Annotated in this window: 54 protein-coding genes, 1 rRNA gene and 1 pseudogene (1 of these 56 running past the window's edge); 24 read left to right on the top strand and 32 right to left on the bottom strand. The window is 71.6% G+C overall.

The annotated features are described in order from the left end of the window. Nucleotides 1-179: 179 nt before the first annotated feature. Nucleotides 180-296 (top strand): 5S ribosomal RNA (rrf, locus tag ACFYOU_RS05395). Nucleotides 297-392: 96 nt separating this feature from the next. On the opposite strand, the gene ACFYOU_RS05390 is transcribed toward rrf, so the two are convergent. The 8 genes from ACFYOU_RS05390 to ACFYOU_RS05355 form a co-directional block, all read right to left on the bottom strand. Continuing rightward, complete coding sequence (locus tag ACFYOU_RS05390) at nucleotides 393-1061, bottom strand: response regulator (RefSeq protein ID WP_391303744.1); 669 nt, start codon at nucleotides 1059-1061, stop codon at nucleotides 393-395. Then, nucleotides 1058-2404 (bottom strand): histidine kinase, encoded by a 1347-nt coding sequence (locus ACFYOU_RS05385; RefSeq protein WP_391303743.1) that lies wholly within the window; start codon nucleotides 2402-2404, stop codon nucleotides 1058-1060. The genes ACFYOU_RS05390 and ACFYOU_RS05385 overlap by 4 nt, the downstream gene beginning before the upstream one ends. 331 nt (nucleotides 2405-2735) lie before the next feature. Beyond that, nucleotides 2736-4472, bottom strand: a complete 1737-nt coding sequence (locus ACFYOU_RS05380; protein WP_391303742.1) for a type VI secretion protein — start codon at nucleotides 4470-4472, stop codon at nucleotides 2736-2738. Nucleotides 4473-4617: 145 nt separating this feature from the next. Further along, nucleotides 4618-6027, bottom strand: coding sequence for an ATP-binding protein (locus tag ACFYOU_RS05375; RefSeq protein WP_389767842.1), 1410 nt, complete (start codon nucleotides 6025-6027; stop codon nucleotides 4618-4620). Between the two features lie 249 nt (nucleotides 6028-6276). Further along, nucleotides 6277-7830, bottom strand: a complete 1554-nt coding sequence (locus ACFYOU_RS05370; RefSeq protein WP_391303788.1) for an SCO6880 family protein — start codon at nucleotides 7828-7830, stop codon at nucleotides 6277-6279. Nucleotides 7831-7841: 11 nt separating this feature from the next. Beyond that, entirely contained in the window at nucleotides 7842-9122 is a 1281-nt protein-coding gene (locus tag ACFYOU_RS05365; RefSeq protein ID WP_391303787.1) for a hypothetical protein, read from the bottom strand. A gap of 166 nt (nucleotides 9123-9288) precedes the next feature. Further along, nucleotides 9289-10158 carry a hypothetical protein gene (locus ACFYOU_RS05360; RefSeq protein WP_391303741.1) on the bottom strand — a complete coding sequence of 290 codons (870 nt, stop codon included), beginning with the start codon at nucleotides 10156-10158 and terminating at the stop codon, nucleotides 9289-9291. 335 nt (nucleotides 10159-10493) lie between these two features. After that, nucleotides 10494-10802, bottom strand: coding sequence for a hypothetical protein (locus tag ACFYOU_RS05355; RefSeq protein WP_385490204.1), 309 nt, complete (start codon nucleotides 10800-10802; stop codon nucleotides 10494-10496). A gap of 432 nt (nucleotides 10803-11234) precedes the next feature. Here ACFYOU_RS05355 and ACFYOU_RS05350 point away from each other — a divergent pair, with 432 nt between their 5' ends. Next, entirely contained in the window at nucleotides 11235-12260 is a 1026-nt protein-coding gene (locus ACFYOU_RS05350; protein WP_391303740.1) for an NlpC/P60 family protein, read from the top strand. Nucleotides 12261-12656: 396 nt separating this feature from the next. Next, complete coding sequence (locus tag ACFYOU_RS05345) at nucleotides 12657-13358, top strand: phosphatase PAP2 family protein (protein ID WP_389767837.1); 702 nt, start codon at nucleotides 12657-12659, stop codon at nucleotides 13356-13358. 33 nt (nucleotides 13359-13391) lie between these two features. On the opposite strand, the gene ACFYOU_RS05340 is transcribed toward ACFYOU_RS05345, so the two are convergent. Next, on the bottom strand, nucleotides 13392-14981 hold the full coding sequence (locus ACFYOU_RS05340; protein WP_391303739.1) for an FAD-binding protein: 1590 nt from the start codon (nucleotides 14979-14981) through the stop codon (nucleotides 13392-13394). Nucleotides 14982-15129: 148 nt separating this feature from the next. Next, complete coding sequence (locus ACFYOU_RS05335) at nucleotides 15130-15309, bottom strand: hypothetical protein (RefSeq protein ID WP_391303738.1); 180 nt, start codon at nucleotides 15307-15309, stop codon at nucleotides 15130-15132. Nucleotides 15310-15444: 135 nt separating this feature from the next. On the opposite strand from ACFYOU_RS05335, the gene ACFYOU_RS05330 reads away from it, so the two are divergent. Together ACFYOU_RS05330 and ACFYOU_RS05325 are read left to right on the top strand one after the other, a co-directional pair. Continuing rightward, nucleotides 15445-16287 carry a hypothetical protein gene (locus ACFYOU_RS05330; protein WP_391303737.1) on the top strand — a complete coding sequence of 281 codons (843 nt, stop codon included), beginning with the start codon at nucleotides 15445-15447 and terminating at the stop codon, nucleotides 16285-16287. 166 nt (nucleotides 16288-16453) lie between these two features. Next, entirely contained in the window at nucleotides 16454-16657 is a 204-nt protein-coding gene (locus tag ACFYOU_RS05325) for a hypothetical protein (protein ID WP_391303736.1), read from the top strand. 78 nt (nucleotides 16658-16735) lie between these two features. On the opposite strand, the gene ACFYOU_RS05320 is transcribed toward ACFYOU_RS05325, so the two are convergent. Continuing rightward, the gene (locus ACFYOU_RS05320) at nucleotides 16736-17125 is read right to left on the bottom strand and encodes a metal-sensitive transcriptional regulator (protein ID WP_385490130.1); all 390 of its coding nucleotides are present in this window, start codon (nucleotides 17123-17125) and stop codon (nucleotides 16736-16738) included. A gap of 218 nt (nucleotides 17126-17343) precedes the next feature. Here ACFYOU_RS05320 and ACFYOU_RS05315 point away from each other — a divergent pair, with 218 nt between their 5' ends. Both ACFYOU_RS05315 and ACFYOU_RS05310 read left to right on the top strand, forming a co-directional pair. Then, nucleotides 17344-17964, top strand: coding sequence for a DUF47 domain-containing protein (locus ACFYOU_RS05315; protein WP_385490127.1), 621 nt, complete (start codon nucleotides 17344-17346; stop codon nucleotides 17962-17964). 5 nt (nucleotides 17965-17969) lie between these two features. Then, entirely contained in the window at nucleotides 17970-18968 is a 999-nt protein-coding gene (locus tag ACFYOU_RS05310) for an anion permease (RefSeq protein WP_385490124.1), read from the top strand. 63 nt (nucleotides 18969-19031) lie between these two features. Here the strand turns inward: ACFYOU_RS05310 and ACFYOU_RS05305 are convergent, their stop codons facing one another. Continuing rightward, nucleotides 19032-20024 (bottom strand): asparaginase, encoded by a 993-nt coding sequence (locus tag ACFYOU_RS05305; RefSeq protein WP_391303735.1) that lies wholly within the window; start codon nucleotides 20022-20024, stop codon nucleotides 19032-19034. Nucleotides 20025-20085: 61 nt separating this feature from the next. Then, nucleotides 20086-20718, bottom strand: coding sequence for an ABC transporter substrate-binding protein (locus tag ACFYOU_RS05300; RefSeq protein ID WP_391303734.1), 633 nt, complete (start codon nucleotides 20716-20718; stop codon nucleotides 20086-20088). 183 nt (nucleotides 20719-20901) lie between these two features. Between ACFYOU_RS05300 and dtd the strand changes: the two genes are divergently transcribed. Continuing rightward, the gene (dtd, locus tag ACFYOU_RS05295) at nucleotides 20902-21327 is read left to right on the top strand and encodes a D-aminoacyl-tRNA deacylase (RefSeq protein ID WP_391303733.1); all 426 of its coding nucleotides are present in this window, start codon (nucleotides 20902-20904) and stop codon (nucleotides 21325-21327) included. A gap of 50 nt (nucleotides 21328-21377) precedes the next feature. On the opposite strand, the gene ACFYOU_RS05290 is transcribed toward dtd, so the two are convergent. The 6 genes from ACFYOU_RS05290 to ACFYOU_RS05265 form a co-directional block, all read right to left on the bottom strand. Next, nucleotides 21378-22349, bottom strand: coding sequence for a YgfZ/GcvT domain-containing protein (locus ACFYOU_RS05290; RefSeq protein ID WP_391303732.1), 972 nt, complete (start codon nucleotides 22347-22349; stop codon nucleotides 21378-21380). 34 nt (nucleotides 22350-22383) lie between these two features. Further along, nucleotides 22384-22863 (bottom strand): transcriptional repressor, encoded by a 480-nt coding sequence (locus tag ACFYOU_RS05285; protein ID WP_391303731.1) that lies wholly within the window; start codon nucleotides 22861-22863, stop codon nucleotides 22384-22386. A gap of 143 nt (nucleotides 22864-23006) precedes the next feature. Continuing rightward, on the bottom strand, nucleotides 23007-23579 hold the full coding sequence (locus ACFYOU_RS05280) for an FABP family protein (protein ID WP_385490107.1): 573 nt from the start codon (nucleotides 23577-23579) through the stop codon (nucleotides 23007-23009). Nucleotides 23580-23791: 212 nt separating this feature from the next. Then, the gene (locus tag ACFYOU_RS05275) at nucleotides 23792-24616 is read right to left on the bottom strand and encodes a hypothetical protein (protein WP_391303730.1); all 825 of its coding nucleotides are present in this window, start codon (nucleotides 24614-24616) and stop codon (nucleotides 23792-23794) included. Continuing rightward, complete coding sequence (locus ACFYOU_RS05270; RefSeq protein ID WP_391303729.1) at nucleotides 24613-25356, bottom strand: hypothetical protein; 744 nt, start codon at nucleotides 25354-25356, stop codon at nucleotides 24613-24615. Before ACFYOU_RS05270 ends, ACFYOU_RS05275 begins: the two co-directional genes overlap by 4 nt. Next, the gene (locus ACFYOU_RS05265) at nucleotides 25353-26069 is read right to left on the bottom strand and encodes a hypothetical protein (RefSeq protein ID WP_391303728.1); all 717 of its coding nucleotides are present in this window, start codon (nucleotides 26067-26069) and stop codon (nucleotides 25353-25355) included. Before ACFYOU_RS05265 ends, ACFYOU_RS05270 begins: the two co-directional genes overlap by 4 nt. An 85-nt stretch (nucleotides 26070-26154) precedes the next feature. Between ACFYOU_RS05265 and ACFYOU_RS05260 the strand changes: the two genes are divergently transcribed. After that, the gene (locus tag ACFYOU_RS05260; RefSeq protein WP_391303727.1) at nucleotides 26155-26517 is read left to right on the top strand and encodes a DsrE family protein; all 363 of its coding nucleotides are present in this window, start codon (nucleotides 26155-26157) and stop codon (nucleotides 26515-26517) included. A gap of 381 nt (nucleotides 26518-26898) precedes the next feature. Here ACFYOU_RS05260 and ACFYOU_RS05255 read toward each other — a convergent pair whose 3' ends face one another. From ACFYOU_RS05255 to ACFYOU_RS05225, 7 genes are all read right to left on the bottom strand, one after another. Beyond that, complete coding sequence (locus ACFYOU_RS05255; protein WP_389767809.1) at nucleotides 26899-27150, bottom strand: DUF3099 domain-containing protein; 252 nt, start codon at nucleotides 27148-27150, stop codon at nucleotides 26899-26901. Nucleotides 27151-27285: 135 nt separating this feature from the next. Further along, nucleotides 27286-27573 carry a DUF1416 domain-containing protein gene (locus tag ACFYOU_RS05250; RefSeq protein WP_385490085.1) on the bottom strand — a complete coding sequence of 96 codons (288 nt, stop codon included), beginning with the start codon at nucleotides 27571-27573 and terminating at the stop codon, nucleotides 27286-27288. Between the two features lie 43 nt (nucleotides 27574-27616). Then, entirely contained in the window at nucleotides 27617-28456 is an 840-nt protein-coding gene (locus tag ACFYOU_RS05245) for a sulfurtransferase (protein ID WP_389767807.1), read from the bottom strand. A 195-nt stretch (nucleotides 28457-28651) separates the two neighbouring features. Beyond that, complete coding sequence (locus ACFYOU_RS05240; RefSeq protein ID WP_385490079.1) at nucleotides 28652-28759, bottom strand: putative leader peptide; 108 nt, start codon at nucleotides 28757-28759, stop codon at nucleotides 28652-28654. Between the two features lie 232 nt (nucleotides 28760-28991). Then, a complete protein-coding gene (locus tag ACFYOU_RS05235; RefSeq protein ID WP_391303726.1) occupies nucleotides 28992-29738 on the bottom strand; it encodes an LmeA family phospholipid-binding protein in 747 nt (248 codons plus the stop codon). A gap of 161 nt (nucleotides 29739-29899) precedes the next feature. After that, nucleotides 29900-31255: a hypothetical protein gene (locus tag ACFYOU_RS05230; RefSeq protein ID WP_391303725.1), complete on the bottom strand. Its 1356-nt coding sequence runs from the start codon at nucleotides 31253-31255 to the stop codon at nucleotides 29900-29902. 9 nt (nucleotides 31256-31264) lie between these two features. After that, nucleotides 31265-31519, bottom strand: a complete 255-nt coding sequence (locus ACFYOU_RS05225; RefSeq protein ID WP_391303724.1) for a MoaD/ThiS family protein — start codon at nucleotides 31517-31519, stop codon at nucleotides 31265-31267. Between the two features lie 406 nt (nucleotides 31520-31925). Here ACFYOU_RS05225 and ACFYOU_RS05220 point away from each other — a divergent pair, with 406 nt between their 5' ends. Together ACFYOU_RS05220 and ACFYOU_RS05215 are read left to right on the top strand one after the other, a co-directional pair. Next, on the top strand, nucleotides 31926-32759 hold the full coding sequence (locus ACFYOU_RS05220; RefSeq protein ID WP_389767798.1) for a response regulator transcription factor: 834 nt from the start codon (nucleotides 31926-31928) through the stop codon (nucleotides 32757-32759). A gap of 191 nt (nucleotides 32760-32950) precedes the next feature. After that, a complete protein-coding gene (locus tag ACFYOU_RS05215) occupies nucleotides 32951-33973 on the top strand; it encodes a LacI family DNA-binding transcriptional regulator (protein WP_385490065.1) in 1023 nt (340 codons plus the stop codon). Nucleotides 33974-34010: 37 nt separating this feature from the next. On the opposite strand, the gene mshD is transcribed toward ACFYOU_RS05215, so the two are convergent. Continuing rightward, entirely contained in the window at nucleotides 34011-34937 is a 927-nt protein-coding gene (gene mshD / locus ACFYOU_RS05210) for a mycothiol synthase (protein ID WP_391303723.1), read from the bottom strand. 181 nt (nucleotides 34938-35118) lie between these two features. Here mshD and ACFYOU_RS05205 point away from each other — a divergent pair, with 181 nt between their 5' ends. Then, the gene (locus ACFYOU_RS05205; protein WP_389767857.1) at nucleotides 35119-36936 is read left to right on the top strand and encodes a bifunctional metallophosphatase/5'-nucleotidase; all 1818 of its coding nucleotides are present in this window, start codon (nucleotides 35119-35121) and stop codon (nucleotides 36934-36936) included. Between the two features lie 104 nt (nucleotides 36937-37040). Here ACFYOU_RS05205 and ACFYOU_RS05200 read toward each other — a convergent pair whose 3' ends face one another. The 3 genes from ACFYOU_RS05200 to ACFYOU_RS05190 all read right to left on the bottom strand — a co-directional run bounded on the left by ACFYOU_RS05200 (nucleotide 37041) and on the right by ACFYOU_RS05190 (nucleotide 40695). After that, nucleotides 37041-38495, bottom strand: a complete 1455-nt coding sequence (locus ACFYOU_RS05200; protein WP_391303786.1) for an ATP-binding protein — start codon at nucleotides 38493-38495, stop codon at nucleotides 37041-37043. A gap of 77 nt (nucleotides 38496-38572) precedes the next feature. Next, on the bottom strand, nucleotides 38573-39310 hold the full coding sequence (locus tag ACFYOU_RS05195) for a response regulator transcription factor (protein ID WP_389767790.1): 738 nt from the start codon (nucleotides 39308-39310) through the stop codon (nucleotides 38573-38575). A 143-nt stretch (nucleotides 39311-39453) separates the two neighbouring features. After that, nucleotides 39454-40695 (bottom strand): trypsin-like peptidase domain-containing protein, encoded by a 1242-nt coding sequence (locus ACFYOU_RS05190; protein WP_391303722.1) that lies wholly within the window; start codon nucleotides 40693-40695, stop codon nucleotides 39454-39456. 235 nt (nucleotides 40696-40930) lie between these two features. Here ACFYOU_RS05190 and ACFYOU_RS05185 point away from each other — a divergent pair, with 235 nt between their 5' ends. The 8 genes from ACFYOU_RS05185 (at nucleotide 40931) to ACFYOU_RS05150 (ending at nucleotide 48910) form a co-directional block, all read left to right on the top strand. Beyond that, nucleotides 40931-41383, top strand: coding sequence for a GntR family transcriptional regulator (locus ACFYOU_RS05185; RefSeq protein ID WP_391303785.1), 453 nt, complete (start codon nucleotides 40931-40933; stop codon nucleotides 41381-41383). Continuing rightward, nucleotides 41380-42312: an ATP-binding cassette domain-containing protein gene (locus ACFYOU_RS05180; protein WP_391303721.1), complete on the top strand. Its 933-nt coding sequence runs from the start codon at nucleotides 41380-41382 to the stop codon at nucleotides 42310-42312. Before ACFYOU_RS05185 ends, ACFYOU_RS05180 begins: the two co-directional genes overlap by 4 nt. Continuing rightward, nucleotides 42309-43394 (top strand): hypothetical protein, encoded by a 1086-nt coding sequence (locus ACFYOU_RS05175; protein ID WP_391303720.1) that lies wholly within the window; start codon nucleotides 42309-42311, stop codon nucleotides 43392-43394. Before ACFYOU_RS05180 ends, ACFYOU_RS05175 begins: the two co-directional genes overlap by 4 nt. A gap of 372 nt (nucleotides 43395-43766) precedes the next feature. After that, the gene (locus ACFYOU_RS05170) at nucleotides 43767-45998 is read left to right on the top strand and encodes an RNA degradosome polyphosphate kinase (protein ID WP_387003967.1); all 2232 of its coding nucleotides are present in this window, start codon (nucleotides 43767-43769) and stop codon (nucleotides 45996-45998) included. After that, nucleotides 45958-47112, top strand: a complete 1155-nt coding sequence (locus ACFYOU_RS05165) for a CHAD domain-containing protein (RefSeq protein ID WP_391303719.1) — start codon at nucleotides 45958-45960, stop codon at nucleotides 47110-47112. Before ACFYOU_RS05170 ends, ACFYOU_RS05165 begins: the two co-directional genes overlap by 41 nt. Then, nucleotides 47109-47546, top strand: a complete 438-nt coding sequence (locus tag ACFYOU_RS05160; RefSeq protein ID WP_391303718.1) for an NUDIX domain-containing protein — start codon at nucleotides 47109-47111, stop codon at nucleotides 47544-47546. Before ACFYOU_RS05165 ends, ACFYOU_RS05160 begins: the two co-directional genes overlap by 4 nt. Before the next feature lie 240 nt (nucleotides 47547-47786). Further along, entirely contained in the window at nucleotides 47787-48605 is an 819-nt protein-coding gene (locus tag ACFYOU_RS05155) for a Scr1 family TA system antitoxin-like transcriptional regulator (RefSeq protein WP_391303717.1), read from the top strand. After that, complete coding sequence (locus ACFYOU_RS05150) at nucleotides 48602-48910, top strand: DUF397 domain-containing protein (RefSeq protein ID WP_391303716.1); 309 nt, start codon at nucleotides 48602-48604, stop codon at nucleotides 48908-48910. Before ACFYOU_RS05155 ends, ACFYOU_RS05150 begins: the two co-directional genes overlap by 4 nt. Here ACFYOU_RS05150 and ACFYOU_RS05145 read toward each other — a convergent pair. Then, complete coding sequence (locus ACFYOU_RS05145; protein WP_391303715.1) at nucleotides 48834-49325, bottom strand: hypothetical protein; 492 nt, start codon at nucleotides 49323-49325, stop codon at nucleotides 48834-48836. The genes ACFYOU_RS05150 and ACFYOU_RS05145 overlap by 77 nt on opposite strands. 170 nt (nucleotides 49326-49495) lie before the next feature. Further along, nucleotides 49496-50698, bottom strand: a complete 1203-nt coding sequence (locus tag ACFYOU_RS05140) for an XRE family transcriptional regulator (protein WP_391303714.1) — start codon at nucleotides 50696-50698, stop codon at nucleotides 49496-49498. A gap of 267 nt (nucleotides 50699-50965) precedes the next feature. On the opposite strand from ACFYOU_RS05140, the pseudogene ACFYOU_RS05135 reads away from it, so the two are divergent. The 4 genes and pseudogenes from ACFYOU_RS05135 to ACFYOU_RS05120 all read left to right on the top strand — a co-directional run. Continuing rightward, a pseudogene (locus tag ACFYOU_RS05135) lies at nucleotides 50966-51290 on the top strand (hypothetical protein). Between the two features lie 150 nt (nucleotides 51291-51440). Next, on the top strand, nucleotides 51441-52463 hold the full coding sequence (locus ACFYOU_RS05130; protein WP_391303713.1) for a transcriptional regulator: 1023 nt from the start codon (nucleotides 51441-51443) through the stop codon (nucleotides 52461-52463). 31 nt (nucleotides 52464-52494) lie between these two features. Next, nucleotides 52495-53460, top strand: a complete 966-nt coding sequence (locus ACFYOU_RS05125) for a hypothetical protein (RefSeq protein ID WP_391303712.1) — start codon at nucleotides 52495-52497, stop codon at nucleotides 53458-53460. A 193-nt stretch (nucleotides 53461-53653) separates the two neighbouring features. Further along, nucleotides 53654-53833 carry the 5' portion of a hypothetical protein gene (locus ACFYOU_RS05120; protein ID WP_391303711.1) on the top strand. 177 nt of this gene lie beyond the right edge of the window, so only the first 180 of its 357 coding nucleotides appear in the window; it begins with the start codon at nucleotides 53654-53656; its stop codon lies off the right edge, out of view.

Raw genomic sequence — 53833 nt, 5'->3', positions numbered from 1 at the left:
GTTGATAGGCCAGATATGGAAGCCGGGTGACCGGTGGAGTTGACTGGTACTAATAGGCCGAGGGCTTGTCCTCAGTTGCTCGCGTCCACTGTGTTGGTTCTGAAACCACGAACATCCAACACATCCTTTGATCCCCGGTTTGGGTGGTTGGGGTGTGTGCGGTGTGTGTTTCGTAGTGTTTCGGTGGTTATAGCGTGAGGGAAACGCCCGGTTACATTCCGAACCCGGAAGCTAAGCCTCACAGCGCCGATGGTACTGCAGGGGGGACCCTGTGGGAGAGTAGGACGCCGCCGAACAAATTTTGAATGAGAAGGAGTGGTTCCCCGGCCTTAGGGTCGGGGAACCACTCCTTTTTTGTTGCCCTCTTTGAGGCGACGAGAGTGTGGATGCGATCAGGAGGGCTGCACCAGCTTGGTGTCGTAGGCCAGGATCACGGCCTGGATGCGGTCCCTGGCCCCGGTCTTCGCGAGTACGCGGCCCACGTGGGACTTCACCGTGGACTCGGCCAGATGCAGCCGCGCGGCTATCTCCGGGTTCGTCCAGCCCCTGCCGATGACGGTCAGGACTTCCAACTCCCGTTCGGTGAGCGAAGCGATGCGCTCGTCGACCTTGTCCTCTCCCTGCTCGACGTCGGAGGGGAGGTGCTGCACGTATGCGTCGAGGAGCCGCCGGGTCAGGCTCGGTGCGACCACCGCGTCCCCTGTTGCCACGGCGCGTATGCCGGAGAGCAACTCCTCGGGGAGGGCGTCCTTGACGAGGAATCCACTGGCACCCGCCCGCAACCCCGCGTACGCGTACTCGTCCAGGTCGAACGTCGTGAGGATCAGGACCCGGGTGGGTGCGCCGGCGGCGACGATGCGGCGAGTGGCGCCGATTCCGTCGAGGCCGGGCATGCGGATGTCCATCAGAACGACATCGGGGCGCAGCAGCGCGGTGAGACGGACGGCCTCACTTCCGTCCGCGGCCTCGCCCACGACCGTGATGTCGTCCTGACTCTCCAGCAGCATGCGGAAACCGAGTCGCTGCAAGTGCTGGTCGTCGGCGATCAGAACGGAGGTCACGTCGCGGCTTCCTTGGGTAGGGACAGCAGGGCGTGGACCCGCCAGCCGATGGAGTGGCCCTGCTCGTCGGTGACGGGACCGGCGTCGAGTGTCCCCTGGTACAAGGCGGTCCGCTCACGCATGCCCGCCAGCCCTCGACCGGAGGACGGTGTACCGGGCGGGACGAACGGACCGGGCGGACCGGGCGGACCGGCGGACGGTTCGGTACCGGGTAACGGGCCGCCGCCGGGCGTGCCGCCGGTGTCGGTGACGGTGATGCTGACGAGTCCGCTCTCGTACCGGACCCGCACCTCGGCCGCGGCTCCCGGGCCCGCGTGCTTCATGGTGTTGGTGAGGGCCTCTTGGACCAGCCGGTACACGGTGAGTTGGAGGCCGGGTGGGACGGAGCGGGAGGTGTCCTGGACGGTGGTGCGGATGGGCAGCCCAGCGCTGCGTACGCGTTCCACGAGCGCGTCGAGGTCCGCCAGGGCCGGCTGCGGGGACAGCTCGGGGCCGGCCGCGGCAGGCGGGTCCTCACGCAGTACGTCGAGCAGCCGCCGAAGCTCTGACAGTGCCTGCCGACTGGTGCTCGCGATCGCTTGGAGCGCTTCTCCGGCGCGCTCCGGCGACTTCTTCGACGCATAGGCTCCGCCGTCGGCGAGTCCGGTGATCACGGACAGGTTGTGGCCGATGATGTCGTGCATCTCTCGTGCGATGCGTGTGCGTTCCGCGGCGGCGGCCAGACGTGCTTGCTGGTCCCGCTCGATCTCCAGTCTGCGGGCCCGTTCCACCAGGGCATCGGTGTGTTCGCGGCGACGGCGTACGACCGTTCCCAGGAGAGCGGCCATGACGCCCGCCCACAGTGGTTGGGCGACGGACTGGGACCAGCTCACTTGGGAGAAGCGGAGCGCTTCGGTGACCAGCGGTGCCGACAGCAGGGCGAAGGACCACCACAACATGCGGAAGGGCAGCCGGAGCGTGATGTGGAAGAGGACGAGGAGTTGGAGGAAGGCCGCCTGGAAGAAGGCCCCCGAGAGGGAGTTGGCGAAGGACACCACGGTCGTGCACATCAGAACGGCGAAGGGGTGGGTCCGGCGCCAGAACAGCGGCACCGTGAACCCGAAGGTGAGGAACAGCATCAGCCAGCCGGGCTGCTGGGGTTCCAGGGCCACCGTGCGCCATCCGCCGCCGAGGTAGTCCGTGAGGGCGGCGCATACCCAAGCGCCCGTCACCAACCCGTCCCAGAGGTACGGGCGGTGCAGGTCGACGGAGCGACCGGCCTGCTGCACCCTGTGGATGACCTGGGTGTGCACCGGGGGCGGCCGAGTGGTGTCGACGGTGTCGTACGTTCTTGTCGTGCGCACCTGACCATCGTCGTACGGGGCGGGCCCGCCGCACATCGCACCACGGTCGTGGAACACCTCCCCCGGACCTCGTACCCGGGTACTACGGACACCGATACCGGAGGGGTCAGCGCACCGGCCGGTTCCGGGGCTCAGGGAGTACCGCAGTACGAGCTGAAGTCGCTACGCCAGTGTGATGTCCCCTGACCCTCCACCATGGTCCTCTTCTCCTGCCCGGGTACGAGCCCGAGCGTTCCGAGTGAACCGCTCACCACGGTCCACGGGAGCGAACCGGTCCAGGAGAGAGGTGCACCGATGACGACGGCGAAGTGGCCGGTGCCGGAGCAGCGGATCAGGCGGGAAGTTCGTCCTCGGGCCAACGGGCCCGGGCCTGCTCACGGGAACGCAGGAGCGCCAATGTCGGCAGCCCCCGCTCTTTCCCCGCCGCGAGCAGGGAGGGCAGTTGGGGGAGGGGCGCGACCGCCGCCACATCGTCGAGGACGAGGGCGAGTGGTGGGTCGAGCCGACCGGAGGATGACCGTTCGGCCATGCGCCGGCCGTGCTCGACCACGCTTGAGGCCAGAGCCGTGAGGAGGGGCATGGCTCCGGGGCGGAGCTTGGGATCTTCGATCGCCTCGCCCACCAGATAGATCGTGCCCCCTTCGGACACGAAGGAATCCAGTGCGAGCCCATCAGTTCTGTTGGGTGTGCACGCCTCACGGACGTTCACGGTGAAGAGGGAGGAGAGAGTACGCGCCGTCAGCTCCTGTGCCATGTCCCGTCGTTCGGGGTGTGCGGTGAGTGCCGCTTCCAGTTCGCCCGCACTGCCGGACGCAGCCTTGGGGTTGGTGCGCAGGGCGCGAACCGCCTCCTGGACCTGATGTCCCTGTGCCCACCGGTGGACGTGACGGAACTGCCGTCCGTCGACCGCGGCGGCGTGGAGGAAGCAGCGCATCAGGGTCTCGGCGGTATCGGCCACCGCCGCGTCCAGCTTCGCGGTGGGCCTCGTCGGAGCGAGTAGTGCCCTGGCCCGCTGCGCTGCCGTTTCCCGGTCCTCGCAGCCGCTGCTCGGTGACCAGTGCAGGCGGGCCGGGGTGTCACAGAGATGAAGGGGGTCGTAGAGGAGGACGGGGCCCAGTTTGGCGCGGGCGTCCTTGGTGTCTTCCCACAGGGCGGGAGCGGAGGTGATGACGAGCGCGGGACCCTCCGCGTCTCGCACTGCCTGAGCGGCTACGGGATGGCGGTCCTGCGGGGGCCCAAGGAACAGGGGACCGCGTGCGGACGGTACGGAGGCGTGGACGGGGGCACCGGAGCCGGGCCCGGAGCCGTTCGGCCCGGTGGGTGGCACGGCGCCGCTCGTGGACGGTGTGCTGTGTGCCCGGTCCGACGCATCGGCTTCGGCGGCGACCAGTGCTTGGGCTTGCGCCTGCTGAGGTTCCGGCAGCTCGCTGAGCGGGGTACCGGCAGCACGAGGGGGGTGGGGGAGGGGGGTGGGGGGAGCCCCCCGGAGAGGCTTCTCCAAACCGTGCCGCTCCCCCGCTCCCCCCGCATACCGCTCCCCGTTCCGACCCCCGGGAACGCCGCCCCCTCCGTGCTGCCGAAGTTCGCCGTACTCGTCCTCGTGGGCGCTGTAGCGGTTGTGGGAGCCGTGGGAGCCGTGGTGGCGGGCGACCTTGCGGGCGTGGGCACGTTCGGCGCGGGTGAGGCCGGTGCGCAGGCGCGCGACCAGTCCCATCACGAGGAACCCGGCGACGACGAGCAGGGCGGTCTGGACCGCGAACAGGGTCCAGAACAGCTCGTGTCCGGAGAGCTGCTCGGCGGGGGTCGCGGGCCAGGCCCCGGTCACGTCCTGGGGGTTGGTGATCAAGTGGCGCAGCGCGGCGGGAGTGTTGTCGAAGGTGATCGCGGTGGGCCAGGAGCCGTGTGCCAGTCGGCCGGCGAGTCCGGTGGAGGACCAGATGAGCAGCGTTGCGCAGAGGAGGGCGGCGAGGCCGCCCACGAGGAGGGAGTCGGGCACTCCGCGTCCGCCCGGCCCGCGGTCACCGTCGTCGTACGGGGCTCCGTACCTCCTGTGGTCATGCCGGGACATCAGGACACCGTCCGGTTCCGCATCGCTCCTGCCCCTACGATCGCTCCTGCCAGTCCTGCCAGTCCTGCCAGTCCTGCCAGTCCTGCCAGTCCTGCCAGTCCTGCCAGTCCTGGCAGCGCTGCCGGGGTTCGGGCCGGGGTGCGGGTCATGCGACGGTCGATTCGGACGGGTCGCCCCACTGTTGTTCCACGAAGGCCGCGGCGCGGTGTTCCGCTTCGAGTTCCGCGGCGTGCAGGGCCTCGTCGTGGGTCGCGGAGGATTCGGTCATGGCGCGGTCGGTGAAGACGAGGGGGCGTTCGGCCTCGGTGACCAGGTGTTTGACGACCTGGACGTTGCCGTTGACGTCCCAGACGGCGATGCCCGGGGTGAGGGTCGGGATGATCTCGACGGCCCAGCGGGGCAGGCCCAGCACCCGGCCGGTGGCCCGGGCCTCGTCGGCCTTCTGGGCGTAGATGGTCCGGGTGGAGGCCATCTTCAGGATGGCCGCGGCTTCCTTCGCGGCGGCGCCGTCGACGACGTCGGACAGGTGGTGGACGACGGCGATGAACGAGAGGCCGAGGCGGCGGCCGAACTTCAGCAGCCGCTGGAAGAGCTGGGCGACGAAGGGGCTGTTGATGATGTGCCAGGCCTCTTCGACCAGGAAGATGCGTTTCTTGCGGTCGGGGCGGATCCAGGTGTGTTCCAGCCAGACGCCCACGATGGCCATGAGGATGGGCATGGCGATCGAGTTGCGGTCGATGTGGGAGAGGTCGAAGACGATCAGCGGGGCGTCCAGGTCGATGCCGACGGTGGTCGGGCCGTCGAACATGCCGCGCAGGTCACCGTCGACCAGGCGGTCGAGGACGAGGGCGACGTCGAGGCCCCAGGCACGGACGTCGTCGATGGCGACGTTCATGGCCTGCGCGGATTCCGGTTCGGGGTGGCGGAGCTGTTCCACGATGTCGGTGAGGACCGGCTGCCGGTCCAGGATCGTTTCGTTGACGTAGGCGTGGGCGACCTTGAGGGCGAAGCCGGACCGCTCGTCGAGCCCGTGTCCCATGGCGACCTCGATGATGGTGCGCAGCAGGGCGAGCTGTCCGGTGGTGGTGATCGACGGGTCGAGCGGGTTGAGGCGGATGCCCATGTCCAGGGCGGCCGTCGGGTCGAGCCGGATGGGCGTGATGCCCAGCTCCTGTGCGACGAGGTTCCACTCGCCGACGCCGTCCTCCCCCTGGGCGTCGAGGACGACGACCTGTCGGTCCCGGAACCGGAGCTGCCGCAGGACGTAGGTCTTCTCCAGGGCGGACTTGCCGTTGCCGGACTCGCCGAGCACCAGCCAGTGGGGCGCCGGGAGCTGCTGCCCGTACAGCTGGAAGGGGTCGTAGATGTAGCCCTTGCCGGAGTACACCTCGCGGCCGATGATCACGCCGGAGTCGCCGAGGCCGGGTGCGGCGGTCGGCAGGTAGACGGCCTGCGCCTGGCCCGTGGAGGTGCGCACGGGCAGTCGGGTCGTCTCCACCTTCCCGAAGAGGAAGGCGGTGAACGCGTCCGTAAGGATGGACAGCGGGTCCCGCATCAGTTCATCAGCTCCCGTCCACACACATCGCCCTGTCCCCGCTCATCGCTCGTCATCGGTGGGTCCGGTTCACGTTCGCTGGCCTGGTTGGCGTGTTCACTGACCTGGTTCGTGTTCGCTGGGTCTGGTTCGTTTCCTGGACCCGGTCCATGTGCACGGCCTGGTCGTTCTCGTGGTGCGGGCCCTCCGTGGGGTGCAGGGCCGTGGGGTGGGGTCGGGTCCGTGGTGGTTCCGGCCGGGGTGGTTCGGCTATTTGCGGATGCCGGTGGCGAACGGCAGGGTGTTGACGAAGGCGCGGTGGTGTTCGCGGTCGCACCACTCCAGCTTGAGGTACGACTTGCCGGCGGAGGCGCGGATGGTGCGCTTGTCGCGGGCGAGGGCCTCGGGGGAGCGGGCGGACACGGTGATGTAGCCGACGAGGTTGACGCCGGCGGCGCCGGAGGCGAGGTCCTCGCCGCGTTGGTCGAGTCGGGAGTGGGCGGCGATGTCCCGGGGGTCGACGGTGCGGTTCATCTTGGCGGCGCGGCTGGCGTCGGCCTCGTCGTTGGTCTTCTCGGTGAGCATGCGTTCGATGGCGATCTCGGTGGGTTCGAGGTCCATGGTGACGGCGACGGTGCGGATGACGTCGGGGGTGTGCACGAGGAGCGGCGCGAGGAAGTTCACGCCGACGGGGGTCATCGGCCATTCCTTCACCCAGGCGGTGGCGTGGCACCAGGGGGCGCGGGTGCTGGACTCGCGGGTCTTGGCCTGGAGGAAGGTGGGTTCGACGGCGTCGAGTTCGGCGGGCCAGGCGTTGCGTTTGGTCATGGCCTGGATGTGGTCGATGGGGTGGTCCGGGTCGTACATGGAGTGCACGAGGGAGGCGAGGCGGCTCTGTCCGAGGGGTTGGCGCAGCCGGATGTCGGCTTCCTGGAGGCGGGAGCAGATGTCGGTGAGTTCGCGGGCCATGACGACGGCGAGTCCGGCGTCGCGGTCGAGTTTGCGGCGGCCGGTCTGGGCGCGGGCGGCGCGGGCCATGGCGTTGGCTTCGGCGGCGAGTTCCCGGCTGTGGTGCATGCAGGCGACGAGGTAGGCGCGGTGTTGTTCGCTGCTGGTGGACACCATGGACTGGAGTTGTTCGTAGGAGTCCTGGAGCCAGCCGGGGGCGTGGGTGTCGCCGCGTTGGGCGACGTCCTTGGCGTGGGCGTCGGGGTCGGCGGGCAGGGTGCGGGCGAGCATCTGGATGCGGGTGACGAAGCCGTCGCCGTTGGCCACGTGTTTGAGGAGGGTGCCGAAGCGGTCGACGAGGGCTTCTTGGTCCTCGGAGTCGCGCAGGCCGACGCCGGGGCCTTCGATTTCGATGGCCGCGGTGATGGTCTTGCGGTCGGCGTGGAGGAGGACGGCGATCTCGTCGGGTCCGAAGGGTGCGGAGAGCCAGGCGATGCGGCCGATGCCGGGCGGCGGCCCGATTTCGACTTCGTGGCCGTCGACGCTGATGCCGGCTTCGGGGGCGGCGGAGCGGTAGGTGGTGCCCCGCTTGAGTTGCCGTTTGAAGCTGCGGTCGATCTCGAACCACTTGTAGAAGGTGCGCCGTTTGTAGGGGACGTAGACGGTGGCGAGCGCGAGCAGGGGGAAGCCGAGGAGCAGCACGATCCGTAGCGACAGCACGGGGACGAGGAGTCCGCTCATCATGCCGATGAAGGCTCCGGCGATGATGAGGGCGATCTCGCCGGTCTCGCGGTTGCGGCCGACGACGGCGTTGGGCCGGGCGCGGCCGATGAGATAGGTCCGGCGGGCTGCGGCCGGGTGGGACGCGTGGGACAGCGATTCGGTCGTCAACGTCCTTCACCTCCCGTGCGGTTGGTGCTGGCGTGCGGGCTGTTCATAGGGCTGGAGCGGGGTGCGGGTGCGGAGGCGGGGGTGGTGCCGCCGCCTTGCCCGCTCTGTCCGCCCTGGCCGCGGCTGCTGTGGGCGGCGACGCCTCCGCTGACCGGGTTGCTGGGGCGGGGGGGTGCTCCGCCGCCGCCGTGGTCGGCGCGGGTGCTGTGGGTCTTGATGCCCTGGGAGACGAGGGCGGCGGGGGAGCTGATGACGGCGGCGGCGCGGCTTTCGGCGCCGTGTTGGATGCGGTTGTTGCGGGAGTTCGCGATCTCGTCGCCGAAGCCGGGGACGAAGCGGTAGATCATGGCGCTGGCGAAGATGGCGAGCAGGATGATCGCGAGTCCGGAGACGACGGCGGAGAACGCGTCGGGTCCGTCGTCGGAGCTGGAGAGGGCGCCGGCGAGGCCGAGGACGATCACGATGACGGGTTTCACCAGGATGACGGCGATCATGATGCCGGCCCAGCGGCGTACGTGGCCCCACAGGTTCTTGTCGACGAGCCCGGCGTAGACGACGGTGCCGAGGAGCGCGCCGACGTAGAGGAGGGCGGCGCGGATGACGAGTTCGAGCCAGAGGACGCCGGCGGCGAGGACCGAGACGAGGGAGACCACGATCAGCATGATCGGTCCGCCGCCGATGTCGTCGCCCTTGGTGAGGGCTTCGGAGAACGAGCCGAAGAACACGTCGGTCTGGCCGCCGGTGGCCTTGGCGAGGACGTCGGTGACCCCGTCGGTGGCGGAGACGACGGTGTAGAGGATCAGTGGGGTGAAGGCGGAGGCGATGACGGTCAGCCACAGGAACCCGACCGCTTCGGACAGCGCGGTGCCCATCGGTACTCCGCGGACGGCTCGTTTGGCGACGGCGAGCAGCCACAGCAGCAGGGTGAGGATGGTGGAGGCGGCGAAAACGACGGCGTACTGCTTGAGGAAGGTGGGGTTGGTGTAGTCGACCTCGGCGGTTTCCTTGACGGCCTCGGACAGCTTGTTCACGGTCCAGGCGGCGGCGTCGGCACAGCCCTTGGCGAGGGCGTTGAGGGGGTCGAGGGCGTCGCCGAGGGTGTCCGCGGGATTGTCGGAGGAACCGCTCCCGCCGCCCTCGTCCCGGTTGCCGTCCTCGCAGTAGTCCCTGGCGGGGCCCTGGATGAGGTCGCAGTTGTCGTCACTCTCCGACGGCGACGGCGACGGCGACGGAGTCGGGGCGGCGGTGGCGGGGGTGGCCGGCAGGAGAACGGGCAGGAGGGCGGCGGCCGGCGCGGCGAGGAACGCGGTGGCGGTCCGGGACGCGCGACGGTGGGTCCGTCCGGTGCGGGGCGCGGTGAACGCGCGGGCTTCCGGTTCCCGGGTGAGCGGGGCGCCGGGGCGTCCCGTTCCGGGTGGGGTGCCTGTCCGCACAGGTGAACGGCTACCGGGCATAGGTGAACCCTCCGTACCCCTCGACTGCCTTGGCGATGTCCTCCGCGCTGGACGCCCGGTTGTCGCCGGGGACCGGTGCGGGTCCTTGCTTCTGGGAGTGCGTGGCGACCTTCCAGTCGCCGTCGGTCCACTCCAGGTTCAGGGTGAGGGTGAACCAGGTGTGGGTGACGGGGTTGGTGGAGCCTTCCCCGGCGAGGCCGAGGAGTCCGCTGCACCAGACCTCGACGGTGGCCCGGTCGCCCTCGGTGCTGGTGGCTTTGGTGCCGATGGGGGTGGTTCGGGACACGAAGGTGTATCCGGTGGGGGTGGTTCCGTCGTCGTTGAGGCCGACGGCCCGGTGGAAGTCGGGGGAGTACGCCTTGTCCAGCGTGGAGGCGAAGCCGGACACCTTGGAGGGGACGATGATGGTGCGCAGGACCGCGGACCGTTTGGTCCGGTCGAACATGTCCGCCGACCCGAGTGCGACCGCGTAGTTCGCGGCGGCCGACTGCGCCCCCTGCGCATCGCGGGCGAACCCGGTGGCGATGCCGGACTGCTGGGAGTCGACGGGCCGGGTGCCGCTCGCCGCGGTGGAGTCGGCCTGGGGCCGCTCGGTGTCGGGGCGGGCCGACGACGGTTCGTCACCGCCCCGGTTGGCGAAGGCGATCGCCGCGATCAGGAGGACGACGATCCCGACGACGGTGACGAGGCCGCGGGACGAGGAGCGGACGGGTCTGCGGGGCCCGCCCTGGCGGTCGTCGGCGTAGTCGGGCAGTCGGGTCCGGGTCTGGCCGCTGCCGCCGGGCCCGGACCGTGCGTACGGATCGGCGTGGCCGTCGCCGCGGCCGGGGTCGCCGTAGGCCCCCTCGTCCGGACTCATCGCGGGTGGGTCCCCTCCGTGTCGTGCCGGTCGCCGTCACCGGTAGCGGTGCGGGTACGGGTGTCCGTACCGCGTGACGCGTCCCCGTACCAACCGGTTCCGTGGCCGGTGCGTTCGCGCGGTCCGGTGCCCCCGTGCCCGGGTGTGTCGCCGGGGTGGGCACGGGGTCGTGCGGGTGTTCGCGGGGACGCGGTGTGGTGACGTGGCATCAGGGGACGCAATCTCAGCGGCGGACGGGTGGGCGGGGGCGGCCGGGGCGTGCCCCCGCGTGCGTCCCACCGGTGGGTGCGGGTCGCAGGGCGCGGCGTCGGGGGTGCGGTGGCGGGGTCACACGGTCAGACGGCCATTCCGTACACGATGGTGAAGACCGTGCCGAGTGATCCGATGATGAAGACACCGGTGAGGCCCGCGACGATGAGTCCCTTGCCCTGCTCCGCGCTGAAGGTGTCGCGCAGTGCCGTGGCGCCGATGCGCTGCTTGGCCGCGCCCCAGATCGCGATGCCCAGACACAGCAGGATGGCTGCTGCCATCACCACCTGGATCATCACCCGTGCCTCGTTGCCCAGGCTCCCGAAGGGACCCCAGTCCGGGGCGATCCCGCCGATGATGGTGGTGATGTCGCCCTTGTCGGCTGCCCTAAACATGTAACTCACCGCCCCTGTATGGGTAGTTCCCGAACCCCCTGCGAGGGTGCAGAGGTCACGCTCATTCTCGCTGACGAATCCGCCTCAGCATGTCGACTTGGCGTCTTTGGTCGGCGGGTTTCGTACAAATTATTGTTCACCGGCTCTCGCGGGGGCGTGAAACGGCATACAAGGGACTGCTTGATCACTCTGTGTATCATGCGGTGTCACGCCGGGCAATGATGGCCTTGCGCAACCTCACATCTGTTGGGTCGTTAGACCCTTTTCCCCTCCGTGGCGTGCCCTGCACCTGTTGCGGGTGTGCGCCGGGCGGCCCTCATGGTGCGTGCAAGGGCGCATCGGAGCGGTCCGCACCCCCTCGTTGCGCTCCTGTCGGGCCGTGGTGCCGGGCCTACACTGGCCGACGGCGGACTCGCCGGCGCTGAGGAGGGGTTGACGGTGCGTAGGGCGCGTGGGGCCTGGATCGTCGCCGGTGCCCTCGTCAGCGGTGGGATCGGGTTCGTGATGCTGCTGGTCGTCGCCACGTTCCTGGCCGCGGGGAACCTCGCGGGCGGTGGTGGTGGGCAGGGCGTCGGGCTCGCGAAGGGCGCGGTTCCGGCCGCGTACCAGCCGCTGGTGGAGAAGTGGGGCAACCTGTGCGCCGCGATCAACCCCGCGTTGCTCGCCGCCCAGCTGTACCAGGAGTCGGGTTTCAACCCGAGGGCGCAGAGCCCCGCGGCGGCGCAGGGCATCGCCCAGTTCATCCCCGGCACCTGGGCGACGCACGGCGTCGACGGGGACGGGGACGGGGACCGGGACGTCTGGGACCCGAAGGACGCGATCCCGTCGGCGGCCTCGTACGACTGCGCGCTCGCCAAGTACGTGAAGGACGTGCCGGGCGACCCGACGAAGAACATGCTCGCCGCGTACAACGCGGGCCCGTACGCCGTGATCAAGTACGGCGGGGTCCCCCCGTACCGCGAGACCCAGAACTACGTGAAGATCATCACCAGTCTCCAGGAGAGCTTCGCGCGGCCGGTCGGCCGGGTGGAGCCCTCGCGGCAGGCGGCGGGGGCGATCCACTACGCGCAGGGGAAGCTCGGTACGGACTACCTGTGGGGCGGTACGGGCACGGCCGCGCAGGGCGGGCGCTTCGACTGCTCGGGGCTGACGCAGGCCGCGTACCGGAGTGTGGACATCGAACTGCCCCGGGTCGCCAACGACCAGTACAACGCCGGGCCGCACCCCTCGCGGGACGAGCTGCTCCCCGGTGACCTGGTCTTCTTTTCGGACGACCTCACCAACTCGCGGGCCATCCGGCACGTGGGGATCTACGTGGGAGGCGGGTACATGATCGACGCGCCGAGGACGGGTGCCGTGATCCGGTTCACCCCGATCGATACGCCGGACTACTTCGGGGCGACCCGGGTGACCCAGGACGGCGCGGAAGCGTTGCCGACGCGCACCCCGTCGACCTGAGGAGACCCGTCGTGACCAGGGGCGGGGCGGCGTGTCGGGCGGTCGCGGAGGCGTGTGATGATGAAGATCCGCACGCATCGAGTGGCCGGAATCCTCCCTCCGCCGCCCGTCCCTGAGCTGCGATGACGAATCTCTCTTGGGTAACGTCTCAGTGATCTTTCGGTTGAGAGCGGAACGCGTCCCCGGGGGTTGTGCGTTCCTCGTGTACGTGGACCCCGGGGCCGTCTCGGACACCGGAGCGGGAGACCGCCCCGGCCGGGACCGAGGGACGGGCAGCCGCCGGACGGACCGGCGGTGACCGTCCGACGTGACACGAGGATCAACGGGGGTTGGTCGGTGAGGCGCACAGCCGGGTGCGCCCGCAGTAGCGATGCATGACGAAGGGGCCGCGGCACCATGGCTGGACTCGAAGACTCCGGGTCGAACCCCGATGTCAGCCTGCTCTACGAGATCAATGGCCTGGCCAAGGACGCCCCGACCTGGTTCGACGACGTCATGCACTACGTCGGCGAGTACGGGCTGATGTTCGCCCTCGTGCTGCTCGGGGTGTGGACCTGGTGGAAGCTGCGGGCCCGCGCGGGTTCGCTGGACGAGGCCGCGCAGTCGGCCGCCGCCGTCATCTGGGTGCCCCTGGCCGCCGCCATCGCGGTCATCGTCAACATCCCCATCCGCGGCTTCGTGGAGCGACCGAGACCGTTCAACGACCACGAGGGTCTGGAAGTCCTCATCGAGGGCAAGACGGACTACTCCTTCGTCAGCGACCACTCCACGCTCGCCATGGCCATGGCCGTCGGCATCTTCATCGCGCACCGCAAGTACGGGCTGATCGCCATCGTGATGGCGTTCTTCGCCGGGGTGTCCCGCATCTACATGGGCGTGCACTACCCCACCGACGTCATCGGCGGATTCGCCCTCGGCACGGCCGTCGCCCTGCTGCTCGCACCGCTCGCCGCGATGCTGCTCACCCCGCTCACCCGGGCGGTCGGACGCTCCCGGCACGGCTCCTGGCTGATCGCGCCCCGCTCGGTCACCGATGTTTCCCGTGAAACGTCCGGCACCCCCGGCTCCCGTTCCGAGGAACGCGACCTCGCCGCCTGACGCCCACACCGGGGCGTACCGGGGACGGCGGCGCTACAGGGACTGCGGGAAGGTGAAGAAGCCCGACGGGTCGTACGCGACCTTCACCGCCCGCAGCCGTCCGGCCGCCGCCCCGTAGTAGGCGGTGCGCCAGTCGGTCAGCGCGGCGTCGGTGTAGTTCTGGTACGCGGCACCGGAGGCGTACCGCCGCATCGCGGTGTGCGTTCCGTCGAGCCAGCCCGACGCCGCGGTGCCCGCGGTTCCCGCCGCCCAGGACACCAGGTACTGGGCCAGCACCCGGGAGCGACGGTGGACGAAGGCCGTCGCGGTCGGGGCGACCCGGTTCACGGCTCCGCCCAGCGCGGTCAGCGAGATGCTCCCCGCCCCGCCGCGCACCCCCTCGATCCGGCCGAGCAGGGTCCGCACCCCGGCCTCGGACAGGGACCGGTCGAAGAAGTCGGACCGGGCCGCATAGGTCTCCCGGCCCAGCGCCCCCCGCGGGGAACGCCCCGGGACCTCCCCCGGCAGTCGGCACTGCACCGCCTCGCCGAAGCCCGAGCAGCCCGCGTACACCTCCATCGCCGCCGCGTACGACAAGCGCCGCAACCGGACGCTGCTCGCCGAGGCGCCGATCCGGTCGGCGAGCCGGTCCACCGCGTTCTGGAGCTCGCCGTACGTACCGAGCGAGAAGCAGTTGACGGCCACCCGCGGGGCGCCGCCCGGCGAGCGGTCCAGGTGCAGCGAGGACCAGATCTCGTCGGGCTGCCCGGGTCCCCACGCCTGCCACGCCTTCAGGACGGCCGCCGCCCGGGCCCACGGCCAGGTCAGTCGGCCCGAGACGGCACGAGGCGCGGGACGGGTGCGGAAGCGCAGTTCCGTGACGACGCCGAAGTTGCCGTTGCCGGCGCCGCGCAGCGCCCAGAACAGATCGCGGTTCTGCTCCCGGTCCGCGACCCGCTGCTTGCCGTCGGCGGTGACGATCCGCGCCCCGACGAGGTGGTCGCAGGTCAGCCCGTAGGCGCGGGACACCACGCCGTGGCCGCCGCCCAGGGCGAGCCCGCTGATGCCGACGGTCGGACAGGAGCCGGCCGGGACGGTCACCCCCCGGGCGGCGAGCGACCGGTAGACGTCGATGAGCTTGGCCCCCGCGCCCACGACGGCATCGGCGCCGTCCGCGCGGATCCGGGACAGCGCGGACACGTCGACGACCAGCCGCCCGTTGCCGGAGGACCAGCCGGCGTACGCGTGGCCGCCGCTCCGGATCGCCACCCGCATCCGCCGGGCCCGGGCGTACGCGAGGACGGTGCGGACGTCCTGTTCGTGCCGCACGTAGGCGACGGCGGCGGGGCGCAGCCCGTCGAACCGGGTGTTGTAGAGGATCCGGGCGCTCTCCCAGACGCGGTCGCCGGGCCGTACCAGCGTCCCGTCGAGGTCCTGCGCCAGGTCCCGCCACCGTGCGGGGACCCTGGTGGGCGCCGCGCGGGAGGCGGAGGCGAGCGTGGCGGGTGCGTCCGTGCTCGGGGTCGGGGAGGTGCGGGTGCTGCCGACCGCTGCTCCGTCGTCGCGGGCGCCACCGCCCGTGCAGCCCGCCAAGGTCGTCACCGTGAGCGCCGCGCCCGCGCCGATGAAACCGCGCCGTTCCATGTCCGCCTCCCCCCGGGGCCCGGTCGGCGGCACGCGGTGTGCGTCGTCCCGCCGACCGTCCGGCGTGCGACCGCCCGCCCCCACGCCCGTTCGTCCGTCACCCCCGTAGAGCTGCGGCGGTGCCGTTCGGTTCCCGGGCGGGGCGGGTTCAGCACAGGGGGCCGGCCGTGTGCCCCTCGGCGTCCGAACGGGCCTTGCTCCGGGCACGGCGGGCCGCGCCGCGCCAGCCGCAGCTACAGCGTGCGGTGACGAAGCGGCCCTGCTCCACGGTGGTGGTGCGGTGCTCCGCGGCGGTGGGGGGTTCGGTGAGATCCAACTCGTGCGCCACGGTTCCACGGTAGCGCCGCGGGGGCGCGGTGCGAACCCGAGCGTGACGGGCGCCGGGACACGTCGTTAGGCGGAACGACACAGCACGGTGCCCTGACTCGTATCGACAGCTTCTCGACAGCCATGGGGGTCGGCGATGGTGGTGCGGCAGTACAGGCGGAGCCCGGGCGCGGTCGTCGCGGCCGTCGCCGTGACGGGGCTGCTCGCCGGGACCACCGGCTGCACCGGGACCGGGGTCGTCACCGGGCAGTTGCCCCCGGCCGACCCGGTGGACGCCGTGCACCGGGCCGCCGCCCGGCTGGTGGGCGCGGGGACCGCCAAGGCCCGCACCGCGATGGACATGGCGACCGGCGGTACGCGGGTCACCATCCGCGGCGAGGGCGTGTACGACTTCGCGCGGCGGCTCGGTCGGTTGCGGGTGGTGCTGCCGCAGGACCCCACCGGAAGCCCTCGTCAGCGCCCCATCACCGAACTGTTGGCGCCCGGCGCGCTGTACATGAAGAACCGGGGGGCCGGGGTGCCCGCCGACAAGTGGGTCCGGGTCGACACCGCGTCCGTGTCCGACGGGAACCTGGTGACCGGCGGCGTCACCGATCCGTTCGCCGCCGCCGAGCTGCTGCGCGGGGCCCGCGCGGTGCGGTACGTGGGGCAGACCAGGGTGGCGGGGACGCCGGTGCAGCACTACCGCGGGACCGCGGACCTCGCGCGGGCGGCGGCCGTGGCGTCCCGCGAGACGAGGAGCGCCCTCGCCGCGGCGGCCAAGGGCTTCTCCACCCGGGAGGTGCCGTTCGACGTGTACCTCGACGAACAGGGGCGGGTGCGGAAGGTACGGCACCAGTTCAGCTTCGTGAACGAGCGGCACGCGGACGCGGTGGCCGTCGCGTCTACGACGCTGCTGTTTGGATTCGGCGCACCGGTCGACGTACGGCTGCCGGACGCGGGGGACATCTACGCGGGAAAGATCGCGGAAGGGGCGTGAACCGGTGCCGCACGCGCGGAGTGCACGGCGCGCGAGCCTTGGCGGGACGCGGGAGGGCGCAGAAGGGGCGTAGTCGTCAGGGCGGGGCGGAAATGGTCCGTCCGTGCCATGCGCGGTGTGTAGTCGCTGCCTACTCTAGGAAGTCGGTGGCGGCCAGGAAGAGGTGATGTGTGTGGCTCCGTCCAGTGGAACGGCAGTGCAGGACCACGTCGCTCTTGCTGAGATCGAGCTGTGCGGCGAGTTGATCATCGCTGCGAGTGCGTCGCACGAGGAGCGGTTGAGCGCGGCCCTCATCGACGAGGTGCTGCGGGTGCGCAGTGCGGCGCACGAGGAGCCGGTCGTCGGCAGGACCGACGGCCGGACCGGGTGACCGCACGGCGTACGGCGTTCGCCCGACCGCGTGCCGGTGTCGAGCCGCACCGGTACGCGGTCGGGGCCGCCGTAAGGATCAGGTGCGCAGCAGCCGGGCGATGGCCTTCGACGCTTCCTCGACCTTGTCGTCGATCTCCGAGCCGCCCTTGAGGGCCGCATCGGCGACGCAGTGCCGCAGGTGCTCCTCCAGGAGCTGGAGGGCGAAGGACTGGAGGGCCTTGGTGGAGGCGGACACCTGGGTGAGTATGTCGATGCAGTAGGTGTCCTCGTCCACCATCCGCTGCAGGCCGCGGACCTGCCCCTCGATCCGCCGCAGCCGCTTGAGGTGCTCGTCCTTCTGCTTGTGGTAGCCGTGGATGCCGAGGTCGTGGTCGGTGATCAATTCCGTGGTCCCCTCGGTCGCCGCCGCGCTGGATCCGGAGCAGCAGGCGCCGGTCGTCGTCGAGTCGGTGTCGGTGCTCGCCATGGCGTCCTCCGTACTGTCGCCGCGCGGAGCGGCAGCCTCAAGGTTGTATACCCCTAGTGGGTATATGGTACCGAACTTTTCCGGGTACGGGACGGTTGGACGGACCCGGTGCCGTCCGGTGCGTTCCATGAGCGACACTGGTGGAACGCCGGTTAGCGTGACTGGATGATGCGCCTGGCATCAGCCTGACCGAAACCACAGCATCCCGAGGACCCCACGTGCGTTTTCGTCTGACCCCCAGGGAGACGAGCTTCTACGACATGTTCGCCGCGTCCGCGGACAACATCGTCACCGGCTCGAAGCTCCTGATGGAACTGCTCGGGGCCGACGCGTCCGATCGGGCCGAGATCGCGGAACGGATGCGCGCTGCCGAGCACGCGGGCGACGATGCCACCCACGCCATCTTCCACCAACTGAACTCCTCGTTCATCACGCCGTTCGACCGTGAGGACATCTACTCCCTCGCTTCTTCCCTCGACGACATCATGGACTTCATGGAGGAGGCCGTCGACCTGGTCGTCCTCTACCAGGTCGAGCAGCTGCCGAAGGGTGTGGAGCAGCAGATCGAGGTGTTGGCGCGGGCGGCCGAGTTGACGGCCGAGGCGATGCCGCACCTGCGCACGATGGAGCACCTCACCGAGTACTGGATCGAGGTCAACCGGCTGGAGAACCAGGCCGACCAGATCCACCGCAAGCTGCTCGCCCACCTCTTCAACGGCAAGTACGACGCCATCGAGGTGCTCAAGTTGAAGCAGATCGTCGATGTGCTGGAAGAGGCCGCCGACGCCTTCGAGCACGTGGCGAACACGGTGGAGACCATCGCCGTCAAGGAGTCCTGACCTCCGTGGACACCTTCGCGCTGGTCGCGACCATCGGGGTCGCGCTGTTCTTCACGTACACCAACGGGTTCCACGACTCGGCGAACGCCATCGCCACCTCCGTCTCCACCCGGGCGCTGACGCCCAAGGCCGCGCTGGCGATGGCCGCGGTGATGAACCTGATCGGTGCGTTCCTCGGCAGCGGGGTGGCCAAGACGGTCAGCGAGGGGCTGATCGAGACGCCGCACGGCAACAAGGGGATGGGCATCCTCTTCGCCGCGCTGGTCGGCGCGATCATCTGGAACCTGGTGACCTGGTACCTCGGGTTGCCCTCGTCCTCCTCGCACGCCCTGTTCGGCGGCATGGTCGGCGCGGCGCTCGCGGGCGGCACGGACGTCATCTGGTCCGGGGTGTTCGACAAGATCGTCATCCCGATGTTCCTGTCGCCGCTGGTCGGGCTGGTGGTGGGCTATCTGGTGATGTGCGCGATCCTGTGGATGTTCCGGCGGGCCAACCCGCACAAGGCGAAGCGCCACTTCCGGATCGCGCAGACCGTCTCGGCGGCGGGCATGGCCCTCGGGCACGGTCTCCAGGACGCGCAGAAGACGATGGGCATCGTCGTGATGGCCCTCGTGATCGCGGACGTCCAGGCGTCCGGCGACGAGATCCCGGTGTGGGTGAAGATCGCGTGTGCGGTGATGCTGTCGCTCGGCACCTACGCCGGCGGCTGGCGGATCATGCGCACCCTGGGGCGGAAGATCATCGAGCTGGACCCGCCGCAGGGGTTCGCGGCGGAGACCACCGGTGCGGCCATCATGTTCGGCTCGGCGTTCCTGTTCCACGCGCCGATCTCCACGACCCATGTGATCACCTCGGCGATCATGGGGGTCGGGGCGACGAAGCGGGTGAAGGCGGTGCGCTGGGGGGTCGCCAAGAACATCGTCCTCGGCTGGTTCATCACCATGCCCGCGGCGGCGCTGAGCGCCGCGCTGAGCTTCTGGGTCATCCAACTCGGCTTCGGCTGACCTGACCTGGCCTGACCGGGCCCCGGCGCCGGAGCCCCCGTGACGTGGCCCCGGCGGCGGGGGTCAGAACGCGGCGCGCACGGCGCCCACCTCGGCGGCGCCGCCGGTGAGGGGCGCCCGGCCGATGCGGTCCACCACCTCGTCGTGGACGTCCAACTGGTGCAGCACCCGGGCCAGGACCGGACCCAGGGCCCGCCCGCCACCGTCCTCGATCTTGAAGGCGAGGGCGCGCCCGTCGGGCAGCGCCACCGCCTGCACGGCCTCGGCGCCCATCTTCGCCAGCGTCCCCGGCACCGCCCGCATCAACCAGGTGTCGGCCCGCCGGGTCCCCGCCACGTACTCGGGGTGGCTGCGCATCGCGTCCGCGACCTGCCGCTCCGGCGACCCCTGGGGCGCCCGCACGAAGGAGCGGAACGCCCGGGCGAGCCCGGTCAGGGACAGCGCGAACAGCGGCGCCCCGCACCCGTCGGTGCCCGTCGCCGCGACGCCCTCCCCGGCGGCGTCCTCGACCGTGTCGCGCACCAGGAGCTGGAGCGGATGGTCCGGGTCGAGGTAGGAGTCGAGCGGCCAGCCGTTGCGCAGACAGGCGGCGAGCATCGCCGTGTGCTTGCCCGAGCAGTTCATGGTGACCCTCTTCCGGGTGCCGCCGGCCGCGAGGTACGCCTCCGCCTCCGTCGCGTCGAGCGGCAGGTCGGGCGGGCACTGGAGCTGGTCCTCGGTGAGCCCGTACTCGGTGAGCAGGGTGCGCACCAACTCCAGGTGAAACGATTCTCCTGAGTGGCTGGCGGCGGTCAGGGCGAGCCGCCGTCCGGTGAGCGGGACCCCCGCCCGCAGGATCGCGGCGGCCTGCATCGGCTTGTTCGTCGACCGGGGGAACACGGGCGCGTCGGCGTCCCCGAGCACCCGTTCCACCCCGCCGTCCGCGGCGAGCACCACCAGGTGCCCCCGGTGCCGTCCCTCCACGAAGCCGGACCGCACCACCTCGGCGAGCATCGGCGGCACGTCGGGCCGCGGTTCCGGGGACGTCACGGGGTTGGGTACGGGGCTGGTGGACATGGCAGGTGGCCTCCGGGGGACGGCCCGCGACCGGCCGCCCGGGATCGCCGGGCCGACGGGGTCAGACGAGCAGGTCGTCGACTTGTGCTTCGCCCTCACGGTACCTGCGGGCGATCTCCGCGCTGCACTCGTCGGTGGTCCGCTGGAGGGTCTGTCGTCGTCCTGACACCTGCTGTTCGTACTGGACGAGCCGCCCCCGGGCCTCCCGCAGCTCCTGGTCGGTGCGGGCGGCGAGGTCGGACAGCTCGACCTCGCCGAGCATCTCCGCGGCGAGCCGCCGGTACTCCTCGCCGTGCGGGGTGCCGAGGGTGACGTGCCGGGCGGAGGAGCGGTGCCGGGCGGGCTGGTCGGCGAGGATCTCGGACAGCCGGTCCACGACGGGCGCCTTGGGCGCGGTGCGCCGGCCGAGTTCCGCGCACAGGATGTCGATGCGGCCCTGGAGCAGCCGCCGCACGTAGCTGAGGTCGGCCTCGTCCCGTTGGGCGTCCCGGCGCAGCCCGCGCAGTTCGGGCAGGGTCAGCGCGGTCAGGTCGGGGTGCGGCAGCCGTTCGAAGAGCGGGGTCTGGGCGGTGCGCTGGGCGGGTGGTCGCGCGCCCGTCCGCACGCCGCCCTTCACGGTGCTTCTCGTCCGCGGGCTCGTCCGGGTCAGTGACACGGGTACGGGCTGCTGGCGCCCGGTACTCGGTGTGCTCATGTGATCGTTAACCGTCCCCTCGACCGGTGCGGCCTACCGCCTGGGAAGCATCGTGCCACCCCGAGTGGGCGCTATGTGACCGAGTGCCCCCGATCGGCCCCGGATGGGGGGTTCGGGAGCATGCGAGTGCCCCCGGATGGGCGTGGGGGCACACGACCGGCGGGTGCGGGCATGATGGTGCGCATGCGAGCGGTGGTGCAGCGGGTGGACGGGGCGGACGTCGTCGTCGAGGGCGAGACGGTCGGGGAGATCGACGGGGAGGGCCTGTGCGTCCTGGTGGGGGTGACCCACGGGGACACCCCCGAGCAGGCGGCGCGGCTGGCTCACAAGCTGTGGACGCTGCGCATCCTCGACGGGGAGCGGTCCTGCTCGGACACGGGCGCCCCGCTCCTGGTGATCAGCCAGTTCACCCTCTACGGGGACGCCCGCAAGGGCCGGCGGCCCACCTGGAACGCGGCGGCCCCCGGTGAGGTGGCCGAGCCGCTGGTCGACGAGGTGGTGACCCGGCTGCGCGAGCTGGGGGCGAAGGTCGCCACGGGGCGGTTCGGCGCGTCGATGCGGGTGTCCCTGACGAACGACGGCCCGTTCACCGTACTGCTGGAGGTCTGAGCCCCGCGGTCCGGCGAGGCGCGCCGGACCGGACCACGGGTCCCGGGTGTTCAGGGGGCGACGACGGTCTCCTGGGCCGCGGCGGTGGTGTCCGCGAGGAGGTCCGCGTCGACGGGGACGTTCCGCTTGATCAGCGCGAGGGCGATCGGCCCCAGTTCGTGGTGGCGGACCGAGGTGGTGACGAACCCGATCGCGCGCCCGTCGGGGCCGTCGGCGGCGCGCCGCAGCTCGGTGCCGCGGGGCGGGAGGTGCACCTCGCTGCCGTCGAGGTGGAGGAAGACCAGCCTGCGGGGCGGCTTGCCGAGGTTCTGCACCCGGGCGACGGTCTCCTGACCCCGGTAGCAGCCCTTCTGCAGGTGCACGGCGGAACCGATCCACCCCAGCTCGTGCGGGATCGTGCGGTGGTCCGTCTCGAAGCCCAGCCGGGGCCGGTGGCCCTCCACCCGCAGCGCCTCGTACGCGAGCACGCCCGCCGCAGGGCCGAACGGGCCGCTGCCGGAGAGGTCCGCCAGCCGGGCGCGCGGCAGGAACAGGTCCCGCCCGTGGCCGGTCTCCCGGACGACGACGTCCTCGGGGACGGGGGCGATGGACCCGGCGGGCAGATGGACGACGGCGAACTCGTCCGTGCGGTCGGCGACCTCCACCCGGTAGAAGAACTTCATCGACTCCAGGTACGCGATCAGCGCCTGCTGCGTGCCCGGTTCGACGTGCACCCACACCGTCGTGCCGTCGTCGACGAGGTACAGGGCGTGCTCGATGTGTCCGTTGGCGGACAGCACCAGGGCCTCGGTGGCGCGGCCGGGCGGCAGGTCGCTGACGTGCTGGGTGAGCAGCAGGTGCAGCCAGGCCAAGCGGTCGTCGCCGGTGACGGTGAGGACCCCGCGGTGCGACAGGTCCACGAAGCCGGTGCCGTCGGCGAGGGCGCGCTGTTCACGGAACAGGTCGCCGTAGTGGCCGGCGACGCCTTCGTCCACGCCTTCGGCGGAGACGGCACCGGGCAGCGACAACAAGGGGCTCTTCATATCCACTCAGGGTACGACCCGCTGCGGCCCGGGATTATTTCCCGGTGGTGTCCCTGTCCTCGTCGGCCACCGGTTCCGGGCCGGCCGTCGCTTCCGGTGCGGTGCGGCAGTCCCCGCACCGTCCGAAGATCGCGAAGTGTTTCATGTCGGTGTCGAAGTCGAAGGCGGTGTGCAGCTTCGCGGTGAACTCGTCGGCGACGGTCACGTCCGCTTCGATCACGCCCGAGCAGTCCCGGCACACCAGGTGCAGGTGGTGGTGGCGGGCGGCGAGGTGGTAGGTCGGCGCCCCGTGCCCGAGGTGGGCGTGGCTGACCAGCCCCAGTTCCTCCAGCAGCTCCAGGGTGCGGTACACGGTGGAGATGTTGATCCCGGACGCCGTCTTGCGCACCTCGCACAGGATGTCGTCGGGCGTCGCGTGCTCCAGCGTGTCGACGGCCTCCAGCACCAGCTGCCGCTGCGGCGTCAGTCGATAGCCGCGGCGCCGCAGGTCGGCCTTCCAGTCGGTGCTCACCACGCGACCAGTGTAGGCAGGGCCGGACGGGTCGGGGTCCGGCCGACGCGATCCCCCCGGGACGCTGGCGGAAACACGACGGCCCCGGCGCGAGGGACTCGTGCGCGGGGCCGTCGGGGTTGCCGTGGGCCGTGGGGCCGGTGGGGCTACTTGAAGAAGGCGATGCCGTCGTCGGGGAGGTCGCCGAGGTCCTTCGCCCAGTTGGCGACGTCCTCGGGGCTGACGACCTTCTTCAGATGCGCCGACATGTACGGGCGCAGCGGGACGTCGGGCGTCTGCTTCTCGCCGACCCACATCAGGTCGCTCTTGACGTAGCCGTACAGGCGCTTGCCGCCGGTGTAGGGGCCGGACGCCGCGGTCCGGGCGACCGCGTCGGTGACCAGGTCGATCTGCGGCTTCTTGTCGGCCAGCTCGCCGTACCAGATCTCGACGACGCCGTCGTCCCGGACCATGGTCACCTCGACCTTGCGGTCCGCGTCGATGCGCCAGAAACCGGCCTCGGACTCCAGCGGCTTCACCTTGTTGCCGTCGTTGTCGAGGATCCAGGTGTGGGAGCGGTACTCCAGGAAGTCCCGTCCGTCGTGGCTGAAGGTGACCTCCTGTCCGAAGTTGGCCTTTTCGGCCCCGGGGAAGTCGGTGACGCCCGCGCCCGCCCAGTTCCCGAGGAGGAACGCGAGGGGGACGAGGTCCTTGTGCAGGTCGGACGGGATCTCGATCATGAGCGGAGGTTCCTAGGTGGGGATCAGCGCTGGCCCTGGTACAGCTTCTTCACGGCCAGCCCCGTGAAGGCGAGGACGCCGACGCAGACGAGCGCGAGAAGGACTTCGAAAAAGATGACCACGGGGTGCTCCTCGGTGGGCGGTCGGGCGGGGCCGGCGGTGCCGGGCCGGGCCCCAGTTTAGTGGGCGGGGGCCCGGGCTTCGCGGTGAGGTCAGCCGAGCAGCTGACCCTGGAGGGTCACGGTCTGCTGGAACGGGACGTCACGGGCGCCTCCCGCACGGGACTGGGTGACCAGGCCGACGGTGTCGCCCGCGGTGAGGTAGGCGAGTCGGGTGTGCTCGCGGCCCTGCGGCTCGGCGTCGGTGAAGGGGTACGCGGTGACGTGCTCCTGCTGGGCCTCCTCGGGGAACTCCGTGTCGCGACGGGCGACCGACACGTCCTTGAGCTCGTGGACGGGACCCGTGCTGCTCCAGCCGTGGGCGAGCCGCCAGGACTCCGCCGCGCCCGTGCTGCCGAACCGCAGCAGGTAGACCCGGGTGCGGGTGCCGTCCGGTGTGGTCCAGCCCCGGGCGGCGATCCCCGGTACGGCGTAGTCGATGAGCTGCTGACGGATCTCGGCGCGGTCCTGGGGCAGGGCGAAGAGGTCGGCGAACTCGCCGGGCGGCAGCCAACCGTCCTCGTCCTTCAGGCCCGGGTCGGGGACCGAGCCCCGCGGCGCCGGCAGCAGGAGTTCCCGCAGCGGGGCGTGGTGGACGGCGGCCGGGTTGTCCTCCGCGAAGGGTGCGGGGGAGCCCTCGGGCAGCGCGGGCCGTTCGATCCGCGGGTAGTCCCACCGGCCGTCGGAGTCGGTCGCCAGGCCGGGCACGTCGGTGCGTTCGACCGCGGTCAGGCCGTAGCCGGTGCCGGTCGCCGCGGCGGCGAACACCAGCACCGCCGCCGCCCAGCGGACGAGGGCGCCCGGGCCGCGGCGCGGGTCCTTCGGGGGCGTCTCGTCCGCGGTGTCCACCGGGGTCTGTTCGATCGTCTCGATGGTCATGCGGGCTGCCCCTGCTGGGTGAGGCGGTCGAGTTGACCGCCGATGAGTGCCAGGCGGTACTGGTCCAGGGGCCCGGCGGTGAACACCTGGGCCAGCAGCACCACGTCGCCGATGCGGGCCACGCATTCCAGGAAGTTCACCCGGTCCGCCTCGCCGGTCGTCCCGACCGGGGGAAGCCGGTAGCAGCGGGCGTCTCGGTGTCCCTTCGGTGCCGGCCCCAAGGTGGCGCCGCGCTTCGTGGCGAGCGCGTCCGTCATGAGACGGGCCAGCGGGCGGGCGCCCCCGCCCGACAAACGCGCCAGGGACATGATGACGATGTCGCCCTCCCCGCCGCGGGCGTAGCTCCGCGAGGCGACGGCCTCGACGCCCCGGGCCCGGAAGCCCCGCCGCAGGTCTTCGCGGGGCGCGTCAAACGCGGTGGGGTCCACCGTCCGGAGCCGTTGCCAGTACTCCTTGCCGCTCAGCGCGGTGTCGTGACCGAACGGGTGGTCGTCGGGACCGGGGCCGTAGGCGTGGTCGTAGTCGTCGTACGGCACGAGCAGCGAGGCGAGCCCGGTGGGGTGCTCCGCTCGTTCCGCCGGGGCGTCCGCGAAGGCCCAGCCGGCGGCGGGCGGGGTGCGGTCGGCAGTGGACACCCTCGTGGCGGTGACTCCGGTGACGACGACGGCCGCGCAGGCCAGGACAAGGGCCGTGATCAGCCGGATCCGCCGGCGTCCGGTCGTGGGAGCTTCCTCGTTCACAGCCGGGCCACCTGTCGTCGCGCCAGTTCGCTGATCTCCTGCTCGCGGATCGGAGTGGGGCTCAGGATCTGCACGAGCATCGCCACATCCCCGCGCCACGCATAGGCTTCGCTCACGTAGGTGAGTCGGCCGTCGATCTGTTGAGGCGCCGTGGTGGTGTGCACCATGCCGTTGCCCGATCCGGGTACGGCAGTGCCGGAGGTCCCGGTCCACTGGGCCGAGTCGTAGCTCTGGTGGTCCACCAGGCGGGGCAGGTAGTACTCCTGACCCTCGCGGAACTGGTTGAGCTGAATCTCGATGGACCGGTCGCCGGTGCGCCACGCGGTGACGGCCATCCGGCGGAAGTCGTGGTCGACCAGGTCCTTGAGTCGCGCCGACGGGACTTCGGCCAGGGACACGTTCATGTGGAGCGGTGCCCACCCCCGCAACGTGTCGCGTGCCCCGCGGGGTGCGGGGAGCAGCAGTTCGCGCAGGTCGCCGGCCGTGCGGGCGGCGGGGTCGGCCGGGGCAGTGTCGCCGCGGGGTGCGGTCGGGACGACCGGCTGGGACAGCGGTGCGAGCGGGGTGGGGGCGCGGTCGGCCTGGATCAGGTAGCCGACGCAGGCACCGGCGATGACACCGAGTGCCGCCGCTCCGGCGAGCAGCGGGAGTGTCCTCCTCCGGGGGCCGACGGGTGCGGTCCGGGGCCCCTCGTCGGGTCTCGGTGGTTCCACGGGTTCTCCTCTGAGGATCAGTTCAACGCAGGGGAGACCCGTGGGCACACTGTGTGGTTGCGGGATACACGATTACGATTCGGGCATGGCGAAGAAGCTCGTGATCAAGGTGACGGCGGGGGCGGACGCGCCCGAACGGTGCTCCCAGGCGTTCACGGTGGCGGCGGTCGCCGTGGCCAGTGGCGTCGAGGTGTCGTTGTGGCTGACCGGGGAGTCGGCGTGGTTCGCGCTGCCCGGGCGTGCTGCCGAGTTCGCGTTGCCGCATGCGGCGCCGCTGCCCGAGCTGATCGAGGGGGTGCTGGCCGGGGGGTCGGTCACCCTGTGCACGCAGTGTGCGGCGCGGCGCGACATCACGCAGGGCGATGTGCTCGACGGTGTGCGGATCGCGGGGGCGCAGGTGTTTGTCCAGGAGGCGATGGCCGACGACACGCAGGCGCTCGTCTATTGACGTACCGCCGTTCGTACGGGGGCACCTGCGGTGGGCGGTTTCCGTGCGGGTGCGCGGTGCGTTTGCGCAGTTCCCCGCGCCCCTACCGGGTGCGTTCCGCTGCGCGTGCGCTGTCCTGTGCGGTGCGCTGTGCGTTTTGCGCAGTTCCCCGCGCCCCTGAAGGGGCGCTCCTCACCGCCGCCGTCCGCCCTACCCGGGCCCCGACAGGGGCGCGAGGAACTGCGCGAGCAACCCCCACCCACCCGCAGAGGACAATGCACCCGCAGGGAAGCGCACCGGTAGGGGCGCGGGGAACTGCGCGGGCAACCACAGCGCACCCGCACGGGACAGCGCACGCCCAGCAGGAAGCACCCGCACGGGAACGGCGTCCCCGAAGGGGGGTCAGCGTTTGCCGTCCAGTTCGTCCCACCACTCGTCGGACTTGGGGTCACCCGACGGGGCGTCCCACCAGCGGTCGTCGGGACCCCGACGGTTGGCCATGATCGCGGCGACCGGCGGGATGAGCATCGCGACCAGGCACATGGCGACGGCCGCGGGGATCGACCACAGGCGCACCACCGACCACGCCAGGACGAAGAGCACCACGCACGTGCCCATCATGGCGAAGTACACATGCCGCCTGCGTGCGTACATGTCTCCAGCGTACGTCCGGTGCTCCCGCCCGGCCCGGTCGTGAGCGCACGAAAAGCCCGGAGCGCCGTACCCCGGTCCAGTGGCGTCCAACCCCTGGGGTACGGCCCTCCGGGCCGCTTCGTTGCGCGGTGGCCGTCAGACGGCGATCGCGACCTCGGCGAGTCCGCCGGTCTGGGCGACGACGGTACGGTCCGCCGTGCCGCCGGGCACCAGGGCGCGCACGGTCCACGTGCCCTCGGCGGCGTAGAAGCGGAACTGACCGGTGGCCGAGGTGGGCACCTCGGCGGTGAACTCGCCGGTCGAGTCCAGCAGTCGGACGTAACCGGTGACGGGCTCGCCGTCGCGGGTCACCTGACCCTGGATGGTGGTCTCACCGGGCTTGATCGTCGAGGCGTCGGGGCCGCCGACCTTGGCTCCACACATATGCGTCTCTCCTGAGTGGCTGTCTGGCTGTCGGTCGGGGGGCTTACTTGGCGGGGCCGAGCTCGATCGGCACGCCGACCAGGGAGCCGTACTCGGTCCACGAGCCGTCGTAGTTCTTGACGTTGGTCACGCCGAGCAGCTCGTGCAGCACGAACCAGGTCAGGGCGGAACGCTCACCGATGCGGCAGTACGCGATGGTGTCCTTGCTCAGGTCGACCTGCTCGTCCTCGTACAGCGCCTTGAGCGCGTCGTCGGACTTGAAGGTGCCGTCGTCGTTGGCGTTCTTCGACCACGGGATGCTGCGGGCGCTCGGGACGTGGCCCGGGCGCTGCGACTGCTCCTGCGGGAGGTGGGCCGGGGCGAGCAGCTTGCCCGAGAACTCGTCGGGGGAGCGGACGTCCACCAGGTTCTGCACGCCGATCGCGGCGACGACGTCGTCGCGGAAGGCGCGGATCGAGCTGTCCTGGGCCTTGGCCTTGTACGCGGTGGCCGGGCGGGCGGGGACCTCGGCGACCAGGTCGCGGGAGTCCAGTTCCCACTTCTTGCGGCCGCCGTCGAGGAGCTTGACGGAGTCGTGGCCGTACAGCTTGAAGTACCAGTACGCGTAGGAGGCGAACCAGTTGTTGTTGCCGCCGTAGAGGACCACCGTGTCGTCGTTGGCGATGCCGCGCTCGGACAGGAGCTTCTCGAAGCCGGCCTGGTCGACGAAGTCGCGGCGGACCGGGTCCTGGAGGTCCTTCTGCCAGTCGATCTTGATGGCGTTCTTGATGTGGTTCTTGTCGTACGCCGAGGCGTCTTCGTCGACCTCGACGATGACGACCTTCGGGTCGTCGAGGTTGGCCTCGACCCAGTCGGCGTCAACCAGGACGTCGCTACGGCTCATGCTCGTTCTCCTCCGGGGCAGTTCGGGGCAGTTGCGGCGGGGCAAACACAGGGATCAGGGCGCGCGGCGCGGAGCCCGGGGGATCCGGGGTGGCGCCTGGCTGCGCGGGCCTGGGTGGAACCGGCCGCCGGGGGCGGCTCGACGGGGCGGGACCGCGCGGTTCGTCGGGGTCGGTGACCGAGGGTCGGGGTCCGCTCAGACAGTGCGACAGAGCATGGCGGCGACGCGGCACAGGTCGACTGCCCGCCGCTTCGTCAAATCCGCCTGTCCCCGCGTTCGGGGACCGCTCAAATAGCACTGCATGGGGACGATCGTAGGTAGCCGGGGGCGGCCGTGTCACCGATGTTTCACATGGCGAGACAGGATCATCCGCAATGCGGGATGAGCGGACCTCGGCGGGTCGGCGGGGCGGGGTCCGGCGGACCTTCGCACGGGGTCGTATCTGAGGTACGGACTTCACCGTCTCGCACTGTGGACGGAGGGTGTCCGCGGGCCCCGGGGAGAGGTGTTCCGCGAGGTGGCCGACGACCGGGGACTACCCGACGAGGCGGACGTTCGAACCCTTCACGGAGATGTTCACCCCGTCCGGGGCGGCCTCGACCTTGTCCAACTCGATGCCCGCGGGCAGGTCGCTGATCCGCTGCCGGAAGTCCGTGATCTCGCGGACCTTGTCCTCGGCGAGCGGCACCCCGAGGTTCGGCAGCGAGTCCGCGTCCACGGTCACCTCGCCGTTGCGCACGGTGGCGGAGCTGGTCACGGTGATCGGCTGCGGGAGCTTGCGGCCCATCACGGTCGCCTCGACGGACACCGCTATCTTGCCGTCGCCCCCGTCGGACAGCCCGATGACCTTCGCGGTCACCCCGCGGGCCAGCTGCACCGGCTTGACCTGCGCGGCCTTCAGGAGCTCGGAGTAGGAGACGAGCGCGGTGCCGGTGGCGCGCTGGGCGGTGGCGGAGGAGAAGTCGCCGGAGAAGTCGACGTCCGTCATCCGGGCCGTCAGCTTCTCGATCCGGACCGGCTTCGCGCCGTTGCCGCTGCCGGTTCCGGCGTTCGCGTCGTAGTCCTTGATGCTGACCTCGACCTCGTCCAGGGTGCCGCTCGCAGCCTGGGTGAGGAAGGGGAAGCCCTTGATCGAGACGTCGGGCGTGCTCGCCAGACCCTCGCTGGTGCGCAGCCGCCCGGCGGCCTCGTCCTCGGCGAAGAACACGGCGAGTCGGTCCGCGGCGATGAACAGGCCGCCCAGGACGACGGCCACGATCAGGAGTATGCGTAGTGCGCGCATGAACGGTCTCTTCCCCCGGCTGCATCGGTCGTAGACGGCGAGCCTAACCCCGTCCACAGGCTGTGGACGGGGTCGGCCGAAGGTTGTCGATCAGCTGTGACGAGCGGGGTCCCGCCCCCCGTCGGGAGGGCGGGACCGGGCCCGGGAGGCGTCCGCGCGGGTCAGCCGAGGGCGCGGCCCAGGAAGTACACCGCCGGGCCCGCGGCGGCCAGCGGCAGTGCGACGCCGGCCGTCATGTGCACGAACCGCGACGGGTAGTCGTAGCTGGCGGCCCGGTGCCCGACCAGGGCGCAGGCGCCGGCGGCGAGGCCGAGCAGCGCACCGTCCGAGCCCAGGTCCGTCAGCCCGCCGGCCACCAACCCGCCGCCGGCCGCGGCGGCCACCAGCGCCACCAGGACCGACACCACCGTGGGCAGCGGCAGGGCCCGGGCGAGCACGGCCGCAGCGACGGCGAGCGCCCCGACGACCACCGCGTCCGGTTCCGCGCCGAGGTGCCCGGCGGCCACCACCGCGAGCGCCGCCGACACCACCTGGGCCAGCAGCCCGTACAGCCGTTCGTCCGGGCTGGCGTGGCTGCGCAGGGTCAGCACGATGGACAGCAGCACCCAGACGCCGAGGGTGCCGAGCACCGCGGCGGGCGTGTCCTCGCGGCCCGCGACGAGCAGCGCCACGTCGGCGACGAGACCGCCGAGGAACGCCAGGGCGATGCCCTGCCGGGCGGGCCACATGCCGTTGAGCCGGAACCAGCCGGCCGCCGTCACCGCCTGGAGCAGCGCCACCGGAAGGAACAGGGCGTACTGGTGCAGGGCTCCGGTGCCGGCGATCAGCAGGGCGAGGGCCGCGGTCAGCGCGGCGGGCTGGAGCCCCGGCTCCAGGATCTGCGGCCGGCCCTCCGCACGGGCCCGGTCCGCGGCGGTCGCGTACTGCGGCTCCGCGGCGGGCGTCGCGGCGGGGCCGGGGTCGGCGTTCGCGGTCGTGGTGCTCCCGGCGTCGGTCGGCCGGGGGTCGCCCGGGTCGGTGCCCTGCGGTGGGGTGCGGGTGCCCCGGCCGTACGTCTGCGGGGGGCCGTACGCCGGACCCGGCGCGGGCTCCGGCACGGCCTGCGCCACGGGGGCGACCGGTGCGTACGGGGCGGGGGCGGGCTGCTGGTCCTGCGCGGGTACGGGGGGCTGGAGCTGGGTCTCCCATGTGGGAGCCTGCCACTGCTGGGTCTGCGGCCCCTCGTCGTACGGCTGCTCCGCGAAACCGGGGTGACCCGTGTGACCCGCGTGGCCCGCGTGCCCCGGGTACTGGTCGGGGTACTGGTCGGCCGCCGGGGGGAAGGCGCCGGGTAGCTGCCCCTGCGGGGACGGCGCACCGTACGGCCCCTGCTGTCCGTACTGCTGCTGCCCGTACGAGGGGGCGTGCCCGTACGACGGGTCGGTGCCGTGGCCGGCGCTCTGCGGATGCGACGGGTGCGACGGGTGGGGCTGATAGGGCTGGTGGGCCACGGAGTCGTGGTCTGACTGGTCAGGCATCGTGCGGGGTCACCCTCCTGCGAACGGCGGGAGCACCTCGACCGTGCCGCCCTCGGCCAGCCGTACCGTCTCGTGCCCCCGGGTGCCGACGGGCGTGCCGTCGACCAGGAACGAGCTGCGGTCCAGCACGCGTACCAGCTCCCCGGGGTGGCGCCGTCGCACACCGGCCAGTGCCTCGGCCAGGTTCCCGGCGTCGAACGGTTCCTCCGCCACCCCCGCGGCGGCCTTCGCCGCGGCCCAGTAGCGGATCGTCCCCCTCGCCATGCGTCGCCCCTCCGGAGTCCTCTGGTACGGCTCCCATCATGCCGTGCCCCGGGTGCCCGTCGTGCCCGTGCGAGCAGGCGGAGGAACGGTTCCGTGAGCGGCGGCACACTCCGGGCGACCCGTTGGCCCTGCCTATGGGGGAGGCATGTGGGTTATTCTGCTGGCAGAGGACTCGGGCGAAGTGGCCCCCGGGTCCTTTTGTGCTTTCCGGCGCGTTGTATACGACTCTGGAGTCGTGACGGGACAGAGTGCGCAGCAACATGAGCAGGACGAGCAAGAGCAGTAAGTGCAGCAAGAGCAGTACGAAGCAGTGCCGTAAACGTCCTCGCAGGGACCGAGGAGGAACCGACGTTATGGGCGAGCGAACCGTGCACGCAGGCAGGACGACCCGGGCGGGTGGGGCGCGATGAGCTCCCTCCTGCTCCTGACCAATGCCCTCCAGCCCTCGGCGGAGGTGCTGCCCGCGCTCGGACTGCTCCTCCACAACGTCCGGGTGGCGCCCGCCGAGGGCCCCGCCCTGGTCGACACCCCCGGGGCGGACGTGATCCTCGTGGACGGGCGGCGGGACCTGCCGCAGGTGCGCAGCCTGTGTCAACTGTTGCGCTCCACGGGACCCGGGTGTCCGCTGATCCTCGTGGTGACGGAGGGCGGCCTCGCGGCGGTGACCGCGGACTGGGGAGTGGACGACGTCCTCCTCGACACCGCCGGGCCCGCCGAGGTCGAGGCGCGGTTGCGGCTCGCGACGGGTCGCCAGCAGATCGGGTCCGACGACTCCCCGATGGAGATCCGGGGCGGTGACCTGTCGGTGGACGAGGCGACGTACAGCGCCAAGCTGAAGGGGCGCGTACTGGACCTCACCTTCAAGGAGTTCGAGCTGATCAAGTACCTCGCGCAGCACCCCGGGCGGGTGTTCACGCGGGCCCAGCTGCTCCAGGAGGTGTGGGGGTACGACTACTTCGGGGGCACCCGGACCGTGGACGTCCACGTGCGGCGGCTGCGCGCGAAGCTGGGCCCGGAGAACGAGTCCCTGATCGGGACCGTCCGCAACGTCGGGTACCGGTTCGTCATCCCCGAGAAGCCCGATAAACACGACAAGCAAGACAAGCGGGACAAGCAGAACGAACGAGACGGTGCCGACCGGCGCGACGGGCGCGACCGGGCCGGCGAATCTGAGGGTTCGTCGCGGTCCGCCGCTGCCGCGCCCGTTCCGGGTGGGGTGCCGCACCGGCTGCGGGGGTGACCGGGCGGGGTTCGGGGCGGTCGGCGCGGGACCTGCGGTGGTCGGCGCGGGACCTGCGGTGGTCGGTGCGCGACCTGCGGTGGTCGGTGCCGGACCGGCAGGGTCACCGTTGCATCGCCCTCGGGTCACCGGAAGATCCCAGAGAACGGACGACCCGCTCATTTCGGGGTCTCTCCGCGTAGACTTCGCGCGTGGCCAAGGTGACTCGGGACGATGTGGCGCGACTGGCGGGTACCTCGACCGCGGTCGTCAGCTATGTGATCAACAACGGACCCCGGCCGGTCGCCCCGGCCACCCGGGAACGCGTGCTGGCCGCGATCAAGGAGCTCGGGTACCGTCCGGACCGCGTCGCCCAGGCGATGGCCTCCCGCCGCACGGACCTCATAGGCATGATCGTGCCGGACGCCCGGCAGCCGTTCTTCGCGGAGATGACGCACGCGGTGGAACAGGCGGCGGCCGAGCGCGGCAAGATGGTGCTCGTCGGCAACTCCGACTACCTCGACGAACGCGAAGTGCACTACCTGCGCGCGTTCCTCGGCATGCGGGTCTCCGGTCTGATCCTGGTCAGCCAGGGCCCCAGCGAGACCGCCGCGGCCGAGATCGACGCCTGGGACGCCCGGGTGGTGCTGCTGCACCGCAGGCCCGAGGCGATCGAGGACGTGGCCGTGGTCATCGACGACGTGGGCGGTGCCCAACTCGTCACCCGTCACCTGCTGGAGCACGGGTACCCGTACGTCGCCTGCCTGGGCGGCATCGAGGAGACCCCGACCGTGGGCGACCCGGTGACCGACCACGTCGAGGGTTGGCGCCGTGCGATGGCGGAGGCGGGCCGCTCGATCGAGGGACGGCTGTTCCAGGCCCCGTACAACCGGTACGACGCGTACCAGGTCGCGTTGGAACTGCTCGCCGGACCGCGCCGCCCGCCGGCGATCGTCTGCGCGACCGACGACCAGGCCATCGGGGTGCTGCGGGCCGCCCGGGAACTGCGGATCGACGTTCCCGGGGAACTGGCCGTCGCCGGTTTCGACGACGTGAAGGAGGCCGCGTTGACCGATCCGCCGCTGACGACGGTCTCCTCCGACCGGCCCGCGATGGCCCGCGCGGCCCTCGACCTCGTCCTCGACGACGGCCTGCGGGTGCCCGGTTCCAGGCGGGAACGGCTCAAGCTGTTCCCGTCCCGCCTGGTCGTCCGCCGGTCCTGCGGCTGCCACTGATCCCGGTTGACGGCGCCGCGCCTACCGGGGAATCCGCCTACGCCTCCGAGCGGTACATCAGGTCCGTCTCGTGGGTGACGAAGCCGAGGCGTTCGTACACCTTCACCGCGGCGGTGTTGTCGGCGTCGACGTAGAGCATCGCGGTCGGTGCGCCCGTCGCGGCGAGGTGGCGCAGCCCGATCGTGGTGAGCGCCTTGCCGAGTCCGCCGCCCTGGACGCCGGGGCGCACCCCCAGCACGTACACCTCGCCGAGTCCCTCCTCGGCGTGCACCTTCGTCCAGTGGAAGCCGACGAGTTCGCCGTCCCGCTCGGCGAGGAAGAACCCGGCCGGGTCGAACCAGGGCTGTGACGTGCGCGCGTCCAGGTCACGTTGGGTGAGCGAGCCCTGTTCCGGGTGGTGGGCGAAGGCCGCGGCGTTCAGCGCCAGCCAGTCGGCGTCGTCCCGGCCCACCACGAAGGTCCGTACGGTGACGCCCTCGGGCAGCACCGGGTCCGGGAGGTCCAGGGCGGTCAACGGGCGCCGCATCTGGCGCAGTTCGCGGAACAGGGTCAGGCCGAGCACCTGGGCGAGGTGGCGCGCGGCGGAGTGGCCGCCGTGCGCCCAGACCCGTAGCCGCTTGCCGGTGGCGGCCAGCAGGGCGGTGCCGAGGGCGCGGCCGTGGCCCCGGCCCCGGAGCGCGGGCCGGACGACCAGCTCGGCCGCGGGGGCCTCCACCGGGTCGGTGTCCTCCAACTGTGCGTAACCGACGAGGTCGTCGCCGACGAGCAGCAACAGGTGGCGCACGCCCTCGCGGGTCCCGCCGCGCAACTGGAGCCGGCCCTGCTCGGACACGGCGGGTTGGCCGTCCTCCCGGGCCGCCTCCTCGATCAGCTCCAGTACGGCGTCCGCCTGGTCGGCCGTGAGCGCCGTCAACGTCTCGATCCGCCGCAGCGGTCCGCCCGCAGGCGCAGTCTCACTCGTCATGTCCCCGAGCCTACGTCCCGGGCCGACGCTCGCCGGGGTGGTGGTGCGGTGGCGCGGTGGCCCGCGGTTCCGGCCCCGCAACCACTCCGTAATCCTTACCCCCTGTTGCGCTACGCGCGTTGACTCTAGGCTTCCGACGATTGCCACCGACGACCGCACCCACCCAGGGGGCCCCGTGCGAATCCATTCGACCCCGTCCAGACGGAACATCCGCGTCCTCGCGGCCGTCGCCGCCGCCGCCACGGTCGGCGCGCTGACCGCCGCCCTTCCCGCCTCCGCCGATTCCGGTCGGGGCGACCGCGACGAGCACCGTGGTCACGGCCACGGTTCGTCCCGCACGGTGGACGTCCAACTGCTGTCCTTCAACGACCTGCACGGCCACCTGGAGCCGCCCTCGGGCTCCTCGGGCAACGTGACGGAGCGTCAGCCCGACGGGACGACGAAGCAGATAGCGGCCGGTGGCGTCGAGTACCTGGCCAGCTCCCTGCGGGACGCCCGCAAGGGCGAGCGGTACTCGGTGACCACCGCGGCGGGCGACCTGATCGGCGGCAGCCCCATGCTGTCCGGTCTGTTCCACGACGAGCCCACCATCGAGGCCCTGAACGAACTGGACCTGGACGTCGCGGGCGTCGGCAACCACGAGTTCGACGAGGGCATCAAGGAACTCCAGCGCATCCAGCGCGGCGGCTGTCACCCCACGGCCGGCTGTTACGAGCCCGGCCGGAAGTTCGAGGGGGCCGACTTCCCGTACCTCGCGGCCAACGTCACCAACGAGAAGTCGGGCCGCCCGGTCCTCGCGCCCTACTGGGTGTGGAAGGAGAAGGGCGTCAAGGTCGGGTTCATCGGGATCACCCTGGAGGGGACGCCGGACGTCGTTTCGGCGGACGGCATCAAGGGCCTCAAGTTCCACGACGAGGTCGAGACGGTCAACAAGTACGCGAAGGTGCTGGAGCGCCAGGGCGTGAAGTCGATCGTCGCCGTGATCCACGAGGGCGGCTACCCGGCTTCGACCTCGTACAACTACGAGTGCGACTCGCCGGGTGCGGGCGACGGCATCTCCGGTCCGATCGTGGACATCGCCAAGGGCATCTCGCCGCAGGTGGACGCGTTGGTGACGGGGCACACGCACCAGCCGTACGCGTGCACGATCCCGGACCCGTCGGGCAAGCCCCGCACGGTGACGTCCGCGGCGTCGTTCGGTCGTCTGTACACGGAGACCACGCTCACGTACGACCGGCGGACCAACGACATCGTCCGCACCAGCGTGAAGTCAGCGAACCACGTGGTCCGGCGCGACCAGCCGAAGGCCGCGGACATGACCGAGCTGATCGGCCGCTGGAACAAGCTGGCCGCCCCGGTGGCCAACCGTCCGGTCGGCTACATCTCCGGTGACGTCCCGGGCCGCGGCGCCACGACGCCCGAGACCCCGCTCGGCGACCTGATCGCCGATGCGCAGCTCGCGCACGCCAAGTCCCTGGACCCCAAGGCTTCGCTGGCCCTGATGAACCCGGGCGGCATCCGCGGGGACCTGCTGCACCGGGCGAGCGGGGCCGAGGGCGACGGTGTGGTCACCTTCGGCGAGAGCTTCACCGTGCAGCCGTTCGGCAACACCGTGAACCTGGTGGACCTGACCGGCGCCCAGCTGGTCACCGCGCTCCAGCAGCAGGTCACCGGCTCCAACACGGCCGCCCCGAAGATCCTCCAGGTCTCGGACGGCTTCACGTACACGCTGGACCTGACCAAGTCCGGTGCGGACCGCGTCGTGGTCGACTCGATCCGGCTGAACGGTGCGCCGCTGGACCCGAACGCCACCTACCGGGTCGCCCTGAACAACTTCCTCACCGGTGGCGGTGACGGCTTCGCCGAGCTGGCCAAGGGCAAGAACCCGCTCGTCGGCGGGGACGACCTCAAGGCCCTGAACGACTACTTCGGTGCGCGTTCGTCGGCCGGGTCCCCGTTGGCCCCGCCGAAGGCGGACCGCATCACCGTCGTCCGCTAGCGCCTAGCTCCGCCCTCCTGCCACACCTGCCTCACCTGCCCGAAGGGGCCGTACGGGACCCGCGTCCCGCACGGCCCCTTCGGCGCGTCACGGTGCGGCCAGGGTCACGTTGCTTCCGGGGGGCCGTCCGGGGGTTGTGGGGGTGGGGTGGGGGCGCCCGGGAGGCGTACCGAGACGAGGGTGCCGCCACCGTCCGCGGCCTGGAGCCGAACCGTTCCCCCGGACTGTTCGACCGTGCGCGCCACGATCGAGAGGCCGAGGCCCGAGCCGGGCAGGGAACGGGCGGACGGGGAACGCCAGAAGCGGTCGAACACGTGCGGGAGGTCGTCGGGGGAGATGCCGGGCCCGTGGTCCCGCACCGACAGTTCACCCTCCCGGAGGGTCACCGTGACCTCGCCGCCGGCCGGGCTGAACTTGATCGCGTTGTCGAGGATGTTGATGACGGCGCGTTCCAACGCGGCCGGTTCCCCGCGCACGTACCAGGGGGTGAGGTCCGCGGTGATGGTCAGCTCCGGGCCGCGCAACCGGGCGCGGCGCAGGGCCAGGTCGGCGAGGTCGTGCAGGGCGAGCACCTGGACGCGGCTGGTGCCGTCGGGGCGGGAGAGTTCCTGGAGGTCGCCGATGAGGGAGGCGAGTTCCGTCATCTGGGCCTTGACCGAGGCGAGCAGCGCGGTGCGGTCGTCGGGGGGCAGGGCGCGGCCGGTCTCCTCGCTGCGGGCGAGCAGTTCGATGTTGGTGCGCAGCGAGGTGAGCGGGGTGCGCAGTTCGTGGCCCGCGTCGGCGATCAGCTGTTGTTGGAGTTCCCGGGACGAGGCGAGGGCCTCCGTCATCGCGTTGAACGAGCGGGACAGCCGGGCGATCTCGTCGTCCCCCTCGGTCGGGATGCGCACGGTCAGGTCCTGGGTGCGGGCCACGTGCTCGACGGTCCGGGTGAGTTGGTCGACGGGGCGCAGTCCGGTCCGGGCCACCAGGGCGCCGGACATGCCGGCGACGACGACGCCGAGGCCCGCGGCCAGGACCAGGACCAGGGTGAGGTCGGAGAGGGTGTCGTCGATCTCGTCGAACGGGCGGGCGATCGACAGGGCGTAGGGCGCGCCGCTGATCTGGTACGTCAGGACGCGGTACTCCCGGCCGCTGGCGTCCTTGGCGTCGTGGTAGGTGTCGATGAGGGTGCCCTCGACGACCGCCTTGTCGCTCACCGAGACCTTGAGGGGTTCGCCGCCGAGGATCAGGCAGGTGCTCCCGTCGGGCATGACGGCCTGGAGGGTCATGCCGTACCAGGTGGTCTCCTGGTTGGGCATGCTCGGTGCGCAGCGGGTCGCCGGGAGTTGGGTCTCCATGAGGATCCTGACGTCCCGGTCGTTGGGCCGGTTGGTGCTGAGCGACTTGTCGAGCGAGTCGACGAGTGCGCCGCGGACCACGAGCCAGCTGGTGGTGGCGATGGCGGCGACGGCGAGCGCCACCGTGGCGGCGACGAGCAGGGCGAGGCGGGAGCGCAGCGGCAGTGCGCGGAGCCGGCCCAGGGCGCCCCGGCCCGGGGGCCGCGCGCCGGGGGCCAGGTGTCGCGCGCCGGGGGCCGGGTTCCGCGGGTCCGGGGTCCCGGGTTCCGGTTCTCCTGCCGCGGGGGGAGCGCCGCTCACGGGGTCCCGTCCGTGCTGCCCGGCCGCAGTACGTACCCGACGCCCCGCACGGTGTGCACGAGCCGGGGTTCGCCGCCCGCTTCCGTCTTGCGGCGCAGGTACATCACGTACACGTCCAGGGAGTTGGAGGTCGGTTCGAAGTCGAAGCCCCACACGGACTTGAGGATCTGTTCGCGGGTGAGGACCTGGCGGGGGTGGGCGAGGAACATCTCCAGCAGGGTGAACTCGGTACGGGTCAGCTCCACCGGTCGCCGGCCCCGGTGGACCTCGCGGGTCGCCAGGTCCATGCGCAGGTCGCCGAAGGAGAGGACGTCTCCCTCCGGGGCCCGTCCGGCGGCGGTGGTGTAGGTGCTGCGGCGCAGCAGGGCCCGGATGCGGGCGAAGAGTTCGTCGAGTTCGAACGGTTTGACGAGGTAGTCGTCGGCGCCCGCGTCGAGTCCGGTGACGCGGTCGCCCACGGTGTCGCGTGCGGTCAGCATCAGGATGGGCACCAGGCTGCCGCCCGCGCGCACCCGGCGGGCCGCGGTCAGACCGTCCATCCGGGGCATCTGGATGTCCAGGATGATCAGGTCGGGGCGGGTCGCCGCCGCCTTCTCCAGGGCGTCGGCGCCGTCGACGGCGACCTCCGTCAGGTAGCCCTCGAAGGCGAGGCTGCGCTGAAGGGCTTCGCGCACGGCGGGCTCGTCGTCCACGATCAGGATGCGCTGCGGTTCGCCTTCGGGCGCGGAGTTCATCGGTACGGCTCCGGTGGGTGAGTGGGTGTGGGCGGATCAGCGGTGCGGGTGCGGGTGCGGGTGCGGCGGGAGGTGGGGTGTGGGGCTTACGGGGCGCAGGGTACGGGGGTGCCGGGGTTACGGGGGGTACGGTACGGGGCCGGTCAGCCGTCCGCTCCGGCTCGCAGGGCCGGCAGATCGGCCTTCACCGTGTTGACGGGGATGGCGAACCCCAGGCCCACGCTGCCCGCGTCGCCGCCGCCCGCGCTGCTCGCGCTGTACATGGCCGAGTTGATGCCGATGATGTGCCCGTTCATGTCGATGAGCGCGCCGCCGGAGTTGCCGGGGTTGAGCGAGGCGTCGGTCTGGATGGCCTTGTACGTGGTGGTGGACGCGCCGGGGTCGCCGTTGAACTCGCGGCCGCCGAACTCGAAGGGCCAGTCGCCGCCCGGCTGCCGCGGCTGGTCCTGGTTGTTGGCCACGGTGACGTCGCGGTCGAGGGCGGAGACGATGCCGCTGGTGACGGTGCCGGTCAGGCCCTCGGGCGAGCCGATCGCCACGACCTCCTGGCCGACCCGGACCCGGTCCGAGTTGCCGAGGGTGGCGGCCTTCAGCCCGGAGGCGTCCTTGAGCTTGATCAGCGCCAGGTCCTTCTTGCTGTCCGTGCCGACGAGCTCGGCCGCGTACTTCTTGCCGTCGCTGGTCGTCACCTGAATGGCGGTGGCGCCGGCGACCACGTGGTTGTTGGTGATGACCTCCCCGTCGGAGGTGATGATCACACCGGAGCCGGTGGACTGGCCGGCGGTGCCGGACGCCTTGATCTCGACGGTGCTCGGGGTGACGGCCGCGGCGACGCCGGCGACGGTGCCGCGGCTGGAGGAGGCCACCGGGCTCGCGGCGACGGCGGAGGCCGTCGTCTGGTGGGTGGTGAGCTCCTGGATGCCGTACGCGGTGCCGCCGCCCACGGCCGCGGCGACGATCGCCACGGTGGCGAGCAGGGCGAACGGCCGTCGCGCCCGGCGCCGGCGCGGGCCCGCCGCGGGGGTGGGCGCCGGGGCGCCTTCGGGGACCGGGCTGGTGCCCCAGGCGACCGCGGGCGTCTCGGCGGCTGCCCCGGACGGCCCGTCGGGCGGCTCGGGCGGGGGCGGCGGGTAGGCCCCGTACGACGGCTGCTGACCCACGTGCGGCTGACCCCCGTGCTGACCCCCGTGCGACGGGTGTCCGTGCTGCCGGGGTCCGGGGTCGGTGCTCCACGCGGGGTGCGTGGGGTGTGCGTGCGGGACCGGGCGGGCACCGGTGTGCGGCGCCGCGGCGTCCGGGGTCCCGCCGGTGGGGATGCCGTGCTGCTCGTCGTGGCCGTGGTCGCGTTCGGGGGAACCGCCGTCGCGGCGGGAGCTTTCGGTCATGTCCATGAGCGTGTCGGGAGCGGATGAGAGTGATCTGAGGACGAGCTGAGAAGCCCGACAGAACCGCGTATGCCCGATATAAGGAAGTGGGGCGCTCGGTGCCCCCTGTGGCTCCTGGTGCGAGAAGGTTCGGGATCGTCGCAGGTCAGAGGCGTGTTTCCGGGTTCGACTTGACGATCACCGAGGGCTTGCACCACCCTTTCACTACTCAATTAGTGAAAGGGTGGTTGTTCGAGTGGTCGAGTACCGGATCGACCGGCGCAGCGGCGTCGCCACCTACGTCCAGATCGTCCAGCAGACCAAGCAGGCGCTGCGGCTCGGTCTGCTGGAACCGGGTGACCGGCTGCCCACCGCCCGCGAGGTCGTGGAAGCCACCGCCATCAATCCGAACACCGTCCTGAAGGCGTACCGGGAGCTGGAACGGGAGGGCCTGGTCGAGGCCCGCCGCGGACTCGGCACCTTCGTACGGCGTCGGCTCGGTGCCGGGGCCGCCGACTCGCCCCTGAGGGCCGAGCTGTCCGCCTGGGCCGCCCGGGCCCGGGCCGCGGGGCTCGACCGGGACGACGCGTCCGCGCTGCTCGCCTCGGTCCTGGACGAGCACTTCACCGCCGCCGGCGCAACGCCGCCGGCACCACACCTGACCGGACCGTCCGAGGGCGGACGGACTCACGAGGGGGACACCGCATGACCGAGACCGCCATCGAGGCGGCCGACCTCGGCAAACGCTACGGCGGGCGCCGAGCACGGGGGACCGGCGCCACGGACGGCTGGGCCCTGCGGGGCTGCGACTTCCGGCTGCCGGCGGGCCGCGTCTGTGCCGTCGTCGGGCCCAACGGCGCGGGCAAGTCCACGCTGCTCGGCCTCGCCGCCGGGCTCGCCCACCCGAGCACGGGCACCCTGTCCGTCCTCGGCACCCGACCGGCCGCCGCCCGCGAGCGGCTCGCCTACGTCGCCCAGGACAAGCCGCTGTACCCGCAGCTCACCGTCGGCGAGACGCTGCGACTGGGCGCCGAGCTCAACCCGGGCCGCTGGGACGCCACCGTCGCCCGGCGGATCGTCGGGGACGGCGCGCTGCCCACGGGCGCCCGGATCAAGGCGCTGTCCGGCGGTCAGCGCACCCGGGTCGCGCTCGCCCTCGCCCTCGCCAAGCGGCCCGAGCTGCTGCTCATGGACGAGCCGATGGCCGACCTCGACCCGCTCGCCCGCCACCAGCTCATGGGCACCCTCCTCGCGGAGGCCGCCGAGCACGGCACCACCGTCGTGATGTCCTCGCACATCCTCGGCGAGCTGGCCACCGCCTGTGACTACCTGCTGCTCGTCAGCGAGGGCCGGGTCCGGCTCGGCGGCGCCATCGACGACCTGATGGACGCCCACGCCTTCGTCGTCGGGCGCGGCCCGGTCGAGGAGCTGGCCGCCCACACCGTCGTGGAGTCCCGTGCCACCGGACGGGGCACCACCGCCCTGATCCGCCCCACCGGACCCGTCGAATCCGGCTGGGAGACCAGCGAGCCGACCCTGGAGGACGTCCTGCTCGCCCATCTGCGCTCACCCGGCGCCCCCACGCTGCTCACCCCCGGCGCCGACCCGGCGGTCGGCCGTACGGGGGTGGCCGCATGAGCGCCCCCGCCCCCGCCCCGGACGCCGGGACCGCCGTCCCGTCCGGGCCCGACGCCGTCACCCCGCCGCCCACCGGTCCCCGCGGGCCGGACTCCGGAGGCTTCCGCGCCACCCTGCGCTCCGCCCACCTGGTCCACCGGGGCGCGGTCCGGATCGCGGGCGTCGCCGTGCTCCTCGCCACCGTCGTCACCTTCGGCCTGTACCTGTGGACGCGGCTGGCGCCGGACCGGGAGCGGTGCGACTTCCGCGAGGGGGAGATGCTCACCAAGGGCGAGGACCTGAAGCGCCTGTCCGAGTGCTACGACTCCGCATTCGGCTATCAGAGCGCCTTGTCCTGGTACCGGCTGCTGGTCACGGACCTGGACCTGTGGGTGCTCGTCCCGGTGGTGCTCGTCGCGGTCTTCGTGGCGGGTCCGCTCATCGCACGGGAACTGGAGTCCGGGACCTTCCGGCTGGCCTGGACCCAGGCCGAGACCCCGCGCCGCTGGCTGACCGGCCGCCTGGTGCTGGGCTGTGCGGTGGTGATCGTCGCGGGCACGGTCTGCGTCGGGCTGATCCGCTTCGCACGGACGACGTCCGTGGAGCAGGGCATGCTCTGGTCGCACGAGAGCGTCTTCCCCACTCTGGGCCCGGTACTGGTGGCCTACCTGGTGCTGGCGGTCGCCCTCGGCGCGCTGGTCGGGCTGCTGCTGCGCCGGGTCATCCTGTCGATGGCCGCCGCCCTGCTCGGCACGGGGGCCGTCCTCGTCGGGCTGGCCCAGCTGCGGCCGTACCTGTGGCCGCACGAGACCTATGTGCGCAAGGGCGAGGGGGAAGGGACGTTCCCTCCGGGGAACTCCTACCAGTTCGACTACGGGCTGCTCACCCTCGACGGCGACCGGGTGCCGCACACCTGGCTGAACTGCCCCGGGCGGGAGAGCACCGAATGCCTCCGGGGCCAGGGATACTCCGGCCGGTGGATCGACTACCACCCCGCCTCCCACTTCTGGCCGCTCCAGCTCGTGGAGACCGGCATCGTGCTGGCGCTCGCCGCGCTCGCCGTCTTCGTCTCGCTGCGGGTGCTGCGCAAGATCGCACCCTGAGGCCACGAGGTCCTGGAGTCCGCTCCACGGGGGGACGGGCCGGACGCGCCACCCCGCGCGCCCGGCCCGTACCGGAGGGCCCTTGACCACGGCCCTCGACCACGCACCACGGCCACGGCCCCTGACCACGGCCACGGCCCGCCCCACGGCCCCTGACCACGGCCACGGCCCCCGGACGCCCGCACCACGGCGCCCGGGGGCCGCCTCGCGCTGCCCCGCACGTCATGTCCTCGTAACCACGCATTCAGACGGGGTTGCCACGCTTGGTGCATGCAGCCCGCCGCGCCCGTCCCCCGAGCCAACGGGACGCCCGTGCTCCCCCGCGCCCGCTCCGACGCGCCGCCCCGCCCGGTAAAGCGGAACAATGGGACCATGAGTCAGCCAGACGCCCAGGCCAAGGTCCAGCACGCGCAGCCCTCCGTGGGGTCGATCGCCGCGCACCGCCCGCACACCGTCTCCGCGGCGGTGTCCGATCTGGAACCCGACATCGACGCCGACCTCGACGCCTACGAGGACGACGACACCGAGGGCGCCCAACTCCCCCAGGGCCGGTTCCTGGACCGGGAGCGGAGCTGGCTCGCGTTCAACGAGCGGGTGCTCGAACTCGCCGAGGACCCGAACACCCCCCTCCTCGAACGGGCGAACTTCCTGGCCATCTTCGCCAGCAACCTGGACGAGTTCTTCATGGTCCGGGTCGCCGGACTGAAGCGCCGCATAGCCACCGGCGTCGCCACCCGCTCCGCGTCCGGACTCCAGCCCCGCGAGGTGCTGGACATGATCTGGGCCCGCTCCCGGGAACTGATGGCCCGCCACGCCGCCTGCTTCCAGGAGGACGTCGCCCCGGCCCTCGCCGAGCACGACATCCACCTGGTCCGCTGGGCCGAGCTGACGGACAAGGAACAGGCCCGGCTGTTCACCCTGTTCCGGCACCAGATCTTCCCCGTGCTGACCCCGCTGGCCGTCGACCCCGCGCACCCCTTCCCGTACATCTCGGGCCTCTCGCTGAACCTCGCGGTCGTCGTCCGCAACCCGGTCAGCGGGCACCGGCACTTCGCCCGGGTCAAGGTGCCCCCGCTGCTGTCCCGGTTCCTGGAGGCCTCGCCCTCGCGGTACGTACCGATCGAGGACGTCATCGCCGCGCACCTGGAGGAACTGTTCCCGGGCATGGAGGTGCTGGAGCACCACATGTTCCGGCTCACCCGCAACGAGGACCTCGAAGTCGAGGAGGACGACGCCGAGAACCTGCTCCAGGCCCTGGAGAAGGAACTCATGCGCCGCCGCTTCGGACCCCCGGTGCGGCTGGAGGTCGAGGAGTCCATCGACCGGTACGTGCTCGACCTGCTGGTGCGCGAACTCAAGATCAGCGAGGCCGAGGTCTACCCGCTGCCCGGCCCGCTCGACCTCACCGGCCTGTTCGGGATCTCCTCGCTGGACCGGCCCGAGCTGAAGTACCAGAAGTTCATCGCCGGCACCCACCGCGACCTCGCCGAGGTGGAGTCCGCGTCCGCGCCGGACATCTTCGCCGCGCTGCGCGAACGGGACGTGCTGCTGCACCACCCGTACGACAGCTTCTCCACCTCCGTGCAGGCGTTCCTCGAACAGGCCGCCGCCGACCCGGGCGTCCTCGCCATCAAGCAGACCCTGTACCGGACCTCCGGCGACTCCCCGATCGTCGACGCGCTGATAGACGCCGCCGAGTCCGGGAAACAGGTCCTCGTCCTGGTGGAGATCAAGGCCCGCTTCGACGAGCAGGCCAACATCAAGTGGGCCCGCAAGCTGGAGGAGTCCGGCTGCCACGTCGTCTACGGACTCGTCGGCCTCAAGACCCACTGCAAGCTGTCCCTGGTGGTCCGCCAGGAGGGCGACACGCTGCGCCGCTACTCCCACGTCGGCACCGGCAACTACCACCCCAAGACGGCCCGCCTGTACGAGGACCTGGGGCTGCTCACCGCCGACTCCCAGGTCGGAGCCGACCTGTCCGACCTGTTCAACCGGCTGTCCGGCTACTCCCGCCGCGAGACGTACCGCAGGCTGCTCGTCGCCCCCAAGTCGCTGCGGGACGGGCTGATCTCGCGCATCAACAAGGAGGTCCAGCACCACCGCGCCGGCCGCCCCGCCTACGTCCGCATCAAGGCCAACTCCATGGTGGACGAGGCCCTGATCGACGCCTGCTACCGGGCGTCCCAGGCGGGGGTGCCGGTCGACGTGTGGGTCCGCGGCATCTGCGCCGTGCGACCCGGCGTTCCGGGCCTTTCGGAGAACATCCGGGTACGGTCCGTACTCGGCCGCTTCCTGGAGCACTCCCGGATCTTCGCCTTCGGCAACGGGGGCGAACCCGAAGTGTGGTTCGGCAGCGCCGACATGATGCACCGCAACCTCGACCGCCGCATCGAAGCGCTCGTCAGGGTCACCGACCCCGCCCACCGGGCCACCCTCAACCGGCTGCTGGAGACCGGGATGTCCGACTCCACCAGCTCGTGGCACCTGGGACCGGACGGCGAATGGACCCGACACGCGACCGATGCGGACGGCCAACCGCTGCGGAACGTACAGGAGATGCTCATTGACGCCCGGAGGCGCAGGCGTGGCACATCGAAACCTTGACCCCGTGGTCCACCCGACGGCGGGGGACGTCCTCGCGGCCTACCTCCAGGACCGCGCCACGGACTTCCTCCGCTCGCTCAGGCTGCACCGCGAGTCCGGGTCCGGGGCGGGCGGCAACCCCGCCCCGGCCGAGGCGGCGGCGCGACTGCGCCGCACCTCCCGCCGCATCAGCGGCACCCTGCACACCTTCCGCCCGCTGCTCGACCACGAGTGGTCCGACGCGCTGCGCGCCGAACTCGCCTGGCTCTCCGGCACCCTGGCCGGCGAACACGCCCACGGCGACCGGCTGCAACGGCTGCTCGCCGCACTGGCCCGCCTCTCCGGCAAGGTGCCCGTACCGGGCCCGGCGCGCACCGCGCACCCGCCCGGCTGCACGGCGGCACCCGCCGTGGGGGGAGCCGGGGCGGCGGGCACCGCCACCGGCACCCGGACCGTCCGCACGGCGGCCCCGCCCGCCGCCGGCCCGCCGGTCCCGCCGCCCGCGGGCGCCCCGGGCAGCCTCACCCTCGGCGCCGCCAAGGCCGGCGCCCTCCTCGAACGCCAACTCACCCTGGCCCGCACCCGGGCCCACTCGGCGGCCCTCCAGGCCCTCGGCTCCGCCCGCTTCCACGCCGTCGCCGACCGCGTCGCCGTCCTCGCCAGCGAGGTCCCCCTCACCCCGGCCGCCGCGGCCCCCGCCGCCGCGCTCACCACCCTCGCCACCGAGGCCGAGGTCCGGCTCCTCGACGCGACCGGCACCCTGCCCCTGCTCACGGCCGGGCACCCGTACAACGCCGGGGCGCTCGCCGCCGACCCCTCGCCGCAGGCCCAGGACGCCCCCTGGCACCAGGTCCGCCTCCTGCTGCGGCTGCACCGCTACGCCCACGAGGTGCTGGGCGCGCCCGCCGGAGCCGAACCGGAACTCGCCCGACTGCTGCGCGCGGGACGCGCCCTCGACCAGCACCGCGACGCGTCCGAGGCGGCGACGGCGGCCGCCACGGCGGCCCGCACCCCGCGCATCGCCCCGGCGACCGCGTACGCCCTCGGGGTGCTCCACGCCGACCAGCGCCACGAGGTGGAAGCGGCCCGCTACGCCTTCCAGCGGGCCTGGACCCGGGAGGTGACCACCGGATGAGCGACCACCCGACGCCCGCCACCGACCGCCCGATCCACGCGGCCGGCTGCGTGCTCTGGCGACGCGCACCGCACGGGGACGACATCGAACTGTGCCTCGTCCACCGGCCCCGCTACGACGACTACAGCCACCCCAAGGGCAAGCTCAAACGCGGCGAGGACCCGCTGACCGGGGCGCTGCGCGAGGTCGCCGAGGAGACCGGGTACGCCTGCCTGCCCGGTACGGTGCTGCCCACGGTCCGCTACGAGGTGGGGGGACGCCCCAAGCAGGTCTCCTACTGGGCGGCCGAAGCCACCGAGGGCCGCTTCGTCCCCAACGACGAGGTGGACCACCTGCTGTGGCTGGCCCCCGACGAGGCCCGCGCACGGCTCACCCACGCACATGACCGCACCCTGGTCGACGCGCTGCTCGCCGCCGCCCCGCCCCACGGATAGCTCCCGCACCGACTCCCGCGTCAACTGCCGCGTCAACTCCTTTGTCATCGCCACCGCGACCCCGGGGCGTCCGCACCTCCACCGGTGCGGGCGCCCCGCACTGGTGTCCGCCCGGTCACGCGCGCGGACCGCGTGTCCGACTACGGAGCGTACGTCCCTCCTCATTGGGATGAGCCGTGCGTAACCTCCTGAAGGGGGAGGGAGTTTCCAAACCGCCCGAAAAGCACTGGAGTTGAATATATGACCGAAGGAGCTGTTGGGCCGACGGACGGTTTGGAATGGTTCGGACGCGAGATCTCCGAAGCCTTGCTGCACAAGGGGGTGACACCGCAGTACCTCGCCGACGCGACGGGGTACGAGGTGCCGTACGTACTGAAGGTCAGCAGTGGGAAGGCGCTGCCCTCGACCGCGTTCGCCAAGGGCTGCGACCGCTACTTCGGCACCTCGGGCTGGTTCACCCGCCTGCTCAACCGGATCAACGAACGAGGGCATCCAGGATGGTTCGTGCCTTACCTCAAGCTCGAACGGGAGGCTGCCCGCATCGAGGACTACAGCAACACGTTCGTGATGGGCATGCTCCAGGTGCCCAGTTACGCCGAAGCCGCCTTCCGCGCCGCGCACCCCAGGGAGGACGACTTCCAGATCAAGGCGCGGGTCGAAGCGCGGATGCGGCGCCGCGAGGTCATGGACACCACGATGCCGCCGCTGCTGTGGATCATCCTGCACGAGTCCGTCCTGTGCACGGTCGTCGGCAGCCGGGCCGTCATGTCGAGCCAACTGCGCTATCTGCTCCGGGAGGCCGCGAGTCCCCATGTGACGCTCCAGGTCCTCCGGTTCACCGCCGGCGCCCCGGCCTCGTCCATGGCGTTCACGCTGCTGAAGCCCAACGAGGGTCCCACCGTGGTGTATTCGGAGGCGCGGGACGTGGGCCACGTAAACGATTCCGCAGTGGCCGTCGGCAACGCCCGCACCGCCTACGAACGCCTCCGCGCCTCCGCCCTGTCGCCGGACCTCTCCCTGTCGTTCATCCGGGAGATCGCAGAGGAGCACGGTCGGTGAGCACCGCTCCCGGAACCGTTCCGGGACCGGCCTCCTGGCGCAAGAGCACGTACAGCGGTGGTGAGGGCGGGCAGTGCGTGCAGTGGGCGCCCGGACCCGTGGCCGGTACGGTCCGGGTCCGGGACGGCAAGGACCCGGACGGCCCGCACCTCGTCCTGACGACGGCGGCGTTCGCGGGCCTGCTGGCGCTGGCCGTCCGGCCGGCCCCCGCACAGGGTCAGCCTTCCCCTACTTCGAGCGGCTGCCCCGGCTGTGGGCCACCCGGAGCGTGTCGCTCAGCGCTTCCGCCAGCCGGGCCACGGTGAACCTGAGCTCTGGGAGGGTGACCTTGGGCTGGTCGAGCATGGCGTGGGCGTGTCCGAGGAGGTCTTCCGCCATGGAGAGTTGGGTGGCTTCCACTCCGTCGGCGAGTCGGGAGAGGTACCCGTCCTTGTCGGCCTTGGCGAGGTAGCACGGTTTGCCTTCGGGTGACGACCAGGGGAGCAGCCGGGGCCCGGTGCCGGGGGAGTGCGTCCGGTCCCCGAACCGGTACCGGACGGCTCGGGGCACGGGTTCCGCCAGGGCCTCCACCTGTGACGGCTCCGCCTCCCACTCCCGGCCACCGCCGAGGGGCCGCAGCAACCACCGGCCGCCCACCTCCCCCATGAAGGTGCCCAGCGTGTCCCGTTGGGTGTCGCGGACTGGGGCGCCCACGAGGGGCGGGATCTGGTCAGGTGTCATACGGCACCTCCCCGTTCCTGCGCGGTCAGTGGGCAGGGGGGATTCAGGACGGTACGGAATGGTTGCATCGGCCGGCCTTCAGCAGCGGTCGGGGAACTGACGTCCCCAGTGAAGCCTCGGGTCGTACCGCATGTCCGTAGCGGGGCTACGGCCCGTACTCCGGCTACGGGTCAGTCGAACCGGGCGCCCGCACGGCCGGCGAACGCGCGGACGCCGCCGAGCGTCCGGTCGTGGCGCAGCAGGCCGGACGCCAGGTCACGGACGACACCGCGCTGGATCTCTTGCGGGGCCGCCTTCTCGGCTGCCAGCAGGGCTTTGAAGCACGACTCGGGTTTGCCCCACCGGTCGAAGGCCCGCGCCACGTCGGTGAAGAAGCGGGCCCGGCGTTCAGGGGTGGGCAGGGCGGCCGGGTCGATGGTTCGGGCCAGCGCGATCGCCCGGCCGGCATCACCAAGTTCGTAGTGGACGGACAGCCAGTGGAGGGCGACGCCGGCGACCCCGTCGTCCTGACCGGAGGTCCGGCCGGCGGCTGCCGCGCTGTCGGCCGCCTCGTCGATGAGGGAGTGCGCGTAGGCACGGTCGCCCGACTTGGCCGCGGTGTAGGCGGCAGTGGCGTACAGGTCGCCGCGGGTGGCCAGACGGTCGGCTTCGGGGACGCCGGAGTCAGCCAGGAGTTCTTCGGCAGCGACGACGACGATGTCCGTCGCCCGGGCGAAGCGTTCCTGACGCCGCCAAGCGCTGGAGACCATGCGTTGGGCCTCGGCGATGATCAACGGATCGCCCGAGAGCCGGGCGGCGGTCAGGGCGCGGTCCGCCGTGATGGCGACCAGGTTGTTGTCGCCGATCTTGATGCACAGCCGCACGGCGAGGTTGTAGAGCTGGGCGACGGCGCCGGCCGACTCCTCCACGGTGCCTACGGCCTGGGCAGTGGCGATGCGCGTGGGCAGAGCCCGGGCGAGGACGTCGTAGCGCGCGGTGCGGAACTCCTGGCGGGACGCCTTCAGCGATGACGCGACGGTCTGGTGCGTGGGATGCGTGCTGGGGAGTGCCCTGGACGTTCCGTACAACAGGAGGTCTTCCAGTTCGGCGAGCGGAGCCGAGCCGGCGTGCGCGGACTGCGGGCCGACGGACTGGGCGAACAGGGCAGCGGTTGCCACCGTCATGACCTGGCGGCGTCGCATGTCGTCCTCCTCGGCAACCGAAGTGCTCGTCAGCGTATCGGAGGCGCCTCTTCGCGGACGGGAACTCACCCGGGCCGCGGCAGGCTGCGGAAGCGCCATCAGCTCGCCGAGATCGACGTCCAACACGTCCGCCATACGACGCAACAGCGTGACGTCCTTGACTTGCTGGATGTCCCGTTCGACTTGCGACATCCAGTCTTCGCCCCGGTCGAGTTCGGTTGCGAGCCTGAGCTGAGTCCATTCGAGCTCGGTGCGGCGCAGCGAGACGAATCTGCCGAATGTCGTACTGTTCTCCACCCTGCCCCCGGCGCGTGTGATCACTTCATTACAGAACGCAACCATAGTGATGCTGGAAGCGCCGTGTAGATGCTTCAGGGCGCCAATGCCGTTGTCGGTAAGGGCTGTTCAGCTGTACATGCCAGCCGGGCTGCCGCCCCCGCTGAGGGAGGAAGAGCACGGATCAGACGGGGAATCACTGGCCGCCGAGGTCTGCCCCAGGAAGTCGAAGCGCAGGTGCGGGTTCTCCCCGCCGAGGCGGTGACTTCCGACGGCGCCACTGAACTGGTCGTCGTGAGCTGCATCGCGGACGGTCCCGACACGTGGTTCACCCTGGCCGTCCTCCAACACGGCGGGCACCTGGAAGTCGTCCTGCCCGCCGTTGATCGCCGTCTGGGACGGGCAGCCCGCGCGCGGATACGGAGGAAGCGCCGACGTCGTTGCGTACGCGCACGAGAAGGGCGTGCCCGTGAGGGTGGTCTGGCCAGCCGGCGCCACACGGGACTGACCGGTCCTGGACATCCGCGAGCTGCTCCGCCCTTCGGCGGGAGTTCGGGAGAACGGCCGGGTGACCCGATCGTGTACTGGTCCGGGAGGGGCGTCTCGGCGATCCTGGACGGGCAACGGGACTGCGTGAGCTGCCGGGAAGGTGGACGCGGTGGACGTGGGGGTGGGGAACCTCGGGCGACGCAGGCTTCTCGGCGCGGGCATCGCCGCCCTGGCACTCGCTCACCCGGGCTGGACGGATCTCGCCGCGCGGGCGGACGCGGTGCGTACGGGACGCGCCGCACGGGTGGGGCGGGGCGAAGTCCGGATGGTGGAGGACGTCACCGTTGCGCTCTCGCGGCTGGACGACCGGTACGGCGGGCGGGCAGTTCGACCTGTCGCAGCCGCGTTCCTCAAGGCCCCCGCGACCGCGGCCCTCCGAGCGGACTCCACCGCGCCGGTCCGCGGCGCACTGTCGACGACCGTCGCGTTCTGCGCCTACCTGACCGGGTGGATGGCGATGGACGAAGGGCGGGACGACCTCGCGCGCCGCCACTTCGACCAGGCGCTGGAGCTGGCGCGGAGCGCTGACGACCAGCGGTCGTACCATCACGTCCTGCGGGGCATGTCCGTGCACGCCGTCGACCTCGGTGAGGGGCGGACCGCGGTGGACCTGGCGGAGGCTTCCACCGCACGACCGCCGCAGGCGGGGATGGTGGCGTTCATGACCGGGCAGCAGGCTCACGCACACGCGGTGGCCGGGGACCGGGCCGAAGCCTGGCGTTGTCTGCGACGGGCGGAGCGGGCCATGGACCGGGCCCTGAGCGGGGCCAAGACGTTCGGTGGGTACAACCCGTCGACCCTCCAGTACCACGTGGCCCAAGTCCGTCACGCCCTCGGCGACACGGAGGGCAGCGTCGCCTCGCTACGCGCGCACTTCCGTTTGCGGGACGCCTCCGACAGCGACCGGTCCGCCCTGCGTTTCGGCTCGATGCTCGCCGAACGGCAGCTCCAGACGGGTCACCTGGAGGCGGCTTGTACCTCCTGGGGAGCGGTGCTGGACGGGCTGCCGTCGATGCGGTCGGAGCGGGTGGATCAGCACGTGGCACGGATTCCCGGCTTGCTCCGCCCCTACCTGGCCAGTTCGGCGGCACGCCAGCTGAACGAGCGGGTCCGCCAGGGGGCACGGCCGTGAGCGCCTATGACGCCGCACCGGGAGGGCGCGGGTGAACCGCCGCAACGTCCTGCTGGGCGCGCTCGCCGCCGGCACCGCTGGTTCCGGGCTCGTCTCTGCTCCGGCCTTCGCCCGCAGTTCCGCCGACCCGGGGTTCTGGGAGTCGACGACGGAGGGCTACGGCCGCGGCTACCGCGGACAGCCGCCCATGGAGGTTCTGGCCGGGCTGCTTGACGACTTCGCGGAACTCGGTGTGCGGCTGTCCGAGCCGCAGACGGTCGAGGCCCGTACGGGACTGTGCCATGTGACCGGTCGGATGGCGGGCATGGTGGCCATCGTGTTGCACGATCTGGGACACCACCGCGAGGCCCACCGGTGGTTCGGTACCGCTTCCCGGGCCGCCGAGCAGTCGGGCGACTCGCTCCTGCACGCCTGGGTGCTCGCGCGCGAGGCCATGGTTCCGCTGAACTACGGTGCTCCGCAGGTGGCGGCCGAGCTGGCGGGTCGGGCCCGGCACCTCGCGGGCAAGCGGCCGTCGGCTGCTGCCGCGCTCGCTGCGGCGGTGTCCTCCCGTGCGCTCGCCGCGGCCGGCCAGCGCGAGGAGGCCCGGCAGGCAGTGGCTGACGTGGAGCACCTGGTGGAACGCCTCGCCCCGGAGCAGCGTGCCGACACCTGGTTCGGCTACCCCGCGCAGAAGCACCACGTCCATCTGAGCCAGGCGCTCACCCTGCTCGGTGAGACGGACCGTGCGTACGCGATCCAGCGGCGTGCGTTGGAGTTGTCCCGGACTCCGTCACCGATGACCCGCGCCCTCATCGCCCTCGACACCGCGACGTGCAGGGCTCAGGACGGTGACCGTGAGGCGGCTGCCCACCTCGCGACCCGGGCGTACTCGGACCTGCCGACCGTCTACCGCACGGGCCTCACCCGTACGCGTGCACTCGCCCTCTACCGCAAGCTGCCCGCTGACACGCCTGGTCGTGCCGTCCTCGGTGAGACGCTGGAGGCCGTCGCCTGAAGCGAGGAGACCTGTCCGAAGACGATGATGAGGACCGATGAATCCCTCACATACTCGTCTGGTCCCGGTGACGGTCCTGTTCGCGGGGTTGGTGCTCACCAGTTGTTCGTCCGCGCCGACGGAGCCTGGCACGCGCGCCAATCCGTCCCCAAGTTGGAAGAAAGGGGCGGGCGCCTCGGAGGCGGCAGCGTTCATGAGGATCCAGGTCCCGGAGGGTTCCACGGAAGTGAAGGGCGCCGTGCGGGTCCAGCCGCGGGAGAACGTCTACCTGCTGTCCTTCGTCACCGGAGAGCGGACCGCAGAGTCGATGGTTGAGGACCTACGCCCCGATTCCCCTTTGACCGTGGCCGGCGAGTCGTCTTCTTCGCTGAGC

It is taken from the genome of Streptomyces sp. NPDC005955, from assembly GCF_042871255.1.
Lineage (GTDB): Bacteria > Actinomycetota > Actinomycetes > Streptomycetales > Streptomycetaceae > Streptomyces.
Note: the sequence above shows the minus strand (reverse complement) of the source record. Positions and strands in the feature narration are given on the sequence as shown.

What these genes read in the sequence shown, in the direction of transcription:
- ACFYOU_RS05255 (WP_389767809.1), bottom strand. Translation starts at nt 27,150, where the DNA reads ATGTACGCACGCAGGCGGCATGTGTACTTCGCCATGATGGGCACGTGC.
- ACFYOU_RS05140 (WP_391303714.1), bottom strand. Translation starts at nt 50,698, where the DNA reads ATGTCGCAAGTCGAACGGGACATCCAGCAAGTCAAGGACGTCACGCTG.
- ACFYOU_RS05235 (WP_391303726.1), bottom strand. Translation starts at nt 29,738, where the DNA reads ATGCGCGCACTACGCATACTCCTGATCGTGGCCGTCGTCCTGGGCGGC.
- ACFYOU_RS05330 (WP_391303737.1), top strand. Translation starts at nt 15,445, where the DNA reads ATGGTGGTGCGGCAGTACAGGCGGAGCCCGGGCGCGGTCGTCGCGGCC.
- ACFYOU_RS05275 (WP_391303730.1), bottom strand. Translation starts at nt 24,616, where the DNA reads ATGACCATCGAGACGATCGAACAGACCCCGGTGGACACCGCGGACGAG.
- ACFYOU_RS05325 (WP_391303736.1), top strand. Translation starts at nt 16,454, where the DNA reads ATGTGTGTGGCTCCGTCCAGTGGAACGGCAGTGCAGGACCACGTCGCT.
- ACFYOU_RS05155 (WP_391303717.1), top strand. Translation starts at nt 47,787, where the DNA reads ATGACCGAAGGAGCTGTTGGGCCGACGGACGGTTTGGAATGGTTCGGA.
- ACFYOU_RS05320 (WP_385490130.1), bottom strand. Translation starts at nt 17,125, where the DNA reads ATGGCGAGCACCGACACCGACTCGACGACGACCGGCGCCTGCTGCTCC.
- ACFYOU_RS05345 (WP_389767837.1), top strand. Translation starts at nt 12,657, where the DNA reads ATGGCTGGACTCGAAGACTCCGGGTCGAACCCCGATGTCAGCCTGCTC.
- ACFYOU_RS05280 (WP_385490107.1), bottom strand. Translation starts at nt 23,579, where the DNA reads ATGATCGAGATCCCGTCCGACCTGCACAAGGACCTCGTCCCCCTCGCG.
- ACFYOU_RS05170 (WP_387003967.1), top strand. Translation starts at nt 43,767, where the DNA reads ATGAGTCAGCCAGACGCCCAGGCCAAGGTCCAGCACGCGCAGCCCTCC.
- ACFYOU_RS05260 (WP_391303727.1), top strand. Translation starts at nt 26,155, where the DNA reads ATGGCGAAGAAGCTCGTGATCAAGGTGACGGCGGGGGCGGACGCGCCC.
- ACFYOU_RS05355 (WP_385490204.1), bottom strand. Translation starts at nt 10,802, where the DNA reads ATGTTTAGGGCAGCCGACAAGGGCGACATCACCACCATCATCGGCGGG.
- ACFYOU_RS05145 (WP_391303715.1), bottom strand. Translation starts at nt 49,325, where the DNA reads ATGACACCTGACCAGATCCCGCCCCTCGTGGGCGCCCCAGTCCGCGAC.
- ACFYOU_RS05290 (WP_391303732.1), bottom strand. Translation starts at nt 22,349, where the DNA reads ATGAAGAGCCCCTTGTTGTCGCTGCCCGGTGCCGTCTCCGCCGAAGGC.
- ACFYOU_RS05340 (WP_391303739.1), bottom strand. Translation starts at nt 14,981, where the DNA reads ATGGAACGGCGCGGTTTCATCGGCGCGGGCGCGGCGCTCACGGTGACG.
- ACFYOU_RS05305 (WP_391303735.1), bottom strand. Translation starts at nt 20,024, where the DNA reads ATGTCCACCAGCCCCGTACCCAACCCCGTGACGTCCCCGGAACCGCGG.
- ACFYOU_RS05230 (WP_391303725.1), bottom strand. Translation starts at nt 31,255, where the DNA reads ATGCCTGACCAGTCAGACCACGACTCCGTGGCCCACCAGCCCTATCAG.
- ACFYOU_RS05240 (WP_385490079.1), bottom strand. Translation starts at nt 28,759, where the DNA reads ATGCAGTGCTATTTGAGCGGTCCCCGAACGCGGGGACAGGCGGATTTG.
- dtd (WP_391303733.1), top strand. Translation starts at nt 20,902, where the DNA reads ATGCGAGCGGTGGTGCAGCGGGTGGACGGGGCGGACGTCGTCGTCGAG.
- ACFYOU_RS05300 (WP_391303734.1), bottom strand. Translation starts at nt 20,718, where the DNA reads ATGAGCACACCGAGTACCGGGCGCCAGCAGCCCGTACCCGTGTCACTG.
- ACFYOU_RS05160 (WP_391303718.1), top strand. Translation starts at nt 47,109, where the DNA reads ATGAGCGACCACCCGACGCCCGCCACCGACCGCCCGATCCACGCGGCC.
- ACFYOU_RS05190 (WP_391303722.1), bottom strand. Translation starts at nt 40,695, where the DNA reads ATGACCGAAAGCTCCCGCCGCGACGGCGGTTCCCCCGAACGCGACCAC.
- mshD (WP_391303723.1), bottom strand. Translation starts at nt 34,937, where the DNA reads ATGACGAGTGAGACTGCGCCTGCGGGCGGACCGCTGCGGCGGATCGAG.
- ACFYOU_RS05220 (WP_389767798.1), top strand. Translation starts at nt 31,926, where the DNA reads ATGAGCTCCCTCCTGCTCCTGACCAATGCCCTCCAGCCCTCGGCGGAG.
- ACFYOU_RS05180 (WP_391303721.1), top strand. Translation starts at nt 41,380, where the DNA reads ATGACCGAGACCGCCATCGAGGCGGCCGACCTCGGCAAACGCTACGGC.
- ACFYOU_RS05245 (WP_389767807.1), bottom strand. Translation starts at nt 28,456, where the DNA reads ATGAGCCGTAGCGACGTCCTGGTTGACGCCGACTGGGTCGAGGCCAAC.
- ACFYOU_RS05250 (WP_385490085.1), bottom strand. Translation starts at nt 27,573, where the DNA reads ATGTGTGGAGCCAAGGTCGGCGGCCCCGACGCCTCGACGATCAAGCCC.
- ACFYOU_RS05225 (WP_391303724.1), bottom strand. Translation starts at nt 31,519, where the DNA reads ATGGCGAGGGGGACGATCCGCTACTGGGCCGCGGCGAAGGCCGCCGCG.
- ACFYOU_RS05375 (WP_389767842.1), bottom strand. Translation starts at nt 6,027, where the DNA reads ATGCGGGACCCGCTGTCCATCCTTACGGACGCGTTCACCGCCTTCCTC.
- ACFYOU_RS05380 (WP_391303742.1), bottom strand. Translation starts at nt 4,472, where the DNA reads ATGTCCCGGCATGACCACAGGAGGTACGGAGCCCCGTACGACGACGGT.
- ACFYOU_RS05175 (WP_391303720.1), top strand. Translation starts at nt 42,309, where the DNA reads ATGAGCGCCCCCGCCCCCGCCCCGGACGCCGGGACCGCCGTCCCGTCC.
- ACFYOU_RS05195 (WP_389767790.1), bottom strand. Translation starts at nt 39,310, where the DNA reads ATGAACTCCGCGCCCGAAGGCGAACCGCAGCGCATCCTGATCGTGGAC.
- ACFYOU_RS05360 (WP_391303741.1), bottom strand. Translation starts at nt 10,158, where the DNA reads ATGAGTCCGGACGAGGGGGCCTACGGCGACCCCGGCCGCGGCGACGGC.